The following is a 55,651-nucleotide window of genomic DNA, read 5'->3' on the forward strand; positions in this document are numbered from 1 at the left end:
CCGGCGCCACGCCCAGCACGAAGGCGGGAGTCAGCGCCTGCAGCGGTTCGGCCGCCAGGAACAGCGCCAGGCGCTCGGCCAGGTTGCGCAGTTCGCGCACGTTGCCGGGCCAGCCGTGGCGGCGCAGCAGCCCTGCGCAAGCCTGGACTTCCGCATGCAGGTTCGGGTGCGGCCGTGCGCCCAGGGCGGCCAGCGCGTTTTTCAGCGACCATTCGGCCAGGGCCGGAATGTCGGCGGCCCGTTCGCGCAGCGGCGGCAAGTGCAGGCGCAGCACGGCCAGGCGGTAGAACAGGTCGGCGCGGAAGCGCCCTTCGCGGATGCGCTGTTCCAGGTCGCAGTGCGTGGCGCTGATGATGCGCACATTGATGGCGATGGGCCGTGTGCCGCCCACGCGCACCACTTCGCGCTCTTCCAGCACGCGCAGCAGCCGCGTTTGCAGGGCCAGCGGCATTTCGCCGATTTCATCGAGGAACAGGGTGCCATGGTTGGCCGCCTCGAACAGGCCCGCATGGCCGCCCCGGCGCGCGCCCGTGAAGGCGCCATCTTCGTGGCCGAACAATTCCGACTCCAGCAGGGATTCGGCGATGGCGCCGCAATTGATGGCCAGGAAGGGGCGGTTGGCGCCCAGGCTGCGCGGGCTTTCACGGTGGATCGCCTGCGCCGCCAGTTCCTTGCCGCTGCCCGTTTCGCCCTGAATCAGCACGGTCGCCGGCGAGCGGGCAAACAGCACCACCGACTGGCGCACTGCTTCCATCGCCTCGGACTCGCCGCGCAGGTCGTGCAAGCCGTGCTTGGCGCGCAGGGTGTCGGCCACCGCCGTGCGGCGCCCGCGGTTCGATTCGAGCTGGGTCAGGCGCGCCAGTTCCAGCGCGTCGTCGAAGGCGCGCCGGATGGCTGTGGCGGAATACACGAAGACGGCGTCCAGGCCCGCTTCTTCCGCCAGGTCGGTGACCAGCCCGGCGCCGACGACGGCCTTGACGCCGGCCGCCTTGAGTTCATTGATCTGCGCGCGCGCGTCTTCTTCCGTGGCGTAGGTGCGCTGCGCGATCTGGAAGCCGAAGGTGGCGGCAAATTCCGCCAGTTCCGGCATCGGGTCCTGGTAGGTGACGACGCCGATGTGTGGCGAGATGCGCCGCGCGCGCGCCAGCGCCTGCATCACGTCGTAGCCGCTGGCCCTGGCGATGATGACGGGGACCGACAGGCGGCCCTTCAGGTAGGCGCCGTTCGAGCCGGCCGCGATGACGGCGTCGCAGCGTTCGGTGGCCATGCGGTCGCGGATGTGGCGCACGGCGTCGTCGAAACCCAGGTTGATCGGCTCGATCGTCGCCAGGTCGTCGTATTCGAGCGTGATGTCGCGGAATAGGTCGAACAGGCGCGAGACGGAAACGGTCCAGATGACGGGTTTGTCGCGGTGGTCGAGCGGAGGATGGGAAGGGCGGCGCATGCTTTTATTCTAAACGATTTGTTTCATTTTCCTGCCATGCAACAGCATTGCAACACGGGTGTTGCACCTGCTCTGTGGCGTTTGCGATATTGCCAGCAAGGAATATGAAAAAACCCCGGGAAACTGGTTTATGATCTAGCAGCACCACGATGCTTGGCGGAATATATTACCTAGTTGCATGTTTGTTCAGTCCTTAACCGTCCCATGGGTGTCCATGAAGCGCGTCCCGACCAGTCCCGAATTTATTGCAGATGCGTTGAACCTCATCGCCTTGCCAGCGTGCGCCTGCGATGCCTGCGGCATGGTGGTGGCGGCGAATGGCGCGCTGGTGGACTTGCTGGGCGTCGATGTGTCGGGGCGGCTGCTGGCCGACTGTTTCAGCGACGCCTACCGCGCATCGAGCACCAGCATGCTGCGCGGCGCGCTGGGCCCGGCCGGCCGCGCGCGCCAGTGGGACAGCAGCCTGCAGGGCAGCGACGGCGCCATCGGCGTGCAGGTCTGGGCCAAGCCGCTGAAGGTGGAGACCGGCTTGCCGGGCGCCACCCTGGTGTTTGCCGATATCCGCGTGCAGCAGCGCGACCAGCAAGCCATGCGCAAGACCTTGCTGGAGCAGCAGGCCATCCTGGAAAGCGCGGCTGTCGGCATCGTCTTTTCCAAGGGCGGCTTCATCGAGGAGTGCAATATCCGCGCCGCCGAAATGCTCGGCTATGCGCGCCACCAGCTGACGGGCATGCCCGGCGCGGTGCTGTACCGCTCGGCCGAGCACTGCCGTTTGCTGGGGCTGGAAGCGGCGCCGCTGCTGTCGAAGGGCAAGCCCTACCGCACGGAGCTGGAACTGCGGCGCCAGGATGGCAGCCTGTTCTGGAGCCGCCTGCACGGGCGCGCCGTCGATCCGCTCAACACGCATGACGGCACGGTGTGGATCATCGAGGATATCAGCGAGCACCGGCGCGACGAAGACCAGCTGCGCCGCGCCATGCTGGAAATGCAGGCCGTGATGGACAACGCGCCGCTGGCCATCGGCTTCCAGCGCGACACGGGCGTGCTGCGCTACAACCGGCGCTTTGCCGAATGCTTCGGCTTTGACGGCGACAGCGGCGTGGGCCTGCCCGTGGCCGACCTGTATCCGTCGCGCGCCGCCTATGAAAACGTGGTGCGGCAGGCGGCGCCCCTGCTGCGGCGCGGTCTGCCGTTCCAGGGCGAAATGGAGATGCGCCGGCGCGACGGTTCGACCTTCTGGGCGCTCGCGTATGGCTATGTAATCAATCCGGAACATCAGGCCGAGCGCGCGCTGCGCGACACGATCTGGCTGTTCGACGACCGCAGCGCGCAAAAGGCGGCCGAGGAGGCGACGCGCCAGCTGATGCTGGAGCAGCAGGCGATCCTCGACAACGCCTCCGTCGGCATCCTGTTTTCCCGTTCGCGCCTGGTCCTGCGCTGCAATCCCCGCTTCGCCGAGATGTTCGGCTATGCGCAGGAAGAGATGACGGGCCTGCCCGCCGCCGCCCTGTTTCCCTCGCCCGCCGCGTACGAGGAATTCGGCGTGCAGGCGACGCCGCTGCTGGGCCAGGGCCTGCCCTATGAGCAGGATGAATCGCTGTTCCGCCGGCGCGACGGCAGCCTGTTCTGGTGCCGCATCCGCGCCAAGGCCGTTGACCAGGCGCATAGCGAGCAGGGCGCCATCTGGATACTTGAAGACGTCACGGCCAGCCGCCAGACGCAGATGGAGGTGGCGGCCATCATGACGAATGCCTCGGTGAGCATCCTGTTTACCAAGAACCGCCAGATCACGCGCTACAACCTGGGCTTTGCCGCCATGTTCGGCTACCGCGGCGACGAGGCGCTGGGCCTGCCCGGGCGCGCGCTGTATGTATCGCAGCAGTCCTATGATTTGCTGGGCGCGGCGGCATTCCCCTTCCTGTCTGTCGGCAAGCCGTTCCAGACGGAAGTGGAGATGATGCGCCGCGACGGCAGCACCCTGTGGGCGCAGCTAATCGCCTATGTCGTCAACCCCGACGATCCGGCCGCCGGCACCATCTGGATCATCGAGGATCGTACGGAAGCCAAGCGCGCCGAAGAATCCCTGCGCAATGCGCTGCTGGAAAACCAGGCCATCCTCGACAGCGCCGTGCTGGGCATCTCGGTGGTGGAGGGCGGCTTCAATTTGCGCAGCAACAGCAAGATGGAAGAGCTGTTCGGTTACGGGCCGGGCGAGATCAATGGCCTGTCCGTGCAGGCGCTCTACCCGGACGTGGCGGCATGGAAGGCGGCGCGCGGCGAGACGGCGCGCGATTTCCAGGCGGGCAGGGTGCACATGTCGGAATACCAGCTGGTGCGCAAGGATGGCAGCCGTTTCTGGGCACGCCTGTCCGGGCGGCCGTTTGACCTGGCGCACGCGCATGGCCGCTCCGTGTGGCTGGTCGACGATGTGACGGCGCGCCGCGAGGCGGCCGAGGCGGTGCGCCGCGCGCGCGACGAACTGGAACTGCGCGTGCATGAACGCACGGCCGAACTGGCGGGCGCCAATTTGCTGCTGCAAGGCGAAATCGTCGAACGGCGCCAGGCCGAGGCCAGAGTGCACCACATGGCCTACCACGACAACCTGACGGGCTTGCCGAACCGCGCGCTGCTGTCGGACCGCCTGGAGCGGGCCATGCTGGCATCGCAGCGTTCCGGGCGCAAGCTGGCCGTGATGTTCATCGACCTGGACCGCTTTAAAACCATCAACGATTCGCTCGGCCACATGACGGGCGACCTGCTGCTCAAGGACGTGGCGGCGCGCCTGTGCCGCGCGGTGCGCGCCAGCGACACGGTGGCACGCCTGGGCGGCGATGAATTCGTCGTGCTGGTGCCAGGCATCCGCGGCGCCGACGAGGCGGCGCGCGTGGCCGAGAAAGTCATCGAGGCGCTGACGCCGGCCTTTCCGCTCGACGGCCACGTACTGCATGTGACGCCGTCGATCGGCATCTGCCTGTATCCGGACGATGGCGGCGACGTCGACGCCCTGATGCGCCATGCCGACGCTGCCATGTACCACGCCAAGGGCAATGGCCGGAATAACTACCAGTTCTTCACGCAGACGATGAACCAGGCGGCGGCCCTGCATTTTGATTTGGAAAGCAGTTTGCGCACGGCGCTGGCGCTGGACCAGTTCGAGCTGTTTTACCAGCCCGTCATCGATATCGCCACGCGGCGCCTGCATGGCATGGAAGTGCTGCTGCGCTGGCGGCGTCCCGGCCACGGCATGGTGCTGCCGGACCGCTTCATCCCCATCATGGAGGAAAACGGCTTGATCGTGCCGGTCGGCGAATGGGTGATGCGCCAGGCTTGCGCGCAAAGCATGGCCTGGCAGCGCCAGGGCCTGCAGCCGGTGCCGCTGGCGGTGAACCTGTCGCCGCGCCAGTTCATGCACAAGGGCCTGGTGTCGGCCATCGGCGCCATCGTGCAGGAAAGCGGCATCGATCCGGCGCTGCTGGAGTTTGAAATCACGGAAACGGCGCTGATGCAGCACGGCGAGCATACCTTGGAAATTCTGCGACAGATCAATGGCATGGGCCTGCGTCTGTCGATCGACGATTTCGGCACCGGCTATTCCAGCCTGGCCTATTTGAAGCGCTTCCCCGTGAAGAAGGTCAAGATCGACCGCGCCTTCATCAAGGATCTGGAGCATAGCGGCGAAGACCGCGCCATCGTCGCGGCCATCATCGCGCTGGCCGACAGCCTGCAATTGTCGGCCGTGGCCGAAGGCGTGGAGACGGAGGAGCAGTTCGCCCTGCTGCAGGCAAACGGCTGCCGCTATGCGCAGGGCTATCTGTTTTCGGCGCCGGTGCCTGCGGTGAATGCGCAGGCCCTGCTGGAACGCGTGACATGAACTGCCGCGCGTCGGTACAAGGGCCCTGCGATGCACACTGTGCTCAGGCGCAGTTCCGCTTCCCGGCCGCCTCTGCCTTCCGCCCGCTGCGCTTCTGTCAGGCGTTCCTGAGCGCTTAGTCGATGGTGGCCACGACAGGCGCGTGGTCGGACGGCTGCTCCCACTTGCGGGGGACGCGGTCAATGATGCAGGCCTTGCAGCGCGCGGCCAGGGCGGGCGAGAGCAGGATATGGTCGATGCGCAGGCCCTTGTTGAGGCGGAAGCCCAGCTGGCGGTAATCCCACCAGCTGAACGATTTTTCCGCCTGCTCGAACAGGCGGAAGGCATCCGTCAGGCCGATGTCGAGCAGGCGCTGCAGGGCGGCGCGTTCCTTGTCCGAGACCAGGACCTGGCCTTCCCAGGCGACCGGGTCGTGCACGTCGCGGTCGTCGGGGGCGATATTGTAGTCGCCGACGACGGCCAGCTGCGGATGCTGCTGCGCCTCTTCCGCCAGCCAGTCGTGCAGGGCCGCCAGCCAGCCCAGCTTGTATTCATACTTGTCCGAATCGACGCTCTGGCCGTTGGGCACGTAGGCGCAGACGACGCGCACGCCGCCAATGGTGGCAGCCAGGATGCGCTGCTGCGCATCTTCGTAGCGGGGGTTGTTCTTGACCACATCGGTGATCGGCAGTTTCGACAGGATGGCCACGCCGTTGTAGGTTTTCTGGCCGCTGAAAACGACCTGGTAGCCGGCCGCCTCGATTTCAGCGACGGGGAACTTGTCGTCCGTTAGCTTGGTCTCTTGTAAACACAGTATGTCGACGGGGTTGTCCGCCAGCCACTGCAAGACTTGGGGCAGGCGCACTTTGAGCGAGTTGACGTTCCAGGTGGCGAGTTTCATGGGCAAAATCCTTGCGTAAATAAGTGCTGACAGCAGTGGTGCCTGCGTCAGTAACTGCGGTGACGCTTGCGCGTCGATAGGCGCGAATCTTACCGCATGCGTGTCGCCAGTGCCGTGGCGGGCTTGCCCGACGCCTGTTTTGTTTGCTCTGGAGGAAAATGAATGTGGAAAAAGTATTTATTTTTAACCAATCGTGGCGCATGAATATTATGTTTTTGTGTATGATTGATCAACCCCTGTGTTTGATTTGGCATCAGTGGCTGGCGCGGTGCGCCGAGCAAGGCGTTTTAACGCGATAAAGGTGTAAAGTTTCTCGCTAAAACGCGATAAAAACTACTAAAATGGCAGAATGTAACAACTGTGTCACACGGCTTTGTTACAGCCAAGTTAGCAACCAGGCAGGAAGCAGTTGTAATTAGTTGTAATTGCTATTCCGACTTACATGACCACTGTGCCCGGGGCGGAGCAATCATTCCGTTCCTGGCGCCGCCAGACTTGTTATATAAATTGCAGTACTATATCTATGAGACTGTTTTGCGACATCAATAGATGGTACTATTTTGAAATGTTGCAGTTTTAATAGTGAGACTTGCGCGTAGCATTTGCAAAGGAAGAAAATGCGAACTGCATTTGAAGCGTGGGCGCAGCGTGACGGCCACATTGTGCGGCGAAGAGAAGACAAACCGGACGAGTACCTGATTTTCGAAACCCAGCGCCGCTGGGTTATCTGGCAGGCAGCTCTGACGCATGGCAAGACGGCAGCCAAGCCGCGGGTCAGCGCCGCCGAAAAGGCCGCGAAGGCCCAGCGCGCGCTGGAAATGTCGTCCGACGAGGCGACCGTGCGCAACAAGGTGCTCAATGAAGTGCTCGATGCCTTCACTGGCGCCGATGGCGCCGCCGGCATGGAAGGCATTTTGAAAGTGATCCAGGGCCTGAAGATGAAGCAGAAGGCACTGGCCGACGACAAGAGCGAAGATTCCACGGCTTGAGGAGACGGCAATGCGCTATCGGCACTACAAGGGCGGCATTTACGAACTGGTGTGCGAAGCCACGCTGGAAGCGGATCTGACGCCAATGATCGTCTATCGCGCTGCTGACGGTTCGATCTGGACCCGGCCGAAAGACGTGTTCTTTCAGCTGATCGAGGTCGAAGGCGTCATGGTGCAGCGTTTTGCCCCCATCAACTGATGGCCGTGTTCGCACGTGCCCGGGATACTATCTCCATGCATAAATTGCTGGCTGCAGCATGGCTGCTGGGCGTTGCGTGCGCCACGGCGCAGGCCGAAACCATCGGTTCCGTCGATACTGTCTTCAAGCTGATCGGCCCTGACCACAAGATCGTCGTGGAAGCCTACGACGATCCCCGCGTCGCTGGCGTCAGCTGCTACCTGTCGCGCGCCAAGACGGGCGGCATCAAGGGCGCCGTCGGCCTGGCCGAAGACAAGGCCGATGCGGCCGTGGCCTGCCGCCAGGTGGGGCCGCTGCAATTCAAGGGCAAGCTGCCGCGCCAGGAAGAGGTGTTTACCGAGCGCGCCTCGATCTTCTTCAAGCATGTGCGCGTGGTGCGCATGGTCGACAGCAAGCGCAATGCGCTGGTCTACCTGGTGTATTCCGACCGCCTGATCGAGGGCAGTCCGAAAAACAGCGTTACTGCCGTCGCCGTGCCCGGCGACCAGCCGATCCCCGTCCGTTAAGCGAGTTTCCCATGCGTGGACCATCGTCTGCCGCTCTTGCCGCCAAGGCGCTGCTGTTGCTGGGGCTGGGCGGCTGCGCCACCCTGACGGGCAATACCGAGCAGATGGTGCTGGTGCAAACCATTCAGGATAACCGCGAACTGACTGGCGCCGGCTGCATCCTCAGCAACGACGTCGGCAAGTGGTTCGTCACCACGCCGGGCCGCATCACCATCCGCAAGAGCCAGGAACCGCTGAAGGTCGATTGCCGCAAGCACGGCTCGCCCGCCGTCGCCACCGACGGCAGCATCGATCCCAAGCTCAATGGCAGCGTCTGGGGCAATGTCATCCTGACCCTGGGCGTCGGCTATTTCGTCGACCGCAACACGGGCGCCGGCTTCGACTATCCCTCGGTGCTGACCATCGTCATGCAGGACCCGGCGCGCCTGGCGCCACCGCCGCCACCCGCCAGGATCGCCGCGCCGGCTCCTGCCGCTGCCGGCGAAGCGACGCCGCACAGCGTGGTGCAGCCGAAGGTGGCGCCGCAGCCGATTCCCGATCCCGTCGTCTATTAGGTCAATACGCCGCACGTGAAAAAGCCGCCAGGGTCACACGGACCAGGGCGGCTTTTTTGCAGTGCAACGCCGGCGGCAAGGCGCCGCCGGCAGGCGTCAACTTATACTCTGTTGATCAGGAACGTCGTCAGCAAAGGCACCGGACGGCCGGTGGCGCCTTTTGCGCCGCCCGATTTCCAGGCCGTGCCGGCGATGTCCAGATGCGCCCAGGTGTACTTCTTGGTGAAGTTTTCCAGGAAGGCCGCTGCCGTCACCGCGCCGCCGCCTGGCGTGCCGATGTTGGCCAGGTCGGCGAAGTTCGATTTCAGCTGCTCGTTGTACGCTTCTTCGATCGGCATGCGCCATGCCGTGTCGCTCGCCTGCTTGCCCGCTGCCAGCAGTTCATTGGCCAGTTGGTCATGCGCCGCATCGCTGCGTGTAAACAGACCGCTGTTATGGTGGCCCAGGGCCACGACGCAAGCGCCCGTCAGGGTGGCGATATCGACCACGGCTGCCGGCTTGAAGCGTTCGGCGTAGGTCAGCGCATCGCACAGCACCAGACGGCCTTCGGCGTCCGTGTTCAGCACTTCGATGGTCAGGCCATTCATCGAGGTGACGACGTCGCCCGGCTTGGTGGCGCGGCCCGACGGCATGTTTTCGCACGCGGCGATGATGCCGATGACGTTCAGCTTCAGGTTCATCTCGCCGATGGCGCGGAAGGTGCCCAGCACCGATGCGGCGCCGCCCATGTCGTATTTCATCTCGTCCATGCCAGGACCGGCCTTGAGCGAGATGCCGCCCGTGTCAAAGGTGATGCCCTTGCCGACCAGGACGACTGGCGCGTCCTTGGCCTTGCCGCCCATGTGCTTCAGGACGATGAACTTCGGCGGCTGTTCGCTGCCGTTGGTGACGGACAGGAAGCTGCCCATTTTCAGCGCTTCGAGCTGTTTGCGGTCCAGCACTTCGACTTCGAACTTGAAATCCTTGGCCAGCTGCTTGGCCGTGCTGGCCAGGTAGGTCGGGTTGGCGATGTTCGCTGGCAGGTCGCCCAGGTTGCGCGTCAGGTCGGAGCCGTTGGCGATGGCGATGGCTTGCGCCAGCGCGCCGCGCGTGGCGGCCGTTGCCGGTGCCGACAGGACGATCTTGCGCACGCCCGCCGGTGCCGGATCTTTCTTGCTTTTTTGCGAGTCGCAGCGGTATTCGCTGTCGTGTGCAGCCTGCACCACACAACGGATTGCCCAATTTACGTCGCGCTCTTTCACATCTGTCAGTGGTAATGCGATAATGGCGTCCGCAGCGCCCAGGGAGCCGAAGGCTTTCAGCGCCGCTTGTACACCGGTAGCGAAGCTTTTCTCGCTGACGCTTTCATCGCTGCCCATGCCGACGAGCAGAACGCGTTCGGCGGTGACGCCATCGACTGCACGCAGCAGCAATGTGCTGCCAGGCTTGCCGCTGATGTCGCCGGACTTCAGCGCAGCCGAAATTGCACCCTTGCTGTCCAGCGATTTTGCCGCTGGCGACAGTTTTTTGTTTTCGAATACCGCAACCGCGATGCATCCGCTTTTGGCCGTGCCGAGGGTGCTCTTGGTATCGAATGCTTTTATGCTAAAGTCCATTTGGTTCTCCGTTTTCATTTACTAGTAACGTGTTACTCAACTAACCGATCCGAATTATAAACTCCGAATGATCTTTCAACGCGCCCTTCGACGTGAATTGGCTAGTGCCGCCGGGGCCACCTTCACTGTTTTGTTCAGCATCCTGCTCACCTGGATGTTGATTGGTATTCTCGGCAAGGCTGCGGGCGGCAAGATCGCGTCCTCGGACGTCATGTCGCTGATGGTTTTTTCCGCCCTGATGCAGCTGCCTACCATCATCATCCTCACCGGATTCATCTCGGTGCTGATGGTGGTCACGCGCAGCTACAAGGAGTCGGAGATGGTGGTCTGGTTCGCCTCGGGCATGAGCCTGTCGCGCTGGATCTGGCCGGTGCTGAGCTTTGGCTTGCCGCTGGTGCTGGCCACCGGCATCCTGAGCCTGTATGCCACACCGTGGGCGCAAAAGAAAAGCGACGAATATGTGGCGCGTTTTGAAAAGCGCGAAGACCTGCAAAAAGTCACGCCGGGCCAGTTCCGCGAATCGGCCGGCAGCAACCGCATCTTCTTCGTCGAAGGTGGCGGCGGCGAGAAAAACGTGGTGCACAATGTGTTCGTCAATACCGTCGATGCCAAGGGCAGCGCGGTGGTTGTCGTCGCCAGGGAAGGCGTGATCAATACGGATGCCCGTGGCGAACGCTTCCTGGTGCTCAAGAGCGGCCGCCGCTACCAGGGCACGCCGACGCAGGCCGACTTCCAGACCATGGAATTCGAGCAGTACATCATGCGCATCGAGAGCAAGCAGCAGGAGCTGGGCGCGGACCTGGGCGTGCGCGCCATGAGCACCATGGCGCTGATTGCCGAGCCGAATCAATTCACCAGGGCCGAATTGTTATGGCGCGTGAGCGCGCCGCTGATCGGCCTGATGCTCATCCTGCTGGCCATTCCGCTGGGCTTTGTCAATCCGCGCGCCGGCAGTTCGGCCAACCTGATCATCGCCCTGCTGATTTTCTTCACCTACAGTAACCTGATCAAGGTCATCGAGGCGAGCGTGAAGCAGGGGCGTTTGACGTTCGGCCTGGCCTGGTGGCCGCTGCATCTGCTGGCGGCGCTGGCTGTCGTGGCGCTGTTTGCCTGGCGCCTGAATGTGAACCACCGCTATCATCCGCTGGTCCTGCTGGCGTCCTTCAAGCGCGCGCGCCGCGCCGGCAAAACAAGTAAAGCGGCATCGAAATGAAGATTTTACAGCGCTATTTTGCGGTCTCGATTTTCCAGGCGGTGCTGTTCGTGCTGCTCGCCTTTTTGGCGCTGCAGGCGTTCATCGACCTGACCGGCGAGTTGCCCAAGGTGGGCAAGAACGGCTACAGCATCCAGTACGCGTTCTTGTATGTGCTGGTGCTGGTGCCGGGCCATGTGTATGAAGTGATGCCCATCGCGGCCCTGATCGGCACGATCTATACGATGGCGCAGTTTGCCGCCAGTTCGGAATTTACCATCATGCGTGCGTCGAGCATGTCGACGGCGATGGCGGCAGGCTTCCTGTTCCGCATCGGTATCGTCTTCGTCGTGATCACCTTCATCTTCGGCGAGTTGATCACCCCGCGCACGGAAACCCTGGCCGAACGCCTCAAGCTGACGTCGCGCGGCGCGGCCGTATCGAGCGAATTCCGCTCCGGCCTGTGGACCAAGGACATGGTCAAGAGCGATGGACTGACGGGCACCGTCACCGGTTCGCGCTTTTTCAACGTGGGCGAGGCGCGGCCGGATGGCCTCCTGAAAAACGTCAAGCTGTATGAGTTCGACACCGACATGCGCCTGCGCACCCTGACCGTGGCCCAGGGCGCAACCTATCAGGGCAATAATATCTGGCGCCTGACCGGCGTGACGGAGACGACGTTTTCGAATAGCGCCAGCACGTCGCCCGGTTTCGAGCCGAAGCTGGAAAACTACTTTGGCCAGGAAACGAGCCTGGTGCGCACAGTGCAAAGCGCCACCAAGGACATGGTTTCCGAGGTGACGCCGAAGATCCTGACGGTATCGGCCTCCGATCCTGAACGCATGTCGGCCAGCGAACTGGCCGTGTACACGCGCCACCTGGCCGAAAACAAGCAGGAGACCGAGCGTTTCCGCATCGCCTTCTGGAAAAAGCTGATCGATCCGCTGGCGATCTTCGTGCTGATGGCGCTGGCGCTGCCGTTCGCCTACATGCATACGCGCAGCGGCGGCATCAGCCTGAAGATCTTCATCGGCATCATGATCGGCGTGAGCTTCATGCTGGTCAACACCCTGTTCTCGCACCTTGGCTTGCTGAGTACCTGGCCGGCCTTCCTGACCGCCGTGGCGCCGAGCGCACTATACCTGCTGCTGGCGCTGGGCGCTCTGTGGTGGGTGGAGCGGCACTGATGGAGACGCACGTGAAACAGGCATTGATTCTGTTTGCCCATGGCGCGCGCGCCGCATCGTGGGCCGCGCCCTTCGAACGCCTGCGCGATCTGACCCAGGCGCGCATGCCTGCTACCGGTGTGCACCTGGCGTTCCTGGAGCTGATGACGCCGCGCCTGCCCGAACTGCTGGAGACCCTGCTGGCCGAGCTGCCCGCCGGCGCCATCCTCAACGTCACCGTGGTGCCCGTGTTCCTGGGGCAGGGCGGCCATGTGCTGCGCGACTTGCCCCTGCTGGTGGAAGAATTGCGCCAGCGGCATCCGGCATTGCGCCTGAAGGTGGTGGAAGCGGTGGGCGAAAACGCCAGCGTACTGGCGGCCATCGCCGATTACTGCGTGGCGGCGCCAGGCTCCAGCCCTCTCCCTTGAGCGGCATCGACATCGTCTACCTGTGGGTTGACGGCGCCGATCCCGCGTGGCGCGCGCGCCGGCAGCAGGCGTATGCGGCCTGGGCGCAGACCCATCCCGGCCAGCTGGCCTTGCACGGCAACGTGGCGGGGCGCTACCGCGACAATGGCGAACTGCGCTACAACCTGCGCGCGCTGGAACGCTTCTTCCCGGGCCACGGCCATGTCTATCTGCTGACGGACAGGCAAGTGCCGCAATGGCTGCGCACCTCACCGCGCCTCACCGTGATCGACCATGCCAGCCTGATGCCCGGCGCCGCGCTGCCGGTGTTCGACTCGGGCCATATCGAATCGTATCTGCACCATATTCCCGGCCTGTCCGAACGCTTTTTATACCTGAATGACGACGTCTTTCTGGGCGCGCCGTTCGAACCGGCATTCTGGTTTGGCGAGGGCGAAGACCGGCGCCTGAGCGTTTTCACCGAGAGCGCGCCGCAAGTAGTGCAGCAAGGCTTGCGCGATGACGTGGCGGCGCCCGTCAATTGCGCCACCTTGTCCAGGCAATGGCTGTCGGCGCAGTATGCCGGTTACCGGCATGCGCCGCATTTGTATGCGCATGCGCCGCGGCCCATGCTGAAAAGCGCGCTGCATGCGCTGGAAGCGCTGGCGCCGGGCATGTTTGCGGGAGTGCGCGCCACGGTGTTCCGTTCCTGGCGGGTGCCGGCATTGCTGCCTGACCTGGTGCCGCGCTGGATGGTGCATCAGGGATTCGCGCGCGACAAGGTACTCGACCCGCTGCATATCGCCAGCGGCGATGCGCATGCGCCGCGGCAGCTCGCCGAGCTGGCGGCGCGCTTCGGCAGCCTGCCGTTTTTCTGTATTAACGATACCTGCGACGAGGCGCAGGACGACGATCCGCGCCTGTTGCGCGTGGCGGCTGCCTTGCAGCGGCTGCTGCCGCTGCCATCGTCATTTGAAGTAGCTTAGCGCTTGCCCTTGGGGGCCAGGCTGATGCGGGCTGCGGCCGAACTGTCGCACAGCGAGGCGAGGAACAGCAGCAGATAGGCACCCAGTTCGAACACTTCTTCGCCCAGCAGCGCATACGCGTCCGGCATGCCATGGAAGACCTTCTTGTCGAACGGCCAGCCAGCCACCATCAGCAAGCCGCCGATGGCCGTCAGGATGGTGATGCGCATGCTGAAAATCAGGCCGGCATGGGCGAAGACCTTGCGCGCGCGCGGCGCGAAGAAGATCAGCAAGCGTATCAGGATCAGCAATTCCAGCACGCGCAGGGCCTTTTCAGCCTGTGCCCAGGCGGGTGCCGTGCCGAACTGGTCGATGTCGAGCTCGCGCAGCAGGAAGCCGAACAGCAGGGCGCACAAGCCGGCATGCATGAGGAAACGCAGCGACTGGCGGTCAGGTTCCTGCCAGGCGCGCACGCCGTGCACGGTGCAGGCCAGAGCCAGGAACAGCGCCTGCAGCCATTCCAGCAAATGGTTCTCGTCGTCGATATTGGGGAAGACCGTCCACAGGGCGATGGAGGCGAGCATGCTCAGGATGACGGCACTGGCGACGCCGGCATTGCTGCGGCTGAGCGAAGTCAGGGCTTCGCGCATGGAGGTGAAATTCATGTGTGGTCGTAAGGCTAAAGTTGCGCGGCGCGGTATTGCAGCCTGCGGGCGCAGCTTTTTTCGGGGAGATTGGGGCGCGGTGCCCTTGGCGGGGAGGCCGAGCAACAAGCGCTATGCGGGGTGAAGCGTGAGTTTCATTGCTATCACGCAATAACTTCTCGAGAAAAGATGCGTAGGCATCGTATCATGTTTTCCCGCAAGACGTCAGTTACTGACTTTAAAGTCGGTAAAATACGCTGTGTTTATTCATGCATGGCGCGCCAGAATGGCGGCCGTTTTGTCGATGGCCTGATGCGCGCGTGTCGCCATGGCCTGGCCCAGCATCACCAGCACGGGGCCATGGGCGTCGCCCAGGCCGTGCGCCAGCGCGCTCAGCGGCAAGCGCACGATGCGCTGGTCGGCGCGGCTGCAGTTTTCAATCACCACCACGGGCGTATCGGCAGGACGGCCTTGCGCCAGCAGGCGCTGCGCCGTGACGATGGCTTCGCGGCCCCCCATGTATTGCACCAGGGTGTCGCAGTCGGGAATGCGCGTCTGGTCCGGCTCGCCAGGTGCCGTGCTGGAGGTAAAGAAGGCCACGCTGCGCGAGACGCCCCGCTTGGTCAGCGGCTGCTGCGTGGCGGCGGCGGCCGCCAGCGCCGTGGTAATGCCCGGCACCACTTCCACTGCGATGCCGGCTTCTTCCAGCGCGCGCAATTCCTCGTCGGCGCGGCCGAACAGCATGGGGTCGCCCCCTTTCAGGCGCACCACGACGGCGTGCTTGCGGGCATTGTCAACCAGCTGCTTGTTGATGAAGGCCTGTGCCGTGGAGAGCTGGCCGCAGCGCTTGCCGACCAGGATCTTCCGCGCCTGCGGGCACAGCTCCAGCATCTCCGCGGTGACGAGCGCGTCGTGCAGCACGACATCGGCCTGCGCCAGCAGGCGCGCGCCGCGCAAGGTCATCAAGTCTTGCGCGCCAGGTCCGGCGCCGATCAGGTAGACCTTGCCTGGGAGAGATGTGGAGTGGTTCATGCTGCTTGCCTTCCTTAGCTGACGCGGATCATGCCTGCGGCGACCGTTTGGTGGGTGACTTCATCGATCAGGATAAACGCGCCCGTGGCACGGATATCGTCATACGCATCGGCAGCCAGCGGCTGCTGCACGTTCAGGCTGATGCGGGCGATGTCGTTCAGCTTCAGCCCTTCCGCCGGATGGCGCTGCTGCGTGTTGATATCGAGGATGGAATCGATCGCCGTCACCTTGGCGGCCGTCTGCTTCGTGCCATGCTTGATCCAGTACTTGCGGCGCAGGTCCAGCGCGTCTTCCGACAGCCAGCAGACGTCGGCCACCACGGTTTTCAGCAGGGTCGCAGGGCGCTCGCTGCTGGCCAGCAAGTCGCCGCGCGAAATATCCAGGTATTCATTCAGCAGCAAAGTCACGGATTGGCCCACCACGGCGGTGCTCAGCGAGCCGTCCAGCGTAACGATATCTTTCACTGTTGCCGTCTGGCCCGATGGCTGCACCACCAGGGTGTCGCCGACGCTGACCTTGCCTGCCTCGATGCGGCCCATGTAGCCGCGGAAGTCGTTGGCTTCGTGGCCATTGTGGCGCGCCACCAGCTGTACCGGGAAGCGGAACGGCGCGTCGTGCGATTCATCGTAGACGGACAGCGATTCGAGCAGCTCGATCAGGGTCGGGCCCGTGTACCAGCCCAGCTTCTCGCCGCGTTCGACGACGTTGTCACCCGTCAAGGCGGACAGCGGGATCGGCGTGATGTCCTTCAAGCCCAGCGACTGGGCGAATTCGCGGTAGGCCGCGACGATGCGCTTATACACCGTTTCATCGTAGTCGACCAGGTCCATCTTGTTGACGGCGACGACCACGTGTTCGATCTGCAGCAAGTGGGCGATGGTCGAGTGGCGCTTGGTCTGGATCAGCAGTTCCACGCTGCCGTCGTCGCCCAGTTTGACTTTCGACACGTCGATCAGGATGATGACGGCGTCGGCGGTCGAGGCGCCCGTGACCATGTTGCGCGTGTATTGCTCGTGGCCTGGCGTGTCGGCGATGATGAATTTGCGCTTCGGCGTGGCAAAGTAGCGGTAGGCCACGTCGATGGTGATGCCTTGCTCGCGCTCGGCTTCCAGGCCGTCCGTCAGCAAGGACAGGTCGACCGTGTCGCCCACCGTGCGCTTGTGCTTGGAGCGCGACATGGCGTCGAGCTGGTCGGCGAAGATGCCCTTGCTGTCGAACAGCAAACGGCCGATCAGGGTGCTCTTGCCGTCATCGACGGAACCGGCCGTGATGAAGCGCAGCATGCCGCGCTCCAGGGTATCGGTCAAATTGGTGTTCTGGATTGCTGCGTTCATTAGAAATACCCTGCTTTCTTGCGTTTTTCCATCGAGGCTTCGGAAGTCTGGTCGTCCATGCGGGTGGCGCCGCGTTCCGTGATTTGCGTGATTGCCGTTTCGGCGATGATGGCGTCCACCGTTGCCGCATCGGACGAGACGGGGCAGGTGCACGAGATATCACCGACCGTGCGGAAGCGCACGACTTGCGTTTCCACCGTTTCGCCGTCGCGCGGCGGCGTCAGATCCGTCAGCGGCACGAGCAGGCCGTTGCGCGGGATCACCTGGCGCTCGTGCGCGAAGTAGATCGGCGGCAGTTCCAGCTTTTCGCGGGCGATGTATTGCCACACGTCCAGCTCCGTCCAGTTCGAGATGGGGAACACGCGCATGTTTTCACCAGGATGCACGCGGGTGTTATACAGGTCCCACAGTTCCGGACGCTGGGCTTTCGGGTCCCAGGCGCCGAATTCGTCGCGGAACGAGAAGATGCGTTCTTTGGCGCGGGCTTTTTCTTCATCGCGGCGCGCGCCGCCGATGCAGGCGTCAAAGCCGTGTTTGGAGATGGTTTCCAGCAAGGTCACGGCTTGCGCCGCGTTGCGTGAATCCGTGGCCGGATTGCGCAGGCGCACGGTGCCGCGCTGTATCGAGTCCTCAACGGAGCCGACGATCAGGCGCTCGCCCAGTTCCGCCACCTTCTTGTCACGGAAGGTGATGACTTCAGGGAAGTTGTGGCCCGTGTCGATGTGCACGAGGGGAAATGGGAATTTGCCTGGACGGAAGGCTTTCTCTGCCAGCCGCAGCAGGACGACGGAATCCTTGCCGCCCGAGAACAGCAGGGCGGGATTGGCCGATTCGGCCGCCACTTCGCGCAGGATGTGGATGGCTTCCGACTCAAGGCTGTCGAGGTGGCGCTGGTTCAAAATATTGCTCATATTGGATGCTTTCTTGTTCTGCTGCGTCTGTTATGTCGGATCAGGCTGCCACGGATTTGATGCGGATCAACTTGCCATCCACCATGTGCAGGCCGCATTCCTTGGAATCCGGGTTTTCCCACCACCAGCGTCCGGCGCGCACATCTTCGCCCGGCTGCACGGCCCGCGTACATGGTTCGCAGCCGATCGACGGGTAGCCCTGGTCGTGCAGCGCATTGTAGGGCACGTCATTGGCGCGGATGTAGGCCCACACGTCTTCTTCCGACCAGTCCGCCAGTGGATTGAATTTCGTCATGGCGTGCGCTGCGTCGTCTTCCTGCACGTGCAGCTCGGCGCGCGTGGTGGATTGGGCGCGGCGCTGGCCCGTGACCCAGGCCTTGTTGCCGGCCAGGGCGCGGCCCAGCGGCTCGACCTTGCGGATACGGCAGCACTCGCGGCGCATCTCGACGCTATTGTAAAAAGCGTTGAGACCGTTCTGTTCCACGTAGGCGGCCACGGCATCGGGCTGCGGGCGGTACAGGGTGATGTCGTGGTCGTAGCGGGTTTTCACCTTGTCGAGCACGGCCAGAGTTTCCTGGTGCAGCCGGCCTGTTTCCAGGGAAAAGATGCTGATCGGCAGCTTTGCCTTGAGTATCATGTCGGTCAGCACCATGTCTTCGGCTGCCAGGCTGGACGCAAACACGGCCGGCGAAAAGTCCGCGGCGATGCGTGTCAGCGTTTGCTCGGTGGCGTCAATTAAAGTAGAGAGGTCGCTCATGGCCCGCTTTCTCAGATGCCGGCCGCGTTGTCGAGGTCAGGATTCTGGCCTTCCCGCTGGTGGCGGCGGAACAGCGGCGACTTCTGGTCCCACGATGCCTGGTAGGTTTCCGAAAAGACCGACAAACCTTTCAGGGCGTCATGGATGCTGCGGTCGGGCCGGGTGGCATAAGCGTCAAAGCCGACCCGGTGCATGGAAAACAGCTGGTCGCGCAAGACGTCGCCAATGGCCCGCAATTCACCCTGGAAACCCAGGCGTGCGCGCAGGTTGAAGGCGATGGAATAGCCGCGGCCATCCGTGAACTTCGGGAAGTCCACGCCGATGACGGGCAGTTGCGCCACGTCGGCCGCCAGTTCTTCCGGACGCTCGTCGCTGGCCAGCCAGACGCCGATGTCGGGCAGGCGGGCGGCCAGGGTCTCGCGCTGGGCTTGCCATACGAGCAGGGGGACGATGACCTTGCCTTCTGGCACGACCACCGTTTCCGGCGTCTCGTTTTCATCGAGGCGCAGCAAGCCCCAGCTGTTCGGCACCACGGCGGCGTTCTTGATGATTTCTTCGCGTACTTCAAACATATTCGTCTTCTCCCACCAGGTTGCCGACCGTGATCGGCGTTGCATATACGTGTTCCTTGAACGGCGCCAGGCCCAGGCGCTGGGCCGTGTCGACGAAGCGCTCGCCTTCATGGCGGTCGCGCACGTAGACGTGCAGCAGGCGGCCGATGACTTCAGGCATCTGCAGGGAAGAGAACGATGGTCCGATGATCTTGCCGATGGCCGCGTTGTTGCCTTGCGCGCCGCCGATCGACACTTGATACCATTCGCTGCCATCCTTGTCGACGCCGAGAATGCCGATGCTGCCCACGTGATGGTGGCCGCAGGCATTGATGCAGCCGGAAATGTTCAGTTCGATCTCGCCGATGTCGTGCTGGAAGTCGATGCTGTCGAAGCGTTCCGCGATGGCGGCCGCGATCGGCAGCGACTTGGCGTTGGCCAGCGAGCAGAAGTCGCCGCCGGGGCAGCAGATCATGTCGGTCAGCAAGCCGATGTTTGGCGTGGCCAGGCCGTGCGCCTTGGCTTCCTGCCACAGCTTGAACAGTTTCGACTGTTCCACGTCGGCCAGCACCAGGTTTTGTTCATGCGTCACGCGCAGTTCGCCAAAGCTGTAGCGGTCGGCCAGGTCGGCCACGAAGTCGATCTGCTCGGCCGTCGCGTCGCCCGGCGGCACGCCCGTTTTCTTCAAGGACAGCACCACGGCCACGTAGCCAGGGCGCTGGTGCGGCTTGACATTGCGCGCCAGCCAGTTCACATACGCCTTGTTGTCCGCGTGTTCCGTCTTGTAGTCGAGTTCCGGCAGGGCCAGGTAGGCGGGCGGATTGAAGAAGTCCGCCACGCGCTGCATTTCTTCCTGCGTCAGGGTTTCCGGACCGTCTTTCAGGTCGACCCATTCCGCTTCCACCTGGCGCGTGAATTCTTCCACGCCGATGGCTTTCAGCAGGATCTTGATGCGCGCCTTGTATTTGTTGTCGCGGCGACCGTGCAAGTTGTACACGCGCATGATGGCCTGGATGTAGGTCAGCAAGTGCTGCCATGGCAGGAAGTCGCGCACCACGCTGCCCAAAATCGGCGTGCGGCCCATGCCGCCACCGGCCATCACCTTGAAGCCCACTTCGCCGGCCGCGTTGCGCACGGCTGTCAGGCCGATGTCGTGCACGGCGATGGCGGCGCGGTCTTCCTCGGCGCCATTGATGGCGACCTTGAATTTACGGGGAAGGGCAATGAACTCGGGGTGGAAGGTGCTCCACTGGCGCAGCACTTCCGCGTACGGACGCGGATCGATGATTTCATCGGCGGCAACGCCGGCGAACGGGTCCGATGTTGTATTACGGATACAGTTGCCAGACGTCTGGATCGCGTGCATTTCCACGGAGGCTAGGTCGGTCAGGATATCGGGTGTCTGTTCCAGCTCGATCCAGTTGAACTGGATGTTCTGGCGCGTGGTGAAGTGGCCATAGCCGCGGTCGTACTTGCGCGCGATGTGCGCGAACATGCGCATCTGCGTCGACGACAGCAAGCCGTACGGCACGGCGATGCGCAGCATGTAGGCGTGGCGCTGCATGTACAGGCCGTTTTGCAGGCGCAGCGGAATGAATTCCTCTTCCGTCAGCTCATTGGCGATACGGCGCGCAACCTGGTCTCGGTACTGGGCGATACGTTCTTTGATGATGAGGTGGTCGTACTGATCGTAATGGTACATATCAATTCCTAAAAAAGCCGGGGTGCTGGAAGATTGCCTGGGATTATGTTCTTGATACTGCTCTTGTCACTCGTTCGGTATTAATAGATTAGCTTTACTGCCACGCCGGTCAAGGTCATCGCCAGCAGCACTCTTAAAAACTTTTCCGGCACGGAACGGGCCACCCAGGAACCGAGGGTGATGCCGGGCAGGGAGCCGACCAGCAAGGAGGCCAGCAATTCCCAATGGATGGAGCCGAGCCACCAGTGGCCCAGCGCGGCGATGGCCGTCAGGGGCACGGCGTAAGCGATGTCGGTGCCCGCCACTTCGGCTGAGCTCATGCGTGGGTACAGCATCACCAGCAAGGTGGCGCCGATGGCGCCGGCGCCGATCGACGAAACCGTCACCAGCACGCCCAGTACGGCGCCGGAAATAATGGTCGCTGCGGCAAGCTTGTTGCCTTGCAATTGTTTTTCGGGATGGGCATTGATCCAGGCCAGCATGCGGCCCTTGAAGATCAGCGCCACCACCGTCAGCAGCACGGAGCCGGCGATCGAGTAACGGATGATCTGGCCGATTTCCGGCGACAGGGTGCCGAATGATTTCAGCGCCAGGGTCGAAATGACGGCGGCGGGCAGGGCGCCGATGCACAAACGCTTGACGATATCCCAGCGGATCGTGCCGCGCAGGCGGTGCGTCAGGGTGCCAGCGCTCTTGGTGATCGAGGCGAAGGCCAGGTCGGTACCCACGGCCACGGAAGGCGGCACGCCAAACAGCAGGGTTAACAGCGGCGTCATCAGCGAACCACCGCCCACGCCGGTCATTCCTACGAGTAATCCTACGGCAAATCCTGAGACTATATAAGACAAAGTCATGCTTGCACCCCCAAAGTACCCGCAATAGTAATAAACTTAAGGTTTAATCCAAACTACTTAGTACGCATTTGCTTATATGCGATATGCGTATATGCATGAACGTAAAATCATGGGTGGGGCGGAAACCTCGGCAAATCACGGCAATCTAGGGCAAAACCAGCAATGAATCTCCATCAACTGCGCTTCGTGCGCGAAGCGGTCCGGCAGAATTACAACCTGACGGACGCCGCCAAAGCCTTGTTTACGTCGCAACCGGGCGTGTCGAAAGCCATCATTGAGCTGGAGGAAGAACTGGGTGTGGATATTTTTACACGCCATGGCAAGCGCATCCGTGGCTTGACGGAGCCGGGCCGCCTGGTGCTGGAGTCGGTCGAGCTGATCATGCAGGAAATCGACAGCATGAAGCGCATCGGCAAGGAATTCGCCGCGCAGGACAGCGGCAGCTTTACCATTGCCACCACGCATACGCAGGCGCGCTACACTTTGCCGAAAGTCGTGCAAGCGTTCATGATCAAGTTCCCGAAAGTACGCTTGTCTTTGCTGCAAGGTAATCCGCGCCAGATCGCCGAGATGGTGCAGCGCGACCAGGCCGACCTGGCCATTGCCACGGAATCGATCGCCGCCATCGATGGCCTGATCACCTTGCCTTGCTATCAGTGGGAGCATGTGGTGGTGGTGCCGGTCGACCATCCGCTGCTGAAATCGAAGTCCGTCACCCTGGAAGAGATCGCCGCATTTCCCCTGATTACCTATGACAGCGCGTTTGCCGGACGCAACAAGATCGACCACGCTTTCGTGCTGCGCGGCCTGAAGCCTGACATCTTGCTGGAGGCCATCGACGCGGACGTGATCAAGACTTATGTCGAGTTGGGCATGGGGATTGGTATCATAGCGGGTATGGCCTTCGATGCCGAGCGCGACAAAGGCTTGCGCGCCATCCCTGTCGGGCACCTGTTCGGCATGAATGTGTCGCGCGTGGCCGTCAAGCAGGGTGCGTATTTGCGCAGCTATATTTATACCTTTATCGAGTTGCTGACACCGACCCTGAACCGCAAGCTCATCGAGCAGGCGATGAGCGGTGATAAAGAGCACTACGAACTATAACAATGCAGGAAGCCGGCCGGGCGGGTTGCCTGGCCAGGATTATTTACGAAGAGAAGAAACAATGATTACCGATCAGCTTGCCAAATATTACGCCACCATCGCGCAGCAGTACGAGCGCGTCTATGACAAGCCCGAACGCCAGGAAGACCTGGAAGTATTGCGCGAGAAGGTTGCCGACGTGCTGGAAGGCCACACCGTGCTGGAACTGGCTTGCGGCACCGGTTATTGGACGGAAGTGGTCGCCGAATCGGCCGAGTCCGTATTGGCCACCGATATCAACGATGAAATGCTGGCGCTGGCCCAGGCGCGCGGCTTGCCGGACAACGTCACTTTCGCCAAGCTCGACGCCTTTAACTTGCCGGACGACTTGCTGGGCAAGTTCACAGCCGTGTTCGCCGGTTTCTGGTGGTCGCACGTCAAGCGCGAAGACCAGGATAAATACCTGAAGCAATTGCGCACCAAGCTGGGCAAGGACATCCTGCTGGTGCTGATCGACAACTCCTATGTCGATGGCAGCAGTACCGTGATCGCGCGTACCGACCTGGAAGGCAACACCCACCAGTTCCGCACGACGGAAGCGGGCGAGCGCTATGAAGTGCTGAAGAATTTTCCTTCGGATAGCCACCTGCGCAAGAAGTTTGCCCACTCGGCCCGCGAAATCCGCATGAAGCGCCTGGAATACTACTGGCTGCTGAGCTGCCGCTTGAAATAAGGCTGCTCTGTCTATATGGTAGCTCGGATTAGCGGCGCAGCCGCGTAATCCGACACCGCCGCCTTGCCAACAATGTTGTCGGATTACGCGTGGCCTTGCCCCGCTATTCCGGCCTACGGTAAATAGGCCGGCCATGCCGCCGCACAAACCGCCCTCGGGCGGTTTTTTTTCGCCTGTTGTTTTTATCTGACACGACGTTGTGCCAAAAAGCAACATCTTGTCGTTGTCATATTGTTGAAGCATTTGATGGGCATGATTCGGTTCAGCAGCTAAGCAGCTACCTACGCAGCCGCACAACTTGTCCAACCTAATGTAGAGAATCTCAAGTGAAAAAAATTACTCTGGCAGCATTGATCATCGGCACCTTCGCAGCAGCTACGGCGCAAGCACAATCGAACGTGACCGTGTACGGCCTGGTTGACCTCGGTATTGCCAAGACCACTGGCCAGCCGACGGTACAGCGCGAAAACAATGCGTCGCGCCTCGGTTTCAAGGGTACGGAAGATCTGGGTGGCGGCCTGTCCGCAATTTTCAACCTGGAAAGTGAATTCCTGGCCGATACCGGCGCGCAAAAAGGCGTGTTGTTCGACCGTCAAGCCTATGTGGGCTTGAAAGGCGCTTTCGGTACCGCCATCCTGGGCCGCACGAAAAACCTGGTCGATGGCACCATTGCCCGCGTCGACCCATTCAACACCTACGGCGTCGTCGGCAAGAACAATGAAACCTTGCTGCGTTCGGGCGTCGGTTCGTCGCGCGTCAACAACGCTGTGACCTACAACAGCCCGAGCTTTGACGGTTTCGTGGGCAGCCTGCAATACGTGCTGAGCGAAGTCAACAGCGCTGACGCTGGCGTGATCGGCCTGGCAACTTACGACAATGGCCCGATCAGCCTGCACGCCGGCTACGAAAAAGCCGTGCAAGCAACGGCAACGGCTGCCAAGCCGGACCTGTGGTCCATCGGTGGCGGCTATAAATTCGGCCCGGCCAAGATCACGGCCGCCTACTCGAAAGGCGATACCAAAGTTGCGGCAAATGGCGAGTTCAAGTCCTACCTGATCGGCCTGAACTACACGGTTGGCGGCGGCGATGCCAAAGTGTCGTATGGCAAGCAAGAGCAGAGCAACAACAAGGTCAAGGATCAGGACACCATCAAGGAATTCGGCGTCGGCTACGACTACCACTTGTCGAAGCGTACCGACTTGTACGCTTACGCTGGCCGCGAGCGCGTCAAGTCGCTGACGTCGTACCAGGTCGGCATCGCACACAAGTTCTAAGCATCGCTGGATGTGAGGGAATGGAAGGCGCCTGCGGGCGCCTTTTTTATTGCAGGGCGGATTCGTGTTCCTCCGCATGCATCGGCACGGTAATCTCGATGCGTGTGCCACCCAGTTCGTTGTCGGCGCCGATATGGATGCTGCCACTCAAGCCCCAGACGCGCTCGCGCATGCCCAGCAAGCCCAGGGCCGTGGATTTTTCCAGGTCGTGCTCGGCGATGCCCCGGCCGTCATCCTGGATGGTGATCGCCAGCGAAGAGTCGATGCGGTGCAGGGCGATGGTGATATGGCTGGCTTCCGCGTGGCGGGCGATATTCGTCAGCGCCTCTTGCACGATGCGGTAGATGGCTGTGCTGCGCGCATCGTCGAGTACCAGGTCGGCCTCGTCGGCCAGCAAGTCGAAATGCACGGTGCGGCGCAGCAGGAAGTCGTGGCGCAATTTTTGCAGGGCGAAATACAAGCCGCCTTCATCGAGCGCGCGGGGGCGCAGATTGCTGGCGATGCGGCGCAGCGAGGTGATGGCCGTCACCAGCAAGCCATCCATGCTCTGCAGCAATGCCTGCAGGGACAAGGTCGTGTCCGTATGCTGACGCACGAGGGTCAGATCGACGCGCAAAGTGGCCAGCAATTGCCCCAGGTCGTCGTGCAATTCGCGCGCGATGTGCTTGCGCTCTTCCTCGCGTATGGTTTGCAGCGCGCTCGACAATTCACGCAGTTGCGAGAAGGAGCGCGCCAGCTGTTCATGGACTTGCTTGCGCGCGCTGATGTCGCGCACGATGATGGTGGATACGATGCGCCCGCCTTCCTGCATGGCCGAGAGCGAACCTTCGAGGGGAAACATGGCGCCATCGCTGCGCCGGCCCGTCAAGGTGTAGTCGGTGGCGCGCCGGCCCGTCAGCCGCAACTCCTGGCCGATGTCATCAAACTGGGGCTCGCCGTCATGTTTGCTCAGGCTGCGCAAGTCGCGCAGGATGTAATGGCCCAGGCGCATGCCGCGCATGCCGTCCTGCGTGTCGCCGAACAGCCGGGCGGCGGCGGCGTTCGCATGCAGGATGGTGTGATGGCTGTCGATGCTGATGATGGCGTCGCTGGCGCTGTCGATAATGGCCTGGCCCCGTGCCTGCCGTTGCCTGCTGGCCTTGAGTGGGGGAAATAAACATAGCAGTAGCGCTGCCGCCATGCCCAGGGGCAGGAGGCGCAACAATCCGGTGGTGCCTGGGTAGGGCATGTGATTTCCTTGCGAACGTGGCAACGACAGCAGGCAGGTGGGGGAGCACTGGCAGCACAGTTCAGCCTAGGCCTGTTGGCGCGGCATGGCTTGACGTGGCGCAGGAAGGCGCCAGGGAGTGATCAATGGACGGCGATGCGCCGCGCCGGCAAGGCCGGACGGCGGCAGGGGATTTACATTTGTTTGAACAGGTGCAAGAAGCTGCGGCTGACTTCCAGCTTGTCGGGCTTGCCCTTGATCAGTACCAGGTGGCGGCCACGGATGTCGCGCGTGACGCCTTCGATGGCGTTTACGTTGACGAGGGTGGCGCGGTGGATTTGCCAGAACAGCGAAGGGTCGAGCTCTTCAGCCAGGTCACGCACGGGTTTGCGGATCAGCGCCTCATACTTGGCCGTCTGTACGCACGTGTATTTCTCGTCTGAACGGAAGAACAGGATTTCTTCCACGGGTATCATGCGCAAGTCCTGGCCGATGCTGGCCTGTATCCATTGCAGATAGGTGGGCTTGGCCGTGATTTTTTCCGCCAGTTGCGACAGCATGGCCGTGACGCTGCTGTTGACGTCCAGCGCCGGCTTGTTCAGATGGGTTTTCAGGCGTTCCACCGTGACCAGCAAGCGCTCATGCTCGGGCGGCTTGAGCACGTAGTCGACGGCACCCCGCTCGAAGGCTTCGACGGCGTGGGTGTCATAGGCGGTGACGAAGACGATATGCGTCTTGCCGCCAATCACCTGCGCTGCTTCCATGCCTGTCTTGCCGGGCATGCGGATATCGAGGAAGGCAAAGTCCGGCTTGAGCTGCTCCACCAGGTCGATCGCTTCATCGCCATTCTTGGCTTCGCCGATGATTTCCAGTTCGGGCCAGGCCTGGCCCAGGCGCAAGCGCAGCTGGTCGCGCATCAGTCTTTCGTCGTCGGCAATAATAGCGGTAGGCATAGGTCTCAAGTGTGAACAGGCGAAGATTGATTATTCAATGATTTAGCGTTTTTATCAACTGTCTTATAGATACACGTTATTTGGACAATTGATACGGCACTTCGATCACGGCGCACACGCCACTTGGCTGATTTGGCGTAATGGTCAGGCTTCCCTGATCGCCATGCAACAGTTTCAGGCGCTCACGGATGGTGGGCAAGCCCAGGCCTGTGCCGTCGCTGGGAACTACGCCAAAGCCGAGGCCATCATCGGTGACTGTCACGCGCAGCTTGTTGTGCGCCACTTCGGCCACGATGCGCAGGGTGCCGCCTTCCGGCTTGACTTCCAGGCCGTGCTTGATGGCGTTTTCCACCATCGACTGCAGCATCATGGGCGGGAAGGCTGCGCTGCGCAGGCCGTCGGGAATCTGGAAGTCGACGGTGAGGCGCTCTTCCATGCGCATTTTGAGCAAGTTCAGATACGCTTGCACCATGTCCGCCTCACGGCCCAGGTTGGTAATCAGGGCGTTGTCGCGCATTTGCGGCAGCACGGCGCGCAGGTACTGGATCAGGCTGCGCTGCATCTTGGCCGCGCGTGGCGGATCGACCTGGATCAGGTGTTCAACGGAGGCGAGCGTGTTGAACAGGAAGTGCGGTTCCACTTGCGCCTGCATCATCTGCATCTTCGCTTCGCTGAGCTGGCGCTGCATGGATTCGCGCTCGGCCGCCTCGTTCGCCGTGACTGTTTCCGCTTCGGCGCGCTTCTTGCCGCCGACCAAGGCCTTCATGGCAAACAGGGCTAATACCAGCAAGGACACAAAGCTCTTGAACCAGGTGGATGCTTGCTGGTGGTAGCGCGATACTTTTTGCTCTGCCGCATCATCGACAGCTTCTTCGATGGCATTCGACAGCTCTTCACCGATCTGTGGCGGCAATTCGATATGCACTTCTTCGCCCGAAGCATTGGTCGTGACCGGGTAGTTGGGCTTGGCAGGCGCCGCTGGTGGCTCAGGTGGTTCGGGGGGTACTGCATTTGCGTGCTCGTCCGCTTCGGCGGCATCGGCCGCATCAGTGGCGTCGGCCGTGCTGCTGCGCCGGTTCTTGCTATTGCGAGGATTGAAATGGATGCCCGTATCGTCGATCAGGATATTCGTTTCGCCCGTGCCCTTGCTGGCCCGTTTATGCGACTTGATGACGACTTCTTCATTCGGACTGGACGAGAACAGCTCATCCTGCAAAATCGAGCCGGCGATCAGGGCCAGTGCGGCAAACAGAAAGAATTTCCACCAAGACAGTTGCGTGACCCACGTCGTGGTCGCGTCGAATCCCCGTTGCAACCAGGCGAGTATGGTTTTCAACAGTTGCGGCAGGTTGGAAATCGGGAGCATGTGGACGCTTTCAAAATACGGGATACAAGAGTTAATGACGTGGCGGGCAAGTGTAACCTGTTGCTGGGCCACGTCAGAGTCTGATGTTGCCACTGTGCCCAAAGTCAGGGAGGCGCGCCAGCCTATTGCGACAGGCTGCAAAAAAACGTGCTTGAAGTGAAGGGCAGGCTTGCTGGGCGGTGAGCGGGCTGCTTGGTGCTGAGAAATAGCCCTTGCGGGACGCGCCGGGCTTGGCTATAATTCGCCCCCTCGCTGAACGACGCATGCAAATGCAGAGTAAAGCAGGGTGAAAAAAGAAGGTTGACGAAATGCTGCAAACGCTTCATACTCTTCCTTCTTCGCAGCTGACAAACACAACGCTTTGTCGATAGCGCGAAAGCAGTAACCGAATACAGTTCTTTAACAATTAACAGTCGATAAGTGTGGGCATTTGATGTAAGTGCAGCAGTGATCTTCGGATCGCTGTAAAACTTAAAATATCAAATGTTCACAAGAAATAATGAAATAGGATGCTTCTTCGGAAGTAGCCTGTCAGTTTTTTGAGTGAGCGACCCGTCAGCAATGACGGTGCCAATAAAATGGCAAAGTAACAGAGATTAAACTGAAGAGTTTGATCCTGGCTCAGATTGAACGCTGGCGGCATGCCTTACACATGCAAGTCGAACGGCAGCACGGAGCTTGCTCTGGTGGCGAGTGGCGAACGGGTGAGTAATATATCGGAACGTACCCTGGAGTGGGGGATAACGTAGCGAAAGTTACGCTAATACCGCATACGATCTAAGGATGAAAGTGGGGGATCGCAAGACCTCATGCTCGTGGAGCGGCCGATATCTGATTAGCTAGTTGGTAGGGTAAAAGCCTACCAAGGCATCGATCAGTAGCTGGTCTGAGAGGACGACCAGCCACACTGGAACTGAGACACGGTCCAGACTCCTACGGGAGGCAGCAGTGGGGAATTTTGGACAATGGGCGAAAGCCTGATCCAGCAATGCCGCGTGAGTGAAGAAGGCCTTCGGGTTGTAAAGCTCTTTTGTCAGGGAAGAAACGGTGAGGGCTAATATCTCTTGCTAATGACGGTACCTGAAGAATAAGCACCGGCTAACTACGTGCCAGCAGCCGCGGTAATACGTAGGGTGCAAGCGTTAATCGGAATTACTGGGCGTAAAGCGTGCGCAGGCGGTTTTGTAAGTCTGATGTGAAATCCCCGGGCTCAACCTGGGAATTGCATTGGAGACTGCAAGGCTAGAATCTGGCAGAGGGGGGTAGAATTCCACGTGTAGCAGTGAAATGCGTAGATATGTGGAGGAACACCGATGGCGAAGGCAGCCCCCTGGGTCAAGATTGACGCTCATGCACGAAAGCGTGGGGAGCAAACAGGATTAGATACCCTGGTAGTCCACGCCCTAAACGATGTCTACTAGTTGTCGGGTCTTAATTGACTTGGTAACGCAGCTAACGCGTGAAGTAGACCGCCTGGGGAGTACGGTCGCAAGATTAAAACTCAAAGGAATTGACGGGGACCCGCACAAGCGGTGGATGATGTGGATTAATTCGATGCAACGCGAAAAACCTTACCTACCCTTGACATGGCTGGAATCCCCGAGAGATTGGGGAGTGCTCGAAAGAGAACCAGTACACAGGTGCTGCATGGCTGTCGTCAGCTCGTGTCGTGAGATGTTGGGTTAAGTCCCGCAACGAGCGCAACCCTTGTCATTAGTTGCTACGAAAGGGCACTCTAATGAGACTGCCGGTGACAAACCGGAGGAAGGTGGGGATGACGTCAAGTCCTCATGGCCCTTATGGGTAGGGCTTCACACGTCATACAATGGTACATACAGAGCGCCGCCAACCCGCGAGGGGGAGCTAATCGCAGAAAGTGTATCGTAGTCCGGATTGTAGTCTGCAACTCGACTGCATGAAGTTGGAATCGCTAGTAATCGCGGATCAGCATGTCGCGGTGAATACGTTCCCGGGTCTTGTACACACCGCCCGTCACACCATGGGAGCGGGTTTTACCAGAAGTAGGTAGCTTAACCGCAAGGAGGGCGCTTACCACGGTAGGATTCGTGACTGGGGTGAAGTCGTAACAAGGTAGCCGTATCGGAAGGTGCGGCTGGATCACCTCCTTTCTAGAGTTTGCACGAACTGGGTAACTGGTTCACGCATCAAATGTTCACACTTATCGGCTGTTAATATAAAGAACAGCATTTGGGGCTGTAGCTCAGCTGGTTAGAGCACCGTGTTGATAACGCGGGGGTCGTTGGTTCGAGTCCAACCAGCCCTACCAGTTTCTGTAGTAAATCTCAGGGGGATTAGCTCAGCTGGGAGAGCACCTGCTTTGCAAGCAGGGGGTCGTCGGTTCGATCCCGTCATCCTCCACCAAAAGTTCAAACGTAAATCAGTGTTGATTGCAACACCGGGATTTAGGTTTGGTCTTTTCGAGACCAAGTGCTGTATGTTCTTTAACAATCTGGAAGAAGTAAAGATTATTTATTGATCAAGTCTATGCATGCAGCAATGCATGAGGCGACTTGATGGGTAATGATTGTATGTATCAACAAACAAGCAACAACGTTGTACTTTCTTATCCCTGTAGCGCTCTTTCATTATGCAAATGATGAGAGGCTAACGTTATAGGGACAAGCGAATAAGTGCACATGGTGGATGCCTTGGCGATTACAGGCGATGAAGGACGTAGTAGCTTGCGATAAGCTGCGGGGAGTGAGCAAACACACTTTGATCCGCAGATTTCCGAATGGGGCAACCCACCCTTTTAGGGTATTGCATACTGAATACATAGGTATGCAAGGCGAACGCGGCGAACTGAAACATCTAAGTAGCTGCAGGAAAAGAAATCAACCGAGATTCCCAAAGTAGCGGCGAGCGAAATGGGAAGAGCCTGTACGTGATAGTCGGACCGATAACAGAATCCTCTGGAAATAGGAGCCATAGTGGGTGATAGCCCCGTATGTGAAATCGGACCGGTGGTACTAAGCGTACGACAAGTAGGGCGGGACACGTGACATCCTGTCTGAATATGGGGGGACCATCCTCCAAGGCTAAATACTCGTAATCGACCGATAGTGAACCAGTACCGTGAGGGAAAGGCGAAAAGAACCCCGGAAGGGGAGTGAAATAGATCCTGAAACCGTGTGCATACAAACAGTAGGAGCGGACTTGTTCCGTGACTGCGTACCTTTTGTATAATGGGTCAGCGACTTACATTCAGTGGCAAGGTTAACCATATAGGGAAGCCGTAGAGAAATCGAGTCCGAATAGGGCGATCAGTCGCTGGGTGTAGACCCGAAACCAAGTGATCTACTCATGGCCAGGATGAAGGTGCGGTAACACGCCCTGGAGGTCCGAACCCACTAATGTTGAAAAATTAGGGGATGAGCTGTGGGTAGGGGTGAAAGGCTAAACAAACTTGGAAATAGCTGGTTCTCTCCGAAAACTATTTAGGTAGTGCCTCAAGTATCACCATCGGGGGTAGAGCACTGTTATGGCTAGGGGGTCATTGCGACTTACCAAACCATTGCAAACTCCGAATACCGATGAGTGCGAGCTTGGGAGACAGACGTCGGGTGCTAACGTCCGGCGTCAAGAGGGAAACAACCCAGACCGCCAGCTAAGGTCCCAAAGATTGGCTAAGTGGAAAACGAAGTGGGAAGGCTAAAACAGTCAGGATGTTGGCTTAGAAGCAGCCATCATTTAAAGAAAGCGTAATAGCTCACTGATCGAGTCGTCCTGCGCGGAAGATGTAACGGGGCTAAGCCAGTCACCGAAGCTGCGGATATCCTTTATTGGATATGGTAGGAGAGCGTTCTGTAAGCCTGCGAAGGTGTCTTGTAAAGGATGCTGGAGGTATCAGAAGTGCGAATGCTGACATGAGTAGCGATAATGGGGGTGAAAAGCCTCCACGCCGTAAGCCCAAGGTTTCCTGTTCAACGTTCATCGGAGCAGGGTGAGTCGGCCCCTAAGGCGAGGCAGAGATGCGTAGCTGATGGGAAGCAGGTTAATATTCCTGCACCGTCGTATGATGCGATGGGGGGACGGATCGCGGAAGGTTGTCTGACTGTTGGAATAGTCAGTTTCTGTCTCATAGAAGGTACTTAGGCAAATCCGGGTACGCAATTCAAGGGGATGGGACGAGTGAACTTGTTCACGAAGCAATCGGAAGTGGTTCCAAGAAAAGCCTCTAAGCTTCAGTCATACGAGACCGTACCGCAAACCGACACAGGTGGGCGAGATGAGTATTCTAAGGCGCTTGAGAGAACTCGGGAGAAGGAACTCGGCAAATTGGTACCGTAACTTCGGGAAAAGGTACGCCCCGGTAGCTTGATTGGTTTACTCCATGAGGGTGAAAGGGTTGCAATAAACTGGTGGCTGCGACTGTTTAATAAAAACACAGCACTCTGCAAACACGAAAGTGGACGTATAGGGTGTGACGCCTGCCCGGTGCTGGAAGATTAAATGATGGGGTGCAAGCTCTTGATTGAAGTCCCAGTAAACGGCGGCCGTAACTATAACGGTCCTAAGGTAGCGAAATTCCTTGTCGGGTAAGTTCCGACCTGCACGAATGGCGTAACGATGGCCACACTGTCTCCTCCCGAGACTCAGCGAAGTTGAAATGTTTGTGATGATGCAATCTACCCGCGGCTAGACGGAAAGACCCCATGAACCTTTACTGTAGCTTTGCATTGGACTTTGAACCAATCTGTGTAGGATAGGTGGGAGGCTTTGAAGCGGGGACGCTAGTTCTCGTGGAGCCAACCTTGAAATACCACCCTGGTTTGTTTGAGGTTCTAACCTTGGTCCGTTATCCGGATCGGGGACAGTGCATGGTAGGCAGTTTGACTGGGGCGGTCTCCTCCTAAAGTGTAACGGAGGAGTTCGAAGGTACGCTAGATACGGTCGGACATCGTGTTGATAGTGCAATGGCATAAGCGTGCTTAACTGCGAGACTGACAAGTCGAGCAGGTACGAAAGTAGGACATAGTGATCCGGTGGTTCTGTATGGAAGGGCCATCGCTCAACGGATAAAAGGTACTCTGGGGATAACAGGCTGATTCCTCCCAAGAGTTCATATCGACGGGGGAGTTTGGCACCTCGATGTCGGCTCATCACATCCTGGGGCTGTAGCCGGTCCCAAGGGTATGGCTGTTCGCCATTTAAAGTGGTACGTGAGCTGGGTTTAAAACGTCGTGAGACAGTTTGGTCCCTATCTGCCGTGGGCGTTGGAAATTTGAAGGGGGCTGCTCCTAGTACGAGAGGACCGGAGTGGACGAACCTCTGGTGTACCGGTTGTCACGCCAGTGGCATTGCCGGGTAGCTAAGTTCGGAAGAGATAACCGCTGAAAGCATCTAAGCGGGAAACTTGCCTTGAGATGAGATTTCCCAGAGCCTTGAGCTCTTTGAAGGGTCGTTCGAGACCAGGACGTTGATAGGCTGGGTGTGGAAGTGCAGTAATGCATTAAGCTAACCAGTACTAATTGCCCGTACGGCTTGTCCCTATAACCTTAGCAGGTACAGAGGATAAGACGGTACAACGTTGCGTGTGTGTTGATACAACCAGTCATTACCCCAATCTTTGCTTCTTCCAGATTCATGGCCTTGTCGTCCTACAGGAGACAAGTGTCAGTACAAGTTATGCCTGATGACCATAGCAAGTTGGTCCCACCCCTTCCCATCCCGAACAGGACCGTGAAACAACTTTGCGCCGATGATAGTGCTGCAACCAGTGTGAAAGTAGGTTATCGTCAGGCTTGTTATTCGCAGTAGAGAAAAACCCGTCAAGCAATTGGCGGGTTTTTTTTTCGTCTGGTGGTTTTGTTTGCGTGATACGCCGCAGGTGGTGTCGGCTTACGCGCTGCGCGCTAAGCCGACCTACGTTCGTTTGCGGCTGGCCAGGCCGGGTAGGTCGGATTAGCGCGGCAAGGCCGCGCGTAATCCGACAACTACGCCAGCCGGCCAGGGTAGCCAAAGCATAAAAAAGACGAAAAAAAGCAGCGCTGCGCGCTGCCTTTGCTGTTTGACGCTCAGTTTTCCTGCAAAACCTGGCGGAACAGCTGATTTAATGCTTCCATGCCACCGGGTTTTTCTTCCTTTGCCACGCTGAAGTTCTCCAGCCTGGCCAATTCTGCTTCAATGAAGGCATTAAGTTTATCGATGCGCGGCGCCAGTTCTTTTTCCTGCGCGAGCTTTTTACGCTCGAGCAGCAGATGTATCTCTTCCAACAAGCCGTCTTCCTTGGGCAGCAGGTGCAGCAAGGCGGAAAATTCGATCGGCGGTGCGCTCTGGTAGGTTTGTATCCAGCGCGTGGCCAGCAGTGGGCGCAAGACGTAAAAATACTTCTTCAAGGGCACCATGTCCGCCATCAGGTAGCCGCGGTAATTGGTCTTGGCCATGCTGCGATAATGGTAAATGCCTTTTTCCAGTGTATAGACGGAATCGAGCAAGGCCTGCATGCCCGTCCTGAATCCGCCCTTTTGCATATATTGAATCGGCGACTGTATCCATTCAATCACGGCGGGATTGGAACGCCAGAACAGCTGCAGTGCCTTGCGCACATCCCAGCCATTCAAGTCGATATCATCGACGATCGGGTATTCAATCACATCGCGTTTATCCTCCAGGTCCACGCTCAGATACCATTCCTGCGGGCGCGCATAGATGAAACGGACATCGAAGTCGCTATTTTGCGAGGCAAATCCCCAGGCACGGCTACCCGATTCAATCGCCATCAGGATACGCACGCCTTCCTTCTCTTCCACGGCCGCCAGGCGGCGCATGATTTCTACTCGTATATCTTCTGGAATCATCGTGCTCTCATCTTAGTTGCTTGACGATACTTTATCCCAGTCGAGGGTAAAGCGGGCCAGGTATTTCTTGAGCCGGTCTGCATCGTTCGGCTTGGCTTTCGCCGCGCGCGACACGGCATACAGGGTGCGCCCGGCATCGGACATATTGTGCGATTGCCGGCACACCTTGATGACGGCCTGCAGCTGCAGCGCGTCAAACAGGTCGAGCTGCGCGGCTGCTTCAGCGCCCATAATATCGGCCAGCTCGATTTCCATGCCACCCTGATGTTCGCCATGGTGCAGCCACATGCGTTTCAGGCGCCTGATTTCCTCGTCGACGACGCTATCGGTGATGCGCCCCGCTTCCGACAGGGTGGCCAGGCGCGTGACAGCGGCATGCAAATCGCGGAAGTTGCCATGCCATGCGGCCGATGGCGAAGCGGCAAAGCGCATGAAGCGTTCGCGTGCCTCCTTGTTGAAGCGCACTCTTTCCCCCGTTTCCGCGCCGTATTGCGCCAGCAGGTATTCCAGGTTCGGCTCGATGTCTTCCGGGCGCTGCGCCAGGCCTGGCAATGCGTAAGTCCACAGATTGATGCGCGCATACAGGTCTTCGCGGAAGCGGCCGGCGGCCACTTCCTTGCCCAGGTCGAGGTTGGTGCCGGCGATCAGCTGGAAGTCGCTTTGCACTTCCGTATCGGCGCCGACGGGGAAGAAGCGTTTTTCTTCGATGGCTTTCAAGAGCATCGCCTGTTCATCGAGTCCCAGTTCGCCGATTTCATCGAGAAACAGCAGTCCCTTGTGCGCGCTGCGCAGCAAGCCTGGACGATCGGAGGCGGCTCCCGTGAAGGCGCCCCTGATATGGCCGAACAGGGTGGATGCGGCGCCGTCGCCATGCAAGGTGGCGCAATTGATGTCGATGAATTTTCCATCGATCTGGTGGCGCGACTTTTTCAGCTCATACACACGGCGCGCGAGGAAGGATTTGCCTGCACCCGTTGGTCCCATCAGCAGCATGGGCGCCCTCGATTTGATGGCGACACGCTCGATTTCATCGATCATGGCATTGAACTTTGCATTGCGCGTGGCGATGCCGGACTTCAAAAACGCCACGCCCGCCGCCTGTTCGCGCGTAAAGCGCTGGGCGATCTGGTCATAGCGCGACAGATCGAGGTCGATCAGCGCGTAGCTGCCGGGATTACCGGCCGCCTGGCGCCTGGGCGGTGATGTCTGCACCAGGCGCCCCGGAAAATAGCGCGCTTCCGTCATCAGGAACATGCAGATCTGCGCCACGTGGCTGCCGGTGGTGATGTGGATCCAGTATTCTTCCCTGTCCGGATCGAACGGGTAGCTGTTCGCGAAATCGTAGAGGGCACCGTACACATTCTCGAAGTCCCAGGCATCGCTGATCGGGAGCGCGTGCGCGCGCAATTGCGTTTCAGGCGAGACGCTGGCGATATCCTGCGACACCTGGCGCACCAGATTGTCGAACTGGCTGCCGGCATACAGCAGCTCGAAGCGGTCGATGATCCTGTCTTCATGCTGGGTCAGGGCGACGCTGGGGCGCCACTTTTCCCAGCGTGCGGCACCCCTGCCATTGTCGAGCTGCGTACCGAGAAAACCGATAACGACCGTGCGTTTTTCTTGCATAATTTGGATAAATATTTATCTTAAAAGATAATTATATCTAAGATTGAAAAGCACGTGAATTTTCCTGAAATAAGGTGAATGAAAATATTATTCAATAAAATCAATGGCTTATATCTATTCATGGTGAAATATTGAAAGCTGGCACAGCGCTTGCAATAAAGAGTGTAGCAACGAGATGAATGTAGAGAGCCGAGAGGGGAGGCAATGGCCAATGCCTACCTCCAGAGCCGATACATCGGCAGGCGTTTCACCAATCGTTGTCATCACACCCGATAAAATAGAAGAAATGAAGCACATGAAAAACGAAGAATACGAAGTCCTGCATACCGAAGGCAGCCGTCCCGTCAAAATGTGGACGCGTGGCGTGCCCGTCGAGGAAGCGGCTAAAAAACAATTGCGCAATACGGCGGCCCTGCCGTTCATCTATAAGCATATCGCCGTCATGCCGGATGTCCATCTGGGCAAGGGTTCGACCATCGGCAGCGTGATTCCCACCCTGGGCGCAGTGATTCCGGCGGCCGTCGGCGTGGATATCGGTTGCGGCATGATGGCGGCGAAAACCACGCTGACGGCGAGTGACTTGCCGGATAACCTGGGACCTCTGCGTAGCGCCATCGAGCGTGCGATCCCGCACGGAATGTCGCCGAAGACGCGCGGCCACCGCGGACGCGATGAGGGTTCATGGCATACGCCGCCTTCCGTGGTTGATGCCGCCTGGCTGCAATTGAAGGATGAATTTGATGCGATCTGCCTGAAAACGCCGAAGCTGAAAAACACCAACAATTATCGCCACCTGGGGACCCTGGGTAGCGGTAACCACTTCATCGAAGTGTGCCTCGATGAACAGGGGGCCGTTTGGTTCATGCTGCATTCCGGTTCGCGCGGCGTGGGCAATGCCATCGGTACGCATTTCATCGAACTGGCCAAGCAGGATATGCGCACCCATTTTATTAACTTGCCCGACCAGGACCTGGCTTACCTGGCCGAAGGCACGCAGCATTACGATGATTACGTGGAAGCGGTGGGCTGGGCCCAGCGTTTTGCGCGCAATAACCGAGAAGTGATGATGCAGAATCTGATCGCCGCCGTGCGCACGGTCATCCATAAACCATTCCAGACGCACGTGGAAGCCGTCAACTGCCACCATAACTACGTGCAGAAGGAGCACCACTTTGGCAAGGATGTGCTGATTACGCGCAAAGGGGCCGTGTCGGCACGCGCGGGTGAACTGGGGATCATTCCCGGTTCCATGGGCGCCAAGAGTTTTATCGTGCGTGGCAAGGGCAATGCGGAAAGCTTCCATAGCTGCAGCCACGGCGCGGGGCGCACGATGAGCCGTACGGAAGCGAAGCGGCGCTTCAACCTGGATGACCAGGTCCGCGCGACGCAAGGCGTCGAGTGCCGCAAGGATGAAAACGTGATCGATGAAATTCCGATGGCCTACAAGGATATCGACGCGGTGATGCTGGCGCAGCGCGAACTGGTCGATGTCGTGCATATCTTGAAGCAGGTCGTCTGCGTCAAAGGATAAGAGAGAGAAAGCAGCGATGATAGAAATAGATGGCGCACAGGGTGAAGGTGGCGGACAGATTTTACGTTCGGCGCTGAGCCTGTCCATGATTACGGGCCAGCCATTCCGGCTGGTGAATATCCGCGCGGGGCGCAGCAAGCCCGGCCTGCTGCGCCAGCACCTGGTGGCAGTGCAGGCGGCGGCCGGTATCTGCGGCGCACGCATGTCGCCGGTGGCACTGGGGGCAAGCCGCCTGGAATTTACGCCGGGAACGATACGCGGCGGTGATTACCGCTTCGCCATCGGCAGCGCCGGCAGTTGTACCCTGGTCTTGCAGACCTTGCTACCGGCCTTGCTGCATGCGGATGCGCCATCGACCGTGCGCATCAGTGGCGGCACGCACAATGCCATGGCGCCACCCGTGCATTTTCTGCAGCGCGCGTATGGCCGCATCCTGGCGCAGATGGGGGCGCAGGTGCAGATTGAGTTGCTGCGCTACGGCTTTGTGCCGGCCGGTGGTGGTGAGGTGCTTGCCACCGTGCAGCCTTCGCACCTGCGGCCCATCGAATTGCTGCAGCGCGGCGAGCGGCAGGCGGGGTTTGCGGAAAGCATGGTCGCGGGCGTGCCCGTCGGCGTGGCGCAGCGCGAACTCGAACGCATCGCCGGCGGCATGGGCTGGAGCGGCAAGCAGCTGCGCATCGTCGGCTTGCCGGCGGACCAGGGGCCGGGCAATGTACTGATGCTGACATTGGAGCATGAACACGTCACGGAAGTGTTTACTGCGTTCGGCGAAAAGTCCGTGCTGGCCGAATCGGTGGCCAAGCGCCTGCTGAACGAGGTGCGCGGCTATCTCAAGACGGATGCGGCCGTGAGCGTCCACCTGGCAGACCAGCTCTTGCTGCCCATGGCGCTGGCCGGTGGCGGCGCCTTCAGCTGCAGCAAGGTCTCGCAGCATGCGCTGACAAATGCCGAGGTGATCGCTCGGTTCCTGCCGGTGCGTATCGGCTTTGAACAGCATGGACTGTCGCATCTGTGCACGGTGAGCGCCGCCTGACACACGGTTGATACGCGGTTGACACAAACAGCTGTTGCAGCTGTTCCAAATTGATACATGGGCCGCCTGGCGTGGGGCCAAGATGCATGGCATGGCATTTGCTCTTCTTGGGATATTCATCAAAAAACCAAGGAGACCAGCATGACCTATTCCATCCGTACCTTGCTCGGCGTGGCGGCCGCCGGCGCCGTTGCCCTCACATCCCTGCTGACCTTGCCGCATGCCTATGCACATGGCAATGTCACGCCGCAAGGCGTCGACACCACGGGCTTGCCCAAGGTGGGCGACAAGTGGCTCGAGCAAAACCCGTATCGGGGCAACAAGCTGGCCTTGACGGTGGGCACGTCGGCCTACAACCAGAACTGCGCGCGCTGCCACGGCATCGAAGCCATCTCGGGCGGCATCGCACCGGACTTGCGCCAGCTGGACCGCGATTGTTTCAGCATCAAGAATGAGACGAAGAAACAAGCGTGCTACAAAGAAACGGACAACTATTACCTGGCGACCATACGCCACGGTAAAGTGCGCAATGGCGCCGTGTATATGCCGCCGTTCGAGGGCGTGTTCAACCAGGAAGCCATGTGGGCCATCAAGACCTATCTGGAAACACGCCGCGAAGCCAACTGAGTCGAACCGATCACGAAGGAGTTCCATGCATTCATTCACACTCCGGGGCATGCGCGCGATGATCCCGCTCGCCTGCCTGGCCCTGTGCGCGGCCGCACCGGCGCGTGCCGACTGGCAGAAAGTGCAGCAATCGGGCAGCCTGAAAGTGGCCGTATATAACGAGTTCGCGCCGTTTTCCGACAAGGGAACAGGCATCGATATCGACATCGCCGAGGCGCTGGCGAAAAAGCTGGGCTTAAAGCTGAGTTTGCTGCCTTTTCCCGCCGGCGAAAACCTGAATGACGATTTGCGCAATATGGTGTGGAAGGGGCATTACCTCGGCTACGGCCCCGCCGACGTGATGCTGCATGTGCCGGTCGACAAGAAACTGATGGCCGACAACGACAAGGTCGAAATCTTCGCCCCGTATTATGTGGAAACCGTGCGCCTGGCGCGCAGCACCGGTGCCGTGCCGCAATTCGATGGTGTCGCTTCGCTCGCGGGCAAGCGCATCGGCGTGGAAAAAGTATCGATAGCCGCCATGCTGATGCTGGGCGAAGACAATGGCAAGTACCGCGATGATGTGCGCATCTTCGATACCGCAGCAGAAGCCCTGCAGCAATTGCAGGCGGGGCAGCTCGATGCCGTGCTGGCCAACCGCTCGGAAATCGAGTCCGTGCTGAAAGGCGATCCGGCCTTCGCCATGAACGAAGTGGCATTCGCCCGCCTGCCGCGTGCAGGCTGGGCCGTGGGACTGGCCGTCAGCCGCCAGCAGCTGGACGTGGCCAAGCTGCTGCAGGCGGCCATGAACGAGATGGCGACCAGCGGCGAATTGAAGGCGATCTTTGAAAAATATGGGGTGCAGGAAGCGCGGCCTTGATAGGCCACGCTGGATGGGGAAGCCCGCGCATCGGAAGATGCGCGGGCTTTTTGTCATGAGGACGCCTGAAAGTGTTCAGGGCAAGGTGCTTTGCCGCAGGCAGTACGAATAAGTCCGACCAGGCAATGCAACGCGGCCCCGGACTTTTTCTCAGGTGTTCTTAGAAGGTATATTGGGCGCTGACACCCAGCAACCAATTCCGCCCCGGCGCCGCCTCATAGTAGCGCTTGTTGCTGTCGCCGACGATGACGGAGCCCACGTAGGTCTTGTCGAAAAGATTGTTCAAGCGGGCAAACTCCTTGAAGCGCCAGTTGCCCACGCTTTGCTTGGCATTGATGCGCGCGTTGAACACGGTGTAGCCGGGCGCCGGTTTTTCGCTGTTGCTGTCTTCCGCGTAGACCTTGTTGCTGGCTACGCTTTCCAGCGCCGCGCCAACACGGTCGAGCGTATCTTTCCAGGCCAGTTCCGCGAACAGGTTGGCGCTGGGCACGCCCGGCAAGCGGCTGCCTTTGCGCACACTGTTAAAGGCGTCGTCATACACGGCGTGCAGGCTGGTCAGTGCCACTTTCGTCGTGAAGCCATACGGCAGGCTGGAGTCGAGCGACACTTCCATACCCTGGCGCAAGGTCTTGCCCGCATTGCGGTAGCTGGTGCGTCCGCCGCTGGAACTGTCGACCACCAGTTCGTCGTTGGTCTTGATCTGGAATACGGCCGCATTCAGGTGGGTATTGTTGTTGATCCTGGCCTTCACACCCGCTTCCACGTTGGTGCTGGTGGCTGGTTTCAAGTTGAAATTGAAGCCGCTGCCCGTGCCCGAGTAAAACAGTTCGTTCAGGGTGGGCGCCTCAAAACCGCGCGCGGCGCTGGCGTACACGTTGACGTTCGGCGTCAGTTTGTACAGCAGGCCCAGCACTGGTGTCGTATGGCTGAATTCCAGGCTGCCGCTGTCATTGCCATTGCTGAGGAAATGGTCGTTCACCGACACTTTCATCTTGCTGTAACGCAAACCGGCACTGAACAGCCACGGGCCGCTTTGCCATTCCGTCTGGATGTAGGGATCGAGGCTGGAGACGACATCCTGCTCGTCGCGGCGCAGCTTGCCTTTCACGCCAAAAGTATTGCCGATGAAATTTTCATAGCCCGTGCGGTCGTCGCTGGATCGGCCGTAATCGATGCCAATGGTGGTGCTCAGCTTGCCGCCGGTCAGTTGATTCACATGCAGCCAGTTGGTGTCGATGCCGTAGAACTCGCGCTGGAAGTCGACCACGCCGCCGGAGTGGCTGGCGGGTGACTGGAAACCCTTGGTGAAGGCCTGGTACTGGATCACGTCGCGGTTGCCGCCGTAGGCCGTCACGTGCAGGCGGTCTTCGCCAAACGACTGTTCAAAGGTGGCGCCGATTTGCTGGTGGTCAATGCTCTTGCGTGTGTTGTAGCGTTCGGCCAGGGTGCGTTTCGGATTTTGCGTATCTGTCGCGTCGATTTCGCCCGCGCGCGGGTCGCGTGCGAACGTGGCCCAGGTGGCGCCCAGTGGATCTTGCGTATTGCCTTGGTGCAGGCTGTTGGCGACGATGGTCAGCTTGCTGTCCGCAGTGGGCTTGACCGTGATCTTGCCGAATGCCTGTTCCCGCGTGGCGGCGCTGTGGTCGCGGAAGCCGTCCGTGCGAAAGCGCGAGGCGTCGAGCACGTAGCCGATGGCGCCGGCCTGGCCCTGCGCCGAGAGATCGACTTTATTGGTGCCGTAGCTGCCGCCCGTCACATTCAGTTCAACGGACGGGGGATTTTGTCCATCCTTGGAAAACAGCTGGATCACGCCGCCCGAGTGGTTGCCGTAGATGGCGGAAAACGGTCCGCGCAGCACTTCGATGCGCTCGGCTGTATCGAGGTTGAAAGTGGCGGCCTGGCCCTGGCCGTCGGGCATGCTGGCGGGAATGCCATCGCTGATCAGTTTGACGCCGCGCACGCCAAAGGCCGAGCGGGCACCGAAGCCGCGCGACGAGATCTGCAAGTCTTGCGCGTAGTTCTGGCGGTTTTGCACGACCAGGCCCGGCACGGCGGCCAGCGCTTCCGACGCATTCACGCGGATCTGGCCATCCTGGATGCGGGCGCTGTCGACCACGTCGATGGAGGCTGGCACTTCCTGGCTGGGATGGGCGATGCGGCTGCCGCTGATGACCACCGTATCCATGAGCTGCCCACCCGGATCTGCGACCTCGGCGGCGTAAGCGTGGGGAGCCAGGGTGGCGCTGCCGGCAACAAACAGGCTGGCGATGGTGTTCAGGCGGAAACGATGCTGCATGCGGGTTCTCCAATGTGAATAAAAGCCTGTTTTACCGCGTGCGCGATACAGGTCTGCATAGTCTTATCAAGCAATATGCTTGCCATGTCTCCATTGGTGGGCTGAAATTATACGCCTGTCCGTGGCATGGCGTTTGCATGCAGCAAGCTTTACCCGCGCCGCTCGTGCGCGCTTTTTCTGTGTCTTTCCATTGAAAAGGTGATTATGCCCAACTTATTCTTTCGCTTGCGCCAGATTTGCTGGCTGCTGCCTGTGCTGGCCGGCACGGCCGTCCAGGCGGCACCGTTTGCCTATGTTCCCAATGAAAAGTCGGGTAGCGTGAGCGTGATCGACACGGCCACCGACCAGGTGGTGCGCCAGATCGCGGCAGGCCAGCGCCCGCGCGGCATTGCCGCCGACCCCGGCGGGAAGCAGCTGTTTGTCACGGATGCGGCCAGCAGCGCCTTGCTGCTGATCGACAACGTGGCTGGCGCGCCTGCGCGCAAGGTGACGCTGGGCAAGTCGCCCGAAGGCGTCAGCGCCTCGCTGGACGGCAGCCATGTGGCCGTGGCCGTCGAGGAAAACAATAGCGTGGCCTTGCTCGATGGTCACACGGGCATCTTGCTCGCCGATATCAAGGTCCAGGGGCGTAACCCGGAACACGCTGTCTTCAGTCCGGACGGGCGCTGGCTGCTGGTCAGCGCGGAAGAGGCCGAGCAAGTCGATGTCATCGACGTGGCGCAGCGCCGGCAAGTCGCTTCCATCGCGGTGGGGCTGCGTCCGCGCGGCATCGGCTTCAGTCCGGATTCCGGCCGCGCCTATGTGGCGTGCGAAATGGTCAATGCCGTGTATGTCATCGACATGAGGCAGCGCAAGGCCATCGCCACCATTCCCGCAGGCAAGAATGCGAATGGCATCGCGGTCCATCCGAGCGGCAAGCAGGTGTACGTCTCGAACGGCATCGATGGCACGGTAATGGTGATCGACACGGCCAGCAATCAGGTGACGGCCACCATTGCCGTGGGCAAGCGTCCGTGGAACATGGCCATCACGCCGGACGGCGCCAAGCTGTACGTGGCTAACGGCCGCTCGAACAGTGTCTCCGTCATCGATACGGCCAGCGCGCGCAAGGTGGCCGATATTGCCGTGGGCGAATTGCCATGGGGCGTGGTGATTCGCTAGCGGGCGCAACCCAGGTGTTCCAGTCTGGCACACCTGTTCCATTGTGCAGCGCCGTCCACTGCCACCGCCCCAGGCTGGCACCTATTGCAACAGCGCGAGTCCAGCTTGTTCAAAACACAAACAGGGCGACAGCAGCCATGCCCGCCGGGGCATGGCATGCATAGCGCGGCCGGATGGACGCCACGCCCTTGCAACAGGGCCAAAACCCGCTAAGTTTGTAGTGGGGAGGCGAGCTGGCACGGCATTTGCGGAAGACACCATGTACTCACCCCATTTGTACCAGGACGTTTGTTTCATCCACCAACAATTCCATACGATATAGAGGACGACATGAATCTCGCAGACATCAGCAAACTGGGCGTCGCCAATCCCTTCAAGCAACGCTACGACAATTACATCGGCGGCAAGTTCGTTGCCCCCGTAAAAGGTGAATACTTTCCTAACATTACGCCGATCACGGGCTTGCCATTTTGCGAAATCGCCCGCTCCACGACGGAGGACGTCGAGCTGGCGCTGGACGCCGCCCATGCCGCCAAGGAAGCGTGGGGCAAGACCTCGCCTGCCGAGCGCGCCAATATCCTGAACCGCATCGCCGACCGCATCGAACAGAACCTGAGCCTGATCGCCACGGCGGAAACCATCGACAACGGCAAGCCGATCCGCGAAACGATGAACGCCGACATTCCGCTGGCCATCGACCATTTCCGCTACTTCGCCGGCTGCATCCGCGCGCAGGAAGGTTCCGTCGCGCAAATCGACGCGGAAACCTATGCTTATCACTACCACGAGCCGCTGGGCGTCGTCGGTCAGATCATCCCTTGGAACTTCCCGATTTTGATGGCCGTCTGGAAACTCGCGCCAGCCCTGGCCGCGGGCAATTGCGTGGTGCTGAAACCGGCCGAACAAACCCCGGCCTCCATCATGGTGTTGATCGAGCTGATCGGCGACCTGTTGCCACCGGGCGTGTTGAACATCATCAACGGTTTCGGCCTGGAAGCGGGCAAGCCGCTGGCGTCGAGCAAGCGCATCGCCAAGATCGCCTTCACGGGCGAAACGGGCACGGGCCGCCTCATCATGGGCTACGCCGCGCAAAACCTGATTCCCGTCACCCTGGAACTGGGCGGCAAGTCGCCGAACATCTTCTTTGAAGACGTGATGGATGCGGATGACGATTATTTCGACAAGTGCCTGGAAGGTTTTACGATGTTTGCGCTGAACCAGGGCGAGGTGTGCACCTGCCCTTCTCGCGTGCTGATCCAGGAATCGATCTACGAGAAATTCATCGAACGGGCCTTGAAGCGCGTGGCCGCCATCAAGCAGGGCAATCCGCTTGACTCCGCCACCATGATCGGCGCCCAGGCGTCGCAGGAGCAGCTGGAAAAAATCCTCTCCTACCTGGACATCGGCCGCCAGGAAGGCGCCGAAGTGCTGGCCGGAGGCGAGCGCAACACGCAGGCCGGTGATCTGGAAGGTGGCTACTATGTGCGCCCGACCGTCTTCAAGGGCAACAACAAGATGCGCATCTTCCAGGAAGAGATTTTCGGACCGGTCGTGTCCGTCACGACCTTCAAGGATGAGGCCGAAGCGCTGGCGATCGCCAACGACACCTTGTACGGCCTGGGCGCCGGCCTGTGGACGCGCGACGGCTCGCGTGCTTTCCGCGTGGGCCGTGCCATCCAGGCAGGCCGCGTGTGGACCAATTGCTATCACCTGTATCCGGCCCACGCCGCGTTCGGTGGCTACAAGCAATCGGGTATCGGCCGCGAAAACCACAAGATGATGCTTGACCACTACCAGCAAACGAAGAACTTGTTGGTGAGCTATAGCCCGAAAGCGCTGGGCTTCTTCTAAACCGTTACACGCGCCGCGCCTCTCCAGGGGCGGCGCGCTGAAAGGGATGCCATGGGTGCAGCAGTTGCCAGGGTGGTCGCCACGGATGCGGCACTGGACATGATGGACAAGTTGCGTGAGCGTCACGGCCCGCTGATGTTTTTCCAGTCGGGCGGCTGCTGCGACGGCAGTGCGCCCATGTGCTACGCGCTGGGCGAGTTCGATGTCAGCGATTCCGACATCTATCTGGGCAATTTGAACGGCACGCCGTTCTACATGGGGCTCGAGCAATTCGCGTACTGGGAGCATACCCAGCTGATTATCGATGTGGTCGACGGCAATGGCGGCATGTTTTCACTCGACAACGGCACGGGCAAGCGCTTCCTGACGCGCTCGCGCCTGTTCACCGATGAAGAGTGCGCCGTGCTGCATGCCCAGCCGCATGAGCACCGCAAGACTTGATACACACATACTAATAAAACAGAGGGAGATGATTGTGCAGAAAAAAATCATGGGGATACTCGTCGGTTTGAGTTTGGTTTCCTTGGTCCAGGCGGCCGACGTAGGCAATGTCACCAGCGCCATGCTCGACAATACGGCGAAGAATCCGTCGAGTATCTTGTCGTTTGGCATGGGCACGCAGGGCCAGCGCTATTCGCCGTTGACGCAGATCAACGACAAGACCGTGGCCAAGCTGGTACCTGCCTGGTCATTTTCGTTTGGCGGTGAAAAGCAGCGGGGCCAGGAATCGCAGCCTTTGATTCACAATGGCAAGATGTTTGTCACGGCTTCGTATTCGCGCATTTTCGCCATCGACTTGAAAACGGGCGCCAAGCTGTGGAAATACGAGCATCGCTTGCCAGACGGCATCATGCCATGCTGCGACGTGGTCAACCGTGGCGCCGCGCTGTATGGCAACCTGGTGATTTTCGGCACGCTCGATGCGTATCTGGTGGCGCTGGATCAGAACACGGGCAAGATCGTCTGGAAGGAAAAAGTCGACGACTATGCGGCCGGCTACTCGATGACGGCCGCACCGCTGATCGCCGAAGGCTTGCTGCTGACGGGCGTGTCGGGCGGCGAATTCGGCATCGTCGGCCGGGTCGAGGCGCGCAACCCCATGACGGGCGACTTGGTGTGGACGCGCCCTACGGTCGAGGGGCACATGGGCCACCGCTACGACAAGGATGGTAAGGCAAGCGATAACGGCGTGTCCGGCACCGCGAATAAAACCTGGCCTGGCGACCTGTGGAAAACGGGCGGCGCTTCTACCTGGATGGGCGGCACTTACGATCCGCAAACCAAGCTGGCCTATTTCGGCACGGGCAACCCGGCGCCATGGAACAGCCACTTGCGTCCCGGCGACAACCTGTATTCCTCGTCCACCGTGGCGCTGGACGTGAAAACGGGCCAGATCAAGTGGGCGTATCAAAATACGCCGAATGATGCCTGGGATTTCGATGGCGCCAATGAGTTCGTTACCTTCGACATGGATGGCAAGCGCTACGGCGGCAAGGCCGATCGCAATGGCTTTTTCTATGTGATCGACGCGACCAGCGGCAAGCTGCAGAATGCCTTTCCTTTCGTGAAGAAAATCACCTGGGCCAGCAGCATCGACCTGAAGACGGGCCGGCCGAACTACATCGCCGCCGGCCGCCCAGGCGACCCGACCAAGGGCGAAGAAGGCAAGAAGGGCACGACCGTGTTTGCCGCGCCCGCTTTCCTTGGCGCCAAAAACCAGATGCCGATGGCCTACTCGCCGCAAACCAGACTGTTCTATGTGCCGGCGAATGAATGGGGCATGGACATCTGGAACGAGCCCATCAGCTACAAGAAGGGCGGCGCCTTCCTCGGTGCCGGTTTTACCATCAAGCCCTTGTTTGACGATTACATCGGCGCCATGCGCGCCATCGATCCGAAGACCGGCAAGATCGTCTGGGAAATCAAGAACAACGCGCCGCTGTGGGGCGGCGTGATGAGTACGGCGGGCAACCTGGTGTTCTACGGCACGCCGGAAGGCTTCCTGAAGGCCGTCGACGCGAAGTCGGGCAAGGAACTGTGGAAATTCCAGACCGGCTCGGGCGTCGTTGCGCCACCCGTCACCTGGCAAGATGGCGACACGCAATATGTCGCCGTCGTTTCCGGCTGGGGCGGTGCGGTGCCGCTGTGGGGCGGCGAAGTGGCGAAGAAGGTCAATTTCCTGGAACAGGGCGGTTCCGTCTGGGTCTTCAAGCTGGCATCGAAGTAATGGGGTGAAACGCCCGGCTTTCTGCGGATGGGTGTCTCCCTGTCCCGCCGGGCGTTTTGTTTTTTGCTGACGGCCCAGGCCGTCAGTTTTTTGTTTACGCAAGCGTTCGATCAGTATGCTGGCGGTCAAAAAATGAACATTGTTCGTCAGCATTGATCCGCTGCTATACACGTCAAGCGCCAATTTTTCTGCTCTCCCCCGGTGCTTTGCTGGGCACGCTTATTGCCAAGGATTGAGCTACATCAATCACTGGTGTGCACACTAAAAACACAGAAGAAAAGGGGAGAAAACATGAATGCATTCATCAAGCTGGGGAGCCTGGGGGCCATGACAATCGCAGCGATGGGACAGGCGAACGCCGTCGATATCAAGGCTGGCGACTGGACCGTGTCGGTGGGCGGCATCGTCAACGCCTACTACACGCAAGTGTCGTGTTCGGGCGATGCCGTGGGCGGGCTGGCGCTGGGCGGCCAGGCGCTCGGTTGCGGCGGAGAAAAAGACCGCACCACCATCGGCAATGGATTGCTGCCGAACGGCCTGATCACCTCGGCTTCATCGCGTTTGGGCGAGTACGACGTGAAGGCCCTGATCGGCATCTACAACTCGACGGCCACGGACAGCGCCATCAGCCAGAACAGCGTGGTCGATGTGCGCCAGGCTTTCTTCACATTTGGCAACGAACACATGGGCACTTTCAAGCTGGGGCGCGACTACGGCATGTTTGGCGCGAATGCGATCCTGTCCGACATGACCTTGCTGGGTTCGGGCGCGCCCGTGCAGGCCACGCAGCGCGGCCGTGTCACCTTGGGCCATATCGGCGCCGGCTACACCTATCTGGGCAACTATGGGCAGATCATGTACAGCTCGCCGAAGTCGGGCGGCTTTGGCGCCGACGTGGCGCTGGTCAGCCCCGTCTCCGATACCCCCATCGTGGCAGGCTCGACGTATTCCTCGAAGTCGAGTCCGCAAATGCAGGCGCAACTGACGTATGCGCACGAAGGCTTGAAAGCCTGGCTGGGCGTGAAGTCGCAAAAGTTCACTTCAAAAACGGCCGGTGTGGATGACCTGACCATGCGCGGCGTGGAAGTGGGCGGCTCGTATCAGATGGGCCCGGCTGGCGTGCTGGTGAATTTCCAGGGCGGCAAGGGGCTGGGCATCTTGTCCGATGCGGACCAGGGCGATACCAAGTCGAAGAACTGGCTGCTGCAAGGCACGTACAAGACTACAGACAAGCTGAAGCTGGGCTTGTCCTACGGTATCAGCAAGAACGACGACAACACGGCCGGCACGGGGGGATTGAAATCGAACGCCAACCTGACCCTGGGCGCGTACTACTCGCTCAACAGCGCGATCACCCTGGTGGGCGAACTGGGCCAGACGCGTTCGAAAGGTTTTGCGGGCGGTGAAGCGAGGATGAATGGCGTGTCCCTGGGCGGTATTATTTTCTTCTAATCAGTTATCAGCACGCGGCGCCGGAAACTGCGGCGCCGCACGGAGCACGGTGCATGAGGACAATGCGGTTATTCATCGCTTGCTGGCTATTCCTGTTTATCCTGGGACAGGCGTGGGCCGGCGTACTCACCAAAGCGGAGCTTGTCCGGCGCTTTCCTGCGCCCCTGGTCGTGGGCGACAAGGAAGTGGATGTGCCTGTGTGGCCATTGTTCAAGCAAAACGCCACGGCCACCGACTTGGTCGGCTATGTATTCGAGTCGGTGGACCTGGCGCCCATTCCCGGCTTTTCCGGCGTTCCCGTTAATTTGTTGATCGCGATCAATCCACAAGGCAGTTTTCTTGAGGTGGCCGTGTTGTCTCATCACGAGCCCGTCTTTCTCGACGGCCTCGGCGAAGCGCCGTTATTCCAGTTCGTCCAGCAATACAAGAATTTGTCGCTGAAACAGAACATCGCCATCGGTGCGCGCACCAAGCGGGCGGCGGACACGACCCATGCCGATATCGATGGCGTGTCGAAGGCCACGGCATCCGTGCGCATCATCAATCAGAGCGTGCTGGCGTCGGCCTTGAAAGTGTCGCGCAAAAAACTGGGCTTTGCGCAAGGCCGCGATCCTGACCAGCTCGCCCGCATTCGCATGGCGGTAGTCGAAAAACTCAGCGTGACGCAGATGCTCGAGCAGGGCTTGATCCAGCATGTGCGCCTGAGTAACAAGGCGGTGGAAGCCCTGTTTGCGGGCGGTCCCGGCGCTGGCCTCGATGCGGAAGGTGCGCGCGATCCGGAGGGCATCTTCATCGACTTTTACCTGGCCTATGTTTCCGTGCCGTCCGTGGGCCGCAACCTGCTGACGGAACGCAGCTGGAACAAGCTGCGCAACCGGCTTGACGAGGGCGACCACGCCATGCTTGTCCTGTCGCGCGGGCGCTACAGCGTGCTGGGGGACGACTTCGTTCGCGGCACGGTACCCGACCGGCTGCTGCTGAAGCAAGATGGCTTGCCTATCGACATGCGCGACCTGGACCTGGAATTGAACTTGGCCGACACGGCGTCGTTGCCGACGGAGAATAACGTCGTATTGCGCATCATCAGCCAGGCGGGCCTGGATGCGGCCAGTCCGCTGGCGTTTTCCTTGCCTATCACGCGCAGCAAGGGCATCGTGTATCCGGAGCGAATCACGCGCAATGTCGATCTCAGCTACCGCCTGCCAGCCAGATTCCATACGACGCCGCAAGGCAGCGACGCCAGCTGGCGCGGCACGTGGACGGGCCGCAAAGTAGAGCTGTTGAGCTTGCTGGCCGGGCTGGCGCTGCTGGCCGGCGCGCTGGCCTGGCAGAAGCGTCTGGTGCGGGATAGCCGCCAATTCCTCTGGTTCCGCCGTGTATTCCTGTTGTTTACCATCGGCTTCATCGGTTACTACGCGCAAGGGCAATTGTCGATCGTTAATCTTACAGGCGCCATCCAGGCGGCGATGGCGGGGCGCGGCCTGGGCTTCTTCCTGTTCGACCCGATGACGGTGATCCTGTGGGCCTTCGTGCTGTTCAGCTTGCTGATGTGGGGGCGTGGCACGTTTTGCGGCTGGCTATGCCCGTTCGGTGCCCTGCAGGAGTTCACGGGCAAGCTGGGCCAGTGGCTGCGCTTGCCGCAGTGGAAGATCCGGCCGCGCCTCGATGCACGCCTGAAATGGATCAAGTATGTTTTGCTGGCGGCCATTCTTGCCAGCAGCATGTTTTCCAGCCAGCTCACGGACAAGCTGGTGGAACTGGAACCGTTCAAGACGGCCATTACCCTGAACTTCGTGCGCGCCTGGCCATTCGTCGCGTATGCCGTGGGCTTGCTGCTGCTCAGCAGTGTTTCCTATAAATTCTTTTGCCGCTACCTGTGTCCGTTTGGCGGGGCGCTGGCCTTGCTGGGGCGGGTGCGCTTGTTCAGCTGGATTCCCCGGCGCAAGGAATGCGGCACGCCATGCCAGACTTGTCGTCACCGTTGCGAATATCACGCCATTGCGCCGGATGGCAAGGTTGATTACGGTGAATGTTTTCAATGCATGGATTGCGTGGTGATTTACGCCAGCGATGAAAAATGCGCGCCCTTGATGCTCGACATCAAGCGCGCCCGCACTATCCCGATTGTCCGCGCGACGGTAGAGGAGAGCAGCAATGCAGCGTAGAACGTTTATTTCCGCAGCGATCGGCAGCGTGGCTGGTATGGGGTGCTTGTCATTGCCAGGGAGCATGGCGCGTGGTACGCCTGCCGCCTCCGGCATGCGCTTGTACCGGGGGGCCGCGCTGGCGTTTGGCACCACCATCGCCGTGACAGTGCAGCACCATGAGCAGCGGCAGGCCGAGCTGGCGATTGAAGACGCCTTGCATGCGGCGCGCAATATCGACCGCCTGATGAGCATTTACAGTCCCGCCAGCCAAGTGTTTCAGCTGAACCGCGACGGGCGCCTGGCCCGGCCCGATGCGCATCTGTTGACCGTGCTGGCGCAGGCGCAAGCCTTGTCGCAATGGAGCGATGGGGCATTTGATATCACGGTGCAGCCGCTGTGGCAGCTGTTTCGCGCCGCAGCAGACGAGGCGAGCTTGCCGGCGGACACATTGCTGCGCGCGGCGCAGGCGCGGGTAGGTTGGCGGCAACTGGCGTGGGATAGCCGGGAAGTGCGGTTTCTCCGGCCCGGCATGGCGCTGACCTTGAATGGCTTGGCGCAAGGTTACGCGGCGGACATGGCGCTGGCGGCCACACAGGCGCGCGGGGTGCGGCATGCGCTGCTCGACACGGGTGAATTTATTGCCCGCGGACAGCGTGCCGCACAGCGGCCCTGGACCTTGGGTATCCAGGACCCACGCGATGCGGAAATCCTGGCGGCCACCGTGAAAGTGGAAGGGCGCAGCGTGGCCACGTCGGGCGATTACGAATGCACGTTTACACCTGACTTCGCGCATCACCACATCTTTGATCCCTCGAAGGGCGATTCGCCGCGTGAACTGGCCAGCGTGACGGTGCTGGCGCCCACGGGCTTGCTGGCCGATGGCTTGTCGACGACCTTCATGGTGACGGGTACGGCGCGTGCGCATGCGATGGCCTCGCGGATGGATGGGGTCGACTTGATGACCATCGACAAGCAGGGCCGGCGCCAGATGTCGCCCGGCTTTTCCCGTCTGCTTTAGGCTATTTCAGATGCGGCAGCTTGCGATAGATGGTGTTGCGCGACACACCCAGGGCCCGCGCCGTGGCCGAGACGTTGCCGCCGTGAGCATCGAGCGATTTAAGGATCACGCTGTGCTCCATTTCTTCCAGGTTGGCGCCTGCGGCGATCATGCGGTCCGTGCTGGCGCTGACGGCATGTGCTTGCGTCATCTCAATATCGTCGACGAAATCGTCGGGCATGTGGCGCAAACAGATTTCGTGTTCGTCGCCTGCCATGACGATGGCCGTGCGCAACAGATTGGTCAGCTGGCGGAAGTTGCCTGGCCACTTGTGCTGGTGGAACATGCGCAGGATGTCCGGCGCCACCGTGTAGCGCGTATCGGGCGCTTCCGTCGCGAGGATTTTTTTCACAACCGTGTCCAAGTCCGAGCGCTCGCGCAGCGGCGGCAGTTTTACCACCAGGCCATTCAGGCGGTAATACAAGTCTTCACGGAACAGGCCCTTGGCCATGCGTTCGCGCAAGTTGTGATTCGTGGCGCAAATCAGTTCCACATTGACGGTGATCGATTTGCTGCTGCCCAGCGGCGTGACCATGCGCTCCTGCAGCACGCGCAACAGCCGTGCCTGCAATCCGAACGGCATGTCACCGATCTCATCGAGAAACAGGGTGCCGCCATTCGCCTGCAGGATCTTGCCGATCGCGCCTTTCTTGCGCGCGCCCGTAAAGGCGCCGTCTTCATAGCCGAACAGCTCGGATTCGATCAGGGTTTCCGGAATCGAGGCACAGTTGACGGCGATGAATGGCCCCATGGCGCGTGGCGAATCGTTGTGGATGGCTTGCGCCAGCAGTTCCTTGCCTGTGCCCGTTTCGCCCATGACGAGGATGGGAATATCGCGCCCCAGTACCTTGTTGACCTTCTCGATCACCAGTTCCAGCTGCGGATCGCCGGTGCGCAGATAGCGCAAACCTGACAGGCGCCGCGCGGCGTTTGCCGCATGGCTGGCAGGGGCGGGAATCGCTGCCGGCAAGGCATTGATATCGCTGTGCTCGCTACCGGCGGTAATGCCTTGCTGAAAGACACTGTTAGCCAGACGCAGCTGCGCACGGCCATACACGCGCACGCCGCTGTGCATGCACAGGTTCAGCAAACCGGGGACTGCCGTGCGGTAGTGATCGTACAGGGCGGAGACGGGCAAGCCGAACAGGGAGCTGAAAGTGTGTGATTGCAGTGCGGCAAATGACAGGCCCAGCTGGAACAAGTCCATTTTTATTCGCGGATAAAAACCGTCCACCCGGTGTAAACGAGGCGATGCCTTCCATTAACGTGCCGACAAATTCTGGCCGCGCATGGAAGTGCACGGTGATGGCGTCTTCGAAGGTGGCGGAAAACAGCTGATTTTCGATCATCAGCGCCGACATGCGCACAAGGGCCATCGTATGCTTGTGGAAACTGCGCTGGTCGCTCGAGACGTCCAGCACGCCGATGACGTTGCCCCGGTGGTCGGTGATCGGTGCCGCGGAGCACGTGAGGAAATGATTGGCGGCCAGGTAATGCTGGTCCGCATGGACCAGGGTGGGTACTTTTTCCGTGATGGCCGTGCCGATGGCGTTTGTGCCGCGGCTTTGCTCGGACCATGCCACCCCCGGCTGCAGGGCAACACGGTTGGCTTTCTCCAGAAAATCATCGTCGCCCAGCGAGTGGACGATGACGCCGTTGGCATCCGTCAAGATCACCATATTGTGGGTGTTGACGATTTGCTGGTACAGGGTTTCCATGGCGGGCAGCGCGTGCGTGTGCAGCAAGCGGTTTTGCTCGATCAGCAAGGACAGGTCGGATTTTCCCGCCGGCGTAAAGTCGGGCGTGGCCGTTGGAGACAGGCCAAAGGCGACTGAGCGCTGATGGGACGTTTCAATGATGACGGGAACGTTGTCCTGTCCTGCCGGTGTGATGTTCGCGTCCGCGATGGACGAAAACGGTGCGCTACGGTAAGTAGCTGACGGTTGATACATGATCTCGTTGCCTCCGTTGGGCCCTGTACTGCGGCGCTCTTTTGAATCGAGAGTGTTCCATAATGTAGCACCTGTCACAGATGGGAGCAAAGCAAAGCGAACCGGGCTGTCCCCAATGTTGCTGCCTGGCCCAGGGTTGCTCTCATCAGTGGTCGGTGCATGTAGGCATATAAGCAATTGCGGTGCCAGGATCATGGAGTTGAGTACGGGGCAAGTACGGGGCAAAAATAGCCCTTGCGGGGCGTGCAGGGCTTGGCTATAATTCGCCCCCTCGCTGAACGACGCATGCAAATGCCGAGTAAAGCAGGGTGAAAAAAAGAAGGTTGACGAAATGCTGCAAACGCTTCATACTCTTCCTTCTTCGCAGCTGACAAACACAACGCTTTGTCGATAGCGCGAAAGCAGTAACCGAATACAGTTCTTTAACAATTAACAGTCGATAAGTGTGGGCATTTGATGTAAGTGCAGCAGTGATCTTTGGATCGCTGTAAAACTTAAAATATCAAATGTTCACAAGAAATAATGAAATAGGCGCTACGCAAGTAGTGGCCTGTCAGTTTTTTGAGTGAGCGACCCGTCAGCAATGACGGTGCCAATAAAATGGCAAAGTAACAGAGATTAAACTGAAGAGTTTGATCCTGGCTCAGATTGAACGCTGGCGGCATGCCTTACACATGCAAGTCGAACGGCAGCACGGAGCTTGCTCTGGTGGCGAGTGGCGAACGGGTGAGTAATATATCGGAACGTACCCTGGAGTGGGGGATAACGTAGCGAAAGTTACGCTAATACCGCATACGATCTAAGGATGAAAGTGGGGGATCGCAAGACCTCATGCTCGTGGA

At 60.0% G+C, this 55,651-nt stretch carries 41 protein-coding genes, 2 tRNA genes, 4 rRNA genes and 1 pseudogene; 29 read left to right on the forward strand and 19 right to left on the reverse strand.

The genetic code is table 11. The features are described from left to right. Positions 1-1,444, reverse strand: a 1,444-nt coding sequence (gene prpR, locus JaAD80_RS00005; protein WP_102292339.1) for a propionate catabolism operon regulatory protein PrpR, incomplete at its 3' end; no start/stop codon positions are given. Between the two features lie 214 nt (positions 1,445-1,658). Between prpR and JaAD80_RS00010 the strand changes: the two genes are divergently transcribed. Next, positions 1,659-5,315 carry an EAL domain-containing protein gene (locus JaAD80_RS00010; protein ID WP_102292340.1) on the forward strand — a complete coding sequence of 1,219 codons (3,657 nt, stop codon included), beginning with the start codon at positions 1,659-1,661 and terminating at the stop codon, positions 5,313-5,315. A gap of 115 nt (positions 5,316-5,430) precedes the next feature. On the opposite strand, the gene xth is transcribed toward JaAD80_RS00010, so the two are convergent. Next, on the reverse strand, positions 5,431-6,195 hold the full coding sequence (gene xth / locus JaAD80_RS00015; protein WP_102292341.1) for an exodeoxyribonuclease III: 765 nt from the start codon (positions 6,193-6,195) through the stop codon (positions 5,431-5,433). An 89-nt stretch (positions 6,196-6,284) separates the two neighbouring features. Then, entirely contained in the window at positions 6,285-6,476 is a 192-nt protein-coding gene (locus JaAD80_RS30015) for a hypothetical protein (protein ID WP_146012206.1), read from the reverse strand. A 336-nt stretch (positions 6,477-6,812) separates the two neighbouring features. Here JaAD80_RS30015 and JaAD80_RS00020 point away from each other — a divergent pair, with 336 nt between their 5' ends. Genes JaAD80_RS00020 through JaAD80_RS00035 form a run of 4 tightly spaced genes read left to right on the forward strand, consistent with a single transcriptional unit; the run spans position 6,813 to position 8,443 of the window. Further along, positions 6,813-7,184 carry a hypothetical protein gene (locus JaAD80_RS00020; protein ID WP_102292342.1) on the forward strand — a complete coding sequence of 124 codons (372 nt, stop codon included), beginning with the start codon at positions 6,813-6,815 and terminating at the stop codon, positions 7,182-7,184. Positions 7,185-7,194: 10 nt separating this feature from the next. Further along, a complete protein-coding gene (locus tag JaAD80_RS00025; RefSeq protein WP_034782199.1) occupies positions 7,195-7,383 on the forward strand; it encodes a DUF1653 domain-containing protein in 189 nt (62 codons plus the stop codon). A 35-nt stretch (positions 7,384-7,418) separates the two neighbouring features. Then, positions 7,419-7,889, forward strand: a complete 471-nt coding sequence (locus JaAD80_RS00030; RefSeq protein WP_102292373.1) for a CreA family protein — start codon at positions 7,419-7,421, stop codon at positions 7,887-7,889. Positions 7,890-7,900: 11 nt separating this feature from the next. Then, complete coding sequence (locus JaAD80_RS00035) at positions 7,901-8,443, forward strand: hypothetical protein (RefSeq protein ID WP_180979238.1); 543 nt, start codon at positions 7,901-7,903, stop codon at positions 8,441-8,443. Positions 8,444-8,544: 101 nt separating this feature from the next. Here JaAD80_RS00035 and JaAD80_RS00040 read toward each other — a convergent pair whose 3' ends face one another. Beyond that, a complete protein-coding gene (locus JaAD80_RS00040) occupies positions 8,545-10,038 on the reverse strand; it encodes a leucyl aminopeptidase (RefSeq protein WP_102292343.1) in 1,494 nt (497 codons plus the stop codon). A 67-nt stretch (positions 10,039-10,105) separates the two neighbouring features. Between JaAD80_RS00040 and lptF the strand changes: the two genes are divergently transcribed. Genes lptF through JaAD80_RS00060 form a run of 4 tightly spaced genes read left to right on the forward strand, consistent with a single transcriptional unit; the run spans position 10,106 to position 13,789 of the window. Next, complete coding sequence (gene lptF, locus JaAD80_RS00045) at positions 10,106-11,251, forward strand: LPS export ABC transporter permease LptF (RefSeq protein ID WP_102292344.1); 1,146 nt, start codon at positions 10,106-10,108, stop codon at positions 11,249-11,251. Then, on the forward strand, positions 11,248-12,417 hold the full coding sequence (gene lptG / locus JaAD80_RS00050; RefSeq protein WP_102292345.1) for an LPS export ABC transporter permease LptG: 1,170 nt from the start codon (positions 11,248-11,250) through the stop codon (positions 12,415-12,417). The genes lptF and lptG overlap by 4 nt, the downstream gene beginning before the upstream one ends. Continuing rightward, complete coding sequence (locus JaAD80_RS00055; protein WP_102292346.1) at positions 12,417-12,824, forward strand: sirohydrochlorin chelatase; 408 nt, start codon at positions 12,417-12,419, stop codon at positions 12,822-12,824. Before lptG ends, JaAD80_RS00055 begins: the two co-directional genes overlap by 1 nt. Then, positions 12,821-13,789 (forward strand): Stealth CR1 domain-containing protein, encoded by a 969-nt coding sequence (locus JaAD80_RS00060; protein ID WP_258002744.1) that lies wholly within the window; start codon positions 12,821-12,823, stop codon positions 13,787-13,789. Before JaAD80_RS00055 ends, JaAD80_RS00060 begins: the two co-directional genes overlap by 4 nt. On the opposite strand, the gene JaAD80_RS00065 is transcribed toward JaAD80_RS00060, so the two are convergent. The 8 genes from JaAD80_RS00065 to JaAD80_RS00100 all read right to left on the reverse strand — a co-directional run bounded on the left by JaAD80_RS00065 (position 13,786) and on the right by JaAD80_RS00100 (position 21,553). Continuing rightward, entirely contained in the window at positions 13,786-14,433 is a 648-nt protein-coding gene (locus JaAD80_RS00065; RefSeq protein ID WP_146012207.1) for a hypothetical protein, read from the reverse strand. The genes JaAD80_RS00060 and JaAD80_RS00065 overlap by 4 nt on opposite strands. Positions 14,434-14,679: 246 nt before the next feature. Beyond that, entirely contained in the window at positions 14,680-15,444 is a 765-nt protein-coding gene (gene cobA, locus JaAD80_RS00070) for a uroporphyrinogen-III C-methyltransferase (RefSeq protein ID WP_102292348.1), read from the reverse strand. 14 nt (positions 15,445-15,458) lie between these two features. Further along, positions 15,459-16,778 (reverse strand): sulfate adenylyltransferase subunit 1, encoded by a 1,320-nt coding sequence (locus tag JaAD80_RS00075; protein WP_102292349.1) that lies wholly within the window; start codon positions 16,776-16,778, stop codon positions 15,459-15,461. Continuing rightward, positions 16,778-17,689 (reverse strand): sulfate adenylyltransferase subunit CysD, encoded by a 912-nt coding sequence (gene cysD / locus JaAD80_RS00080; protein ID WP_102292350.1) that lies wholly within the window; start codon positions 17,687-17,689, stop codon positions 16,778-16,780. The genes JaAD80_RS00075 and cysD overlap by 1 nt, the downstream gene beginning before the upstream one ends. Positions 17,690-17,729: 40 nt before the next feature. Next, positions 17,730-18,446 (reverse strand): phosphoadenylyl-sulfate reductase, encoded by a 717-nt coding sequence (locus JaAD80_RS00085; protein ID WP_102292351.1) that lies wholly within the window; start codon positions 18,444-18,446, stop codon positions 17,730-17,732. 11 nt (positions 18,447-18,457) lie between these two features. Further along, complete coding sequence (locus JaAD80_RS00090) at positions 18,458-19,018, reverse strand: DUF934 domain-containing protein (RefSeq protein WP_102292352.1); 561 nt, start codon at positions 19,016-19,018, stop codon at positions 18,458-18,460. Then, positions 19,011-20,699, reverse strand: coding sequence for a nitrite/sulfite reductase (locus JaAD80_RS00095; protein ID WP_102292353.1), 1,689 nt, complete (start codon positions 20,697-20,699; stop codon positions 19,011-19,013). Before JaAD80_RS00095 ends, JaAD80_RS00090 begins: the two co-directional genes overlap by 8 nt. Positions 20,700-20,779: 80 nt before the next feature. Beyond that, positions 20,780-21,553 (reverse strand): sulfite exporter TauE/SafE family protein, encoded by a 774-nt coding sequence (locus JaAD80_RS00100; RefSeq protein WP_102292354.1) that lies wholly within the window; start codon positions 21,551-21,553, stop codon positions 20,780-20,782. A 162-nt stretch (positions 21,554-21,715) separates the two neighbouring features. On the opposite strand from JaAD80_RS00100, the gene JaAD80_RS00105 reads away from it, so the two are divergent. The 3 genes from JaAD80_RS00105 to JaAD80_RS00115 all read left to right on the forward strand — a co-directional run bounded on the left by JaAD80_RS00105 (position 21,716) and on the right by JaAD80_RS00115 (position 24,643). After that, the gene (locus JaAD80_RS00105; RefSeq protein ID WP_102292355.1) at positions 21,716-22,657 is read left to right on the forward strand and encodes a CysB family HTH-type transcriptional regulator; all 942 of its coding nucleotides are present in this window, start codon (positions 21,716-21,718) and stop codon (positions 22,655-22,657) included. 61 nt (positions 22,658-22,718) lie between these two features. After that, positions 22,719-23,369 carry a class I SAM-dependent methyltransferase gene (locus JaAD80_RS00110; protein ID WP_102292356.1) on the forward strand — a complete coding sequence of 217 codons (651 nt, stop codon included), beginning with the start codon at positions 22,719-22,721 and terminating at the stop codon, positions 23,367-23,369. A gap of 326 nt (positions 23,370-23,695) precedes the next feature. Further along, positions 23,696-24,643, forward strand: coding sequence for a porin (locus tag JaAD80_RS00115; protein WP_102292357.1), 948 nt, complete (start codon positions 23,696-23,698; stop codon positions 24,641-24,643). 46 nt (positions 24,644-24,689) lie between these two features. On the opposite strand, the gene JaAD80_RS00120 is transcribed toward JaAD80_RS00115, so the two are convergent. The 3 genes from JaAD80_RS00120 to JaAD80_RS00130 all read right to left on the reverse strand — a co-directional run bounded on the left by JaAD80_RS00120 (position 24,690) and on the right by JaAD80_RS00130 (position 28,169). Beyond that, positions 24,690-25,871 (reverse strand): PAS domain-containing sensor histidine kinase, encoded by a 1,182-nt coding sequence (locus JaAD80_RS00120; protein ID WP_102292358.1) that lies wholly within the window; start codon positions 25,869-25,871, stop codon positions 24,690-24,692. 173 nt (positions 25,872-26,044) lie between these two features. After that, on the reverse strand, positions 26,045-26,803 hold the full coding sequence (locus JaAD80_RS00125; protein WP_102292359.1) for a LytTR family DNA-binding domain-containing protein: 759 nt from the start codon (positions 26,801-26,803) through the stop codon (positions 26,045-26,047). 76 nt (positions 26,804-26,879) lie between these two features. Then, on the reverse strand, positions 26,880-28,169 hold the full coding sequence (locus JaAD80_RS00130; protein ID WP_102292360.1) for a sensor histidine kinase: 1,290 nt from the start codon (positions 28,167-28,169) through the stop codon (positions 26,880-26,882). 598 nt (positions 28,170-28,767) lie between these two features. Between JaAD80_RS00130 and JaAD80_RS00135 the strand changes: the two genes are divergently transcribed. The 5 genes from JaAD80_RS00135 to rrf all read left to right on the forward strand — a co-directional run bounded on the left by JaAD80_RS00135 (position 28,768) and on the right by rrf (position 33,934). Then, positions 28,768-30,298, forward strand: a 16S ribosomal RNA gene (locus JaAD80_RS00135). A gap of 81 nt (positions 30,299-30,379) precedes the next feature. Next, positions 30,380-30,456 (forward strand) — tRNA-Ile (locus JaAD80_RS00140). 19 nt (positions 30,457-30,475) lie between these two features. Continuing rightward, positions 30,476-30,551 (forward strand) — tRNA-Ala (locus JaAD80_RS00145). Positions 30,552-30,806: 255 nt separating this feature from the next. Beyond that, positions 30,807-33,682: ribosomal RNA gene (locus tag JaAD80_RS00150) — 23S ribosomal RNA — on the forward strand. A 139-nt stretch (positions 33,683-33,821) separates the two neighbouring features. Next, a 5S ribosomal RNA gene (gene rrf / locus JaAD80_RS00155) occupies positions 33,822-33,934 on the forward strand. Between the two features lie 273 nt (positions 33,935-34,207). Here the strand turns inward: rrf and JaAD80_RS00160 are convergent. Both JaAD80_RS00160 and rtcR read right to left on the reverse strand, forming a co-directional pair. Further along, entirely contained in the window at positions 34,208-34,990 is a 783-nt protein-coding gene (locus tag JaAD80_RS00160; RefSeq protein WP_102292361.1) for a nucleotidyltransferase domain-containing protein, read from the reverse strand. A gap of 12 nt (positions 34,991-35,002) precedes the next feature. Continuing rightward, positions 35,003-36,616 carry an RNA repair transcriptional activator RtcR gene (gene rtcR, locus JaAD80_RS00165; RefSeq protein ID WP_102292362.1) on the reverse strand — a complete coding sequence of 538 codons (1,614 nt, stop codon included), beginning with the start codon at positions 36,614-36,616 and terminating at the stop codon, positions 35,003-35,005. Positions 36,617-36,911: 295 nt separating this feature from the next. Here rtcR and JaAD80_RS00170 point away from each other — a divergent pair, with 295 nt between their 5' ends. The 4 genes from JaAD80_RS00170 (at position 36,912) to JaAD80_RS00185 (ending at position 40,666) form a co-directional block, all read left to right on the forward strand. Beyond that, a complete protein-coding gene (locus JaAD80_RS00170; RefSeq protein ID WP_102292363.1) occupies positions 36,912-38,147 on the forward strand; it encodes an RtcB family protein in 1,236 nt (411 codons plus the stop codon). A gap of 16 nt (positions 38,148-38,163) precedes the next feature. Further along, entirely contained in the window at positions 38,164-39,180 is a 1,017-nt protein-coding gene (gene rtcA / locus JaAD80_RS00175; RefSeq protein WP_102292364.1) for an RNA 3'-terminal phosphate cyclase, read from the forward strand. 141 nt (positions 39,181-39,321) lie between these two features. After that, entirely contained in the window at positions 39,322-39,807 is a 486-nt protein-coding gene (gene pedF, locus JaAD80_RS00180; protein ID WP_102292365.1) for a cytochrome c-550 PedF, read from the forward strand. Between the two features lie 25 nt (positions 39,808-39,832). Continuing rightward, complete coding sequence (locus JaAD80_RS00185; RefSeq protein ID WP_258002745.1) at positions 39,833-40,666, forward strand: ABC transporter substrate-binding protein; 834 nt, start codon at positions 39,833-39,835, stop codon at positions 40,664-40,666. 160 nt (positions 40,667-40,826) lie between these two features. Here JaAD80_RS00185 and JaAD80_RS00190 read toward each other — a convergent pair whose 3' ends face one another. Further along, a complete protein-coding gene (locus JaAD80_RS00190; protein ID WP_102292367.1) occupies positions 40,827-42,962 on the reverse strand; it encodes a TonB-dependent receptor in 2,136 nt (711 codons plus the stop codon). A 204-nt stretch (positions 42,963-43,166) separates the two neighbouring features. Between JaAD80_RS00190 and JaAD80_RS00195 the strand changes: the two genes are divergently transcribed. From JaAD80_RS00195 to JaAD80_RS00225, 7 genes are all read left to right on the forward strand, one after another. Next, positions 43,167-44,123 carry a beta-propeller fold lactonase family protein gene (locus JaAD80_RS00195; RefSeq protein ID WP_102292368.1) on the forward strand — a complete coding sequence of 319 codons (957 nt, stop codon included), beginning with the start codon at positions 43,167-43,169 and terminating at the stop codon, positions 44,121-44,123. A gap of 330 nt (positions 44,124-44,453) precedes the next feature. Further along, positions 44,454-45,974, forward strand: a complete 1,521-nt coding sequence (adh, locus tag JaAD80_RS00200) for an aldehyde dehydrogenase (RefSeq protein ID WP_102292369.1) — start codon at positions 44,454-44,456, stop codon at positions 45,972-45,974. 51 nt (positions 45,975-46,025) lie between these two features. Next, positions 46,026-46,415 (forward strand): DUF779 domain-containing protein, encoded by a 390-nt coding sequence (locus JaAD80_RS00205; RefSeq protein ID WP_102292370.1) that lies wholly within the window; start codon positions 46,026-46,028, stop codon positions 46,413-46,415. 49 nt (positions 46,416-46,464) lie between these two features. Next, the gene (locus tag JaAD80_RS00210; RefSeq protein WP_102292375.1) at positions 46,465-48,201 is read left to right on the forward strand and encodes a PQQ-dependent methanol/ethanol family dehydrogenase; all 1,737 of its coding nucleotides are present in this window, start codon (positions 46,465-46,467) and stop codon (positions 48,199-48,201) included. 291 nt (positions 48,202-48,492) lie between these two features. After that, positions 48,493-49,653: a porin gene (locus tag JaAD80_RS00215; RefSeq protein WP_258002746.1), complete on the forward strand. Its 1,161-nt coding sequence runs from the start codon at positions 48,493-48,495 to the stop codon at positions 49,651-49,653. Positions 49,654-49,715: 62 nt separating this feature from the next. Then, positions 49,716-51,818 (forward strand): 4Fe-4S binding protein, encoded by a 2,103-nt coding sequence (locus tag JaAD80_RS00220; protein ID WP_258002747.1) that lies wholly within the window; start codon positions 49,716-49,718, stop codon positions 51,816-51,818. A gap of 64 nt (positions 51,819-51,882) precedes the next feature. Continuing rightward, positions 51,883-52,818, forward strand: a complete 936-nt coding sequence (locus tag JaAD80_RS00225) for an FAD:protein FMN transferase (RefSeq protein ID WP_258002748.1) — start codon at positions 51,883-51,885, stop codon at positions 52,816-52,818. Between the two features lies 1 nt (position 52,819). Here the strand turns inward: JaAD80_RS00225 and JaAD80_RS00230 are convergent. Continuing rightward, positions 52,820-54,809, reverse strand: a pseudogene (locus JaAD80_RS00230) (sigma-54-dependent Fis family transcriptional regulator). 620 nt (positions 54,810-55,429) lie between these two features. On the opposite strand from JaAD80_RS00230, the gene JaAD80_RS00235 reads away from it, so the two are divergent. Then, positions 55,430-55,651 (forward strand): 16S ribosomal RNA (locus JaAD80_RS00235); the annotation flags it as partial.

This window comes from Janthinobacterium sp. AD80 (genome assembly GCF_002878455.1).
GTDB lineage: Bacteria > Pseudomonadota > Gammaproteobacteria > Burkholderiales > Burkholderiaceae_D > Janthinobacterium.

Bases quoted from the DNA above. Each gene is read 5' to 3' on its own strand.
- JaAD80_RS00010 (WP_102292340.1), top strand. From the start codon at position 1,659: ATGAAGCGCGTCCCGACCAGTCCCGAATTTATTGCAGATGCGTTGAAC.
- xth (WP_102292341.1), bottom strand. From the start codon at position 6,195: ATGAAACTCGCCACCTGGAACGTCAACTCGCTCAAAGTGCGCCTGCCC.
- JaAD80_RS00020 (WP_102292342.1), top strand. From the start codon at position 6,813: ATGCGAACTGCATTTGAAGCGTGGGCGCAGCGTGACGGCCACATTGTG.
- JaAD80_RS00025 (WP_034782199.1), top strand. From the start codon at position 7,195: ATGCGCTATCGGCACTACAAGGGCGGCATTTACGAACTGGTGTGCGAA.
- JaAD80_RS00030 (WP_102292373.1), top strand. From the start codon at position 7,419: ATGCATAAATTGCTGGCTGCAGCATGGCTGCTGGGCGTTGCGTGCGCC.
- JaAD80_RS00035 (WP_180979238.1), top strand. From the start codon at position 7,901: ATGCGTGGACCATCGTCTGCCGCTCTTGCCGCCAAGGCGCTGCTGTTG.
- JaAD80_RS00040 (WP_102292343.1), bottom strand. From the start codon at position 10,038: ATGGACTTTAGCATAAAAGCATTCGATACCAAGAGCACCCTCGGCACG.
- lptF (WP_102292344.1), top strand. From the start codon at position 10,106: ATGATCTTTCAACGCGCCCTTCGACGTGAATTGGCTAGTGCCGCCGGG.
- lptG (WP_102292345.1), top strand. From the start codon at position 11,248: ATGAAGATTTTACAGCGCTATTTTGCGGTCTCGATTTTCCAGGCGGTG.
- JaAD80_RS00055 (WP_102292346.1), top strand. From the start codon at position 12,417: ATGGAGACGCACGTGAAACAGGCATTGATTCTGTTTGCCCATGGCGCG.
- JaAD80_RS00065 (WP_146012207.1), bottom strand. From the start codon at position 14,433: ATGAATTTCACCTCCATGCGCGAAGCCCTGACTTCGCTCAGCCGCAGC.
- cobA (WP_102292348.1), bottom strand. From the start codon at position 15,444: ATGAACCACTCCACATCTCTCCCAGGCAAGGTCTACCTGATCGGCGCC.
- JaAD80_RS00075 (WP_102292349.1), bottom strand. From the start codon at position 16,778: ATGAACGCAGCAATCCAGAACACCAATTTGACCGATACCCTGGAGCGC.
- cysD (WP_102292350.1), bottom strand. From the start codon at position 17,689: ATGAGCAATATTTTGAACCAGCGCCACCTCGACAGCCTTGAGTCGGAA.
- JaAD80_RS00085 (WP_102292351.1), bottom strand. From the start codon at position 18,446: ATGAGCGACCTCTCTACTTTAATTGACGCCACCGAGCAAACGCTGACA.
- JaAD80_RS00090 (WP_102292352.1), bottom strand. From the start codon at position 19,018: ATGTTTGAAGTACGCGAAGAAATCATCAAGAACGCCGCCGTGGTGCCG.
- JaAD80_RS00095 (WP_102292353.1), bottom strand. From the start codon at position 20,699: ATGTACCATTACGATCAGTACGACCACCTCATCATCAAAGAACGTATC.
- JaAD80_RS00100 (WP_102292354.1), bottom strand. From the start codon at position 21,553: ATGACTTTGTCTTATATAGTCTCAGGATTTGCCGTAGGATTACTCGTA.
- JaAD80_RS00105 (WP_102292355.1), top strand. From the start codon at position 21,716: ATGAATCTCCATCAACTGCGCTTCGTGCGCGAAGCGGTCCGGCAGAAT.
- JaAD80_RS00110 (WP_102292356.1), top strand. From the start codon at position 22,719: ATGATTACCGATCAGCTTGCCAAATATTACGCCACCATCGCGCAGCAG.
- JaAD80_RS00120 (WP_102292358.1), bottom strand. From the start codon at position 25,871: ATGCCCTACCCAGGCACCACCGGATTGTTGCGCCTCCTGCCCCTGGGC.
- JaAD80_RS00125 (WP_102292359.1), bottom strand. From the start codon at position 26,803: ATGCCTACCGCTATTATTGCCGACGACGAAAGACTGATGCGCGACCAG.
- JaAD80_RS00130 (WP_102292360.1), bottom strand. From the start codon at position 28,169: ATGCTCCCGATTTCCAACCTGCCGCAACTGTTGAAAACCATACTCGCC.
- JaAD80_RS00160 (WP_102292361.1), bottom strand. From the start codon at position 34,990: ATGATTCCAGAAGATATACGAGTAGAAATCATGCGCCGCCTGGCGGCC.
- rtcR (WP_102292362.1), bottom strand. From the start codon at position 36,616: ATGCAAGAAAAACGCACGGTCGTTATCGGTTTTCTCGGTACGCAGCTC.
- JaAD80_RS00170 (WP_102292363.1), top strand. From the start codon at position 36,912: ATGAAAAACGAAGAATACGAAGTCCTGCATACCGAAGGCAGCCGTCCC.
- rtcA (WP_102292364.1), top strand. From the start codon at position 38,164: ATGATAGAAATAGATGGCGCACAGGGTGAAGGTGGCGGACAGATTTTA.
- pedF (WP_102292365.1), top strand. From the start codon at position 39,322: ATGACCTATTCCATCCGTACCTTGCTCGGCGTGGCGGCCGCCGGCGCC.
- JaAD80_RS00185 (WP_258002745.1), top strand. From the start codon at position 39,833: ATGCATTCATTCACACTCCGGGGCATGCGCGCGATGATCCCGCTCGCC.
- JaAD80_RS00190 (WP_102292367.1), bottom strand. From the start codon at position 42,962: ATGCAGCATCGTTTCCGCCTGAACACCATCGCCAGCCTGTTTGTTGCC.
- JaAD80_RS00195 (WP_102292368.1), top strand. From the start codon at position 43,167: ATGCCCAACTTATTCTTTCGCTTGCGCCAGATTTGCTGGCTGCTGCCT.
- adh (WP_102292369.1), top strand. From the start codon at position 44,454: ATGAATCTCGCAGACATCAGCAAACTGGGCGTCGCCAATCCCTTCAAG.
- JaAD80_RS00205 (WP_102292370.1), top strand. From the start codon at position 46,026: ATGGGTGCAGCAGTTGCCAGGGTGGTCGCCACGGATGCGGCACTGGAC.
- JaAD80_RS00210 (WP_102292375.1), top strand. From the start codon at position 46,465: ATGGGGATACTCGTCGGTTTGAGTTTGGTTTCCTTGGTCCAGGCGGCC.
- JaAD80_RS00215 (WP_258002746.1), top strand. From the start codon at position 48,493: ATGAATGCATTCATCAAGCTGGGGAGCCTGGGGGCCATGACAATCGCA.
- JaAD80_RS00220 (WP_258002747.1), top strand. From the start codon at position 49,716: ATGCGGTTATTCATCGCTTGCTGGCTATTCCTGTTTATCCTGGGACAG.
- JaAD80_RS00225 (WP_258002748.1), top strand. From the start codon at position 51,883: ATGGCGCGTGGTACGCCTGCCGCCTCCGGCATGCGCTTGTACCGGGGG.